At 46.9% G+C, this 57,671-nt stretch carries 49 protein-coding genes (2 of these 49 only partly in view); 39 read left to right on the top strand and 10 right to left on the bottom strand.

Going from position 1 to position 57,671, the window contains the following annotated elements; genetic code table 11:
- Positions 1–1,264: the 3' portion of an ABC transporter ATP-binding protein gene (locus MKY73_RS24420; protein ID WP_339303806.1), read on the top strand. 575 nt of this gene lie to the left of the window's left edge; only the last 1,264 of its 1,839 coding nucleotides appear in the window; its start codon lies off the left edge, out of view; its stop codon occupies positions 1,262–1,264.
- Positions 1,265–1,523: 259 nt separating this feature from the next.
- Positions 1,524–1,859, top strand: coding sequence for a hypothetical protein (locus MKY73_RS24415; protein ID WP_339303805.1), 336 nt, complete (start codon positions 1,524–1,526; stop codon positions 1,857–1,859).
- 91 nt (positions 1,860–1,950) lie between these two features.
- Here MKY73_RS24415 and MKY73_RS24410 read toward each other — a convergent pair whose 3' ends face one another.
- Positions 1,951–3,603, bottom strand: coding sequence for a bifunctional UDP-sugar hydrolase/5'-nucleotidase (locus MKY73_RS24410; protein WP_339303804.1), 1,653 nt, complete (start codon positions 3,601–3,603; stop codon positions 1,951–1,953).
- Between the two features lie 195 nt (positions 3,604–3,798).
- Here MKY73_RS24410 and MKY73_RS24405 point away from each other — a divergent pair, with 195 nt between their 5' ends.
- From MKY73_RS24405 to MKY73_RS24385, 5 genes are all read left to right on the top strand, one after another.
- Positions 3,799–4,779, top strand: coding sequence for a phosphate/phosphite/phosphonate ABC transporter substrate-binding protein (locus MKY73_RS24405; RefSeq protein ID WP_339303803.1), 981 nt, complete (start codon positions 3,799–3,801; stop codon positions 4,777–4,779).
- 178 nt (positions 4,780–4,957) lie between these two features.
- Complete coding sequence (gene phnC / locus MKY73_RS24400; protein ID WP_339308744.1) at positions 4,958–5,755, top strand: phosphonate ABC transporter ATP-binding protein; 798 nt, start codon at positions 4,958–4,960, stop codon at positions 5,753–5,755.
- Positions 5,752–6,603, top strand: a complete 852-nt coding sequence (phnE, locus tag MKY73_RS24395; protein WP_339303802.1) for a phosphonate ABC transporter, permease protein PhnE — start codon at positions 5,752–5,754, stop codon at positions 6,601–6,603. The genes phnC and phnE (MKY73_RS24395) overlap by 4 nt, the downstream gene beginning before the upstream one ends.
- A complete protein-coding gene (gene phnE / locus MKY73_RS24390) occupies positions 6,600–7,406 on the top strand; it encodes a phosphonate ABC transporter, permease protein PhnE (protein ID WP_339303801.1) in 807 nt (268 codons plus the stop codon). Before phnE (MKY73_RS24395) ends, phnE (MKY73_RS24390) begins: the two co-directional genes overlap by 4 nt.
- A 335-nt stretch (positions 7,407–7,741) precedes the next feature.
- On the top strand, positions 7,742–7,999 hold the full coding sequence (locus MKY73_RS24385) for a hypothetical protein (RefSeq protein WP_339303800.1): 258 nt from the start codon (positions 7,742–7,744) through the stop codon (positions 7,997–7,999).
- A gap of 638 nt (positions 8,000–8,637) precedes the next feature.
- Here MKY73_RS24385 and MKY73_RS24380 read toward each other — a convergent pair.
- Together MKY73_RS24380 and MKY73_RS24375 are read right to left on the bottom strand one after the other, a co-directional pair.
- Positions 8,638–11,385, bottom strand: coding sequence for a DUF5689 domain-containing protein (locus MKY73_RS24380; RefSeq protein WP_339308742.1), 2,748 nt, complete (start codon positions 11,383–11,385; stop codon positions 8,638–8,640).
- Between the two features lie 256 nt (positions 11,386–11,641).
- Positions 11,642–12,118 carry an RNA polymerase sigma factor gene (locus MKY73_RS24375; RefSeq protein WP_339259133.1) on the bottom strand — a complete coding sequence of 159 codons (477 nt, stop codon included), beginning with the start codon at positions 12,116–12,118 and terminating at the stop codon, positions 11,642–11,644.
- Between the two features lie 211 nt (positions 12,119–12,329).
- Here MKY73_RS24375 and MKY73_RS24370 point away from each other — a divergent pair, with 211 nt between their 5' ends.
- From MKY73_RS24370 to MKY73_RS24330, 9 genes are all read left to right on the top strand, one after another.
- The gene (locus tag MKY73_RS24370) at positions 12,330–13,043 is read left to right on the top strand and encodes a response regulator transcription factor (protein ID WP_253430918.1); all 714 of its coding nucleotides are present in this window, start codon (positions 12,330–12,332) and stop codon (positions 13,041–13,043) included.
- Complete coding sequence (locus tag MKY73_RS24365) at positions 13,040–14,404, top strand: HAMP domain-containing sensor histidine kinase (protein ID WP_339303799.1); 1,365 nt, start codon at positions 13,040–13,042, stop codon at positions 14,402–14,404. The genes MKY73_RS24370 and MKY73_RS24365 overlap by 4 nt, the downstream gene beginning before the upstream one ends.
- Positions 14,401–14,505, top strand: coding sequence for a hypothetical protein (locus MKY73_RS24360; protein WP_339308740.1), 105 nt, complete (start codon positions 14,401–14,403; stop codon positions 14,503–14,505). Before MKY73_RS24365 ends, MKY73_RS24360 begins: the two co-directional genes overlap by 4 nt.
- Entirely contained in the window at positions 14,502–15,677 is a 1,176-nt protein-coding gene (locus MKY73_RS24355) for a hypothetical protein (RefSeq protein WP_339303798.1), read from the top strand. The genes MKY73_RS24360 and MKY73_RS24355 overlap by 4 nt, the downstream gene beginning before the upstream one ends.
- Positions 15,678–15,880: 203 nt before the next feature.
- Positions 15,881–16,564: an ABC transporter ATP-binding protein gene (locus MKY73_RS24350; RefSeq protein ID WP_339303797.1), complete on the top strand. Its 684-nt coding sequence runs from the start codon at positions 15,881–15,883 to the stop codon at positions 16,562–16,564.
- 18 nt (positions 16,565–16,582) lie between these two features.
- Complete coding sequence (locus MKY73_RS24345) at positions 16,583–17,953, top strand: ABC transporter permease (protein ID WP_339303796.1); 1,371 nt, start codon at positions 16,583–16,585, stop codon at positions 17,951–17,953.
- 28 nt (positions 17,954–17,981) lie between these two features.
- Positions 17,982–19,058: an efflux RND transporter periplasmic adaptor subunit gene (locus MKY73_RS24340; protein ID WP_339303795.1), complete on the top strand. Its 1,077-nt coding sequence runs from the start codon at positions 17,982–17,984 to the stop codon at positions 19,056–19,058.
- Positions 19,059–19,583: 525 nt separating this feature from the next.
- A complete protein-coding gene (locus MKY73_RS24335; RefSeq protein WP_339303794.1) occupies positions 19,584–22,028 on the top strand; it encodes a glycoside hydrolase family 6 protein in 2,445 nt (814 codons plus the stop codon).
- A 639-nt stretch (positions 22,029–22,667) separates the two neighbouring features.
- A complete protein-coding gene (locus MKY73_RS24330; RefSeq protein WP_339303793.1) occupies positions 22,668–25,079 on the top strand; it encodes a rhamnogalacturonan lyase in 2,412 nt (803 codons plus the stop codon).
- Positions 25,080–25,213: 134 nt separating this feature from the next.
- On the opposite strand, the gene MKY73_RS24325 is transcribed toward MKY73_RS24330, so the two are convergent.
- A complete protein-coding gene (locus MKY73_RS24325) occupies positions 25,214–25,828 on the bottom strand; it encodes a histidine phosphatase family protein (protein WP_339303792.1) in 615 nt (204 codons plus the stop codon).
- Positions 25,829–26,008: 180 nt separating this feature from the next.
- On the opposite strand from MKY73_RS24325, the gene MKY73_RS24320 reads away from it, so the two are divergent.
- From MKY73_RS24320 to MKY73_RS24275, 10 genes are all read left to right on the top strand, one after another.
- A complete protein-coding gene (locus tag MKY73_RS24320) occupies positions 26,009–27,022 on the top strand; it encodes an AraC family transcriptional regulator (RefSeq protein WP_339303791.1) in 1,014 nt (337 codons plus the stop codon).
- A 188-nt stretch (positions 27,023–27,210) separates the two neighbouring features.
- Positions 27,211–28,716: an alpha-glucosidase/alpha-galactosidase gene (locus MKY73_RS24315; protein ID WP_339303790.1), complete on the top strand. Its 1,506-nt coding sequence runs from the start codon at positions 27,211–27,213 to the stop codon at positions 28,714–28,716.
- Between the two features lie 270 nt (positions 28,717–28,986).
- Positions 28,987–29,346, top strand: coding sequence for a PadR family transcriptional regulator (locus MKY73_RS24310; RefSeq protein WP_339303789.1), 360 nt, complete (start codon positions 28,987–28,989; stop codon positions 29,344–29,346).
- Positions 29,343–30,038: a permease prefix domain 1-containing protein gene (locus tag MKY73_RS24305; protein WP_339303788.1), complete on the top strand. Its 696-nt coding sequence runs from the start codon at positions 29,343–29,345 to the stop codon at positions 30,036–30,038. The genes MKY73_RS24310 and MKY73_RS24305 overlap by 4 nt, the downstream gene beginning before the upstream one ends.
- A complete protein-coding gene (locus MKY73_RS24300; RefSeq protein ID WP_339303787.1) occupies positions 30,035–30,592 on the top strand; it encodes a DUF4825 domain-containing protein in 558 nt (185 codons plus the stop codon). The genes MKY73_RS24305 and MKY73_RS24300 overlap by 4 nt, the downstream gene beginning before the upstream one ends.
- A 132-nt stretch (positions 30,593–30,724) precedes the next feature.
- The gene (locus MKY73_RS24295) at positions 30,725–31,495 is read left to right on the top strand and encodes an amino acid ABC transporter substrate-binding protein (RefSeq protein ID WP_036672520.1); all 771 of its coding nucleotides are present in this window, start codon (positions 30,725–30,727) and stop codon (positions 31,493–31,495) included.
- Positions 31,496–31,609: 114 nt separating this feature from the next.
- Positions 31,610–32,269, top strand: a complete 660-nt coding sequence (locus MKY73_RS24290) for an amino acid ABC transporter permease (protein WP_339239992.1) — start codon at positions 31,610–31,612, stop codon at positions 32,267–32,269.
- 33 nt (positions 32,270–32,302) lie between these two features.
- The gene (locus MKY73_RS24285; protein WP_339303786.1) at positions 32,303–33,058 is read left to right on the top strand and encodes an amino acid ABC transporter ATP-binding protein; all 756 of its coding nucleotides are present in this window, start codon (positions 32,303–32,305) and stop codon (positions 33,056–33,058) included.
- A 417-nt stretch (positions 33,059–33,475) separates the two neighbouring features.
- Complete coding sequence (locus MKY73_RS24280; RefSeq protein WP_339308738.1) at positions 33,476–33,796, top strand: DUF4190 domain-containing protein; 321 nt, start codon at positions 33,476–33,478, stop codon at positions 33,794–33,796.
- A 23-nt stretch (positions 33,797–33,819) separates the two neighbouring features.
- Positions 33,820–34,197 carry a hypothetical protein gene (locus MKY73_RS24275; protein WP_339303785.1) on the top strand — a complete coding sequence of 126 codons (378 nt, stop codon included), beginning with the start codon at positions 33,820–33,822 and terminating at the stop codon, positions 34,195–34,197.
- Between the two features lie 107 nt (positions 34,198–34,304).
- On the opposite strand, the gene MKY73_RS24270 is transcribed toward MKY73_RS24275, so the two are convergent.
- Positions 34,305–36,491 (bottom strand): YhgE/Pip domain-containing protein, encoded by a 2,187-nt coding sequence (locus MKY73_RS24270; RefSeq protein ID WP_339308736.1) that lies wholly within the window; start codon positions 36,489–36,491, stop codon positions 34,305–34,307.
- 77 nt (positions 36,492–36,568) lie between these two features.
- Positions 36,569–37,147 (bottom strand): TetR/AcrR family transcriptional regulator, encoded by a 579-nt coding sequence (locus MKY73_RS24265; protein ID WP_339239997.1) that lies wholly within the window; start codon positions 37,145–37,147, stop codon positions 36,569–36,571.
- Positions 37,148–37,786: 639 nt separating this feature from the next.
- Between MKY73_RS24265 and MKY73_RS24260 the strand changes: the two genes are divergently transcribed.
- From MKY73_RS24260 to MKY73_RS24250, 3 genes are all read left to right on the top strand, one after another.
- Positions 37,787–38,047, top strand: a complete 261-nt coding sequence (locus MKY73_RS24260; RefSeq protein WP_100528578.1) for an AbrB/MazE/SpoVT family DNA-binding domain-containing protein — start codon at positions 37,787–37,789, stop codon at positions 38,045–38,047.
- Positions 38,048–38,049: 2 nt separating this feature from the next.
- Complete coding sequence (locus MKY73_RS24255; RefSeq protein ID WP_339303784.1) at positions 38,050–38,448, top strand: PIN domain-containing protein; 399 nt, start codon at positions 38,050–38,052, stop codon at positions 38,446–38,448.
- Positions 38,449–38,843: 395 nt separating this feature from the next.
- Positions 38,844–39,620, top strand: coding sequence for a hypothetical protein (locus MKY73_RS24250; protein WP_339303783.1), 777 nt, complete (start codon positions 38,844–38,846; stop codon positions 39,618–39,620).
- Between the two features lie 204 nt (positions 39,621–39,824).
- On the opposite strand, the gene MKY73_RS24245 is transcribed toward MKY73_RS24250, so the two are convergent.
- Entirely contained in the window at positions 39,825–41,561 is a 1,737-nt protein-coding gene (locus MKY73_RS24245) for a HAMP domain-containing methyl-accepting chemotaxis protein (protein ID WP_339308734.1), read from the bottom strand.
- Between the two features lie 437 nt (positions 41,562–41,998).
- Here MKY73_RS24245 and MKY73_RS24240 point away from each other — a divergent pair, with 437 nt between their 5' ends.
- Both MKY73_RS24240 and MKY73_RS24235 read left to right on the top strand, forming a co-directional pair.
- Complete coding sequence (locus MKY73_RS24240) at positions 41,999–43,984, top strand: CotH kinase family protein (protein WP_339303782.1); 1,986 nt, start codon at positions 41,999–42,001, stop codon at positions 43,982–43,984.
- 128 nt (positions 43,985–44,112) lie between these two features.
- On the top strand, positions 44,113–44,757 hold the full coding sequence (locus MKY73_RS24235; RefSeq protein WP_339303781.1) for a Vat family streptogramin A O-acetyltransferase: 645 nt from the start codon (positions 44,113–44,115) through the stop codon (positions 44,755–44,757).
- A gap of 296 nt (positions 44,758–45,053) precedes the next feature.
- Here MKY73_RS24235 and MKY73_RS24230 read toward each other — a convergent pair whose 3' ends face one another.
- A complete protein-coding gene (locus MKY73_RS24230) occupies positions 45,054–45,326 on the bottom strand; it encodes an HU family DNA-binding protein (RefSeq protein WP_169480336.1) in 273 nt (90 codons plus the stop codon).
- Positions 45,327–45,426: 100 nt separating this feature from the next.
- Positions 45,427–45,627, bottom strand: a complete 201-nt coding sequence (locus MKY73_RS24225) for a cold-shock protein (protein ID WP_017690333.1) — start codon at positions 45,625–45,627, stop codon at positions 45,427–45,429.
- A 169-nt stretch (positions 45,628–45,796) separates the two neighbouring features.
- Between MKY73_RS24225 and MKY73_RS24220 the strand changes: the two genes are divergently transcribed.
- From MKY73_RS24220 to mglC, 7 genes are all read left to right on the top strand, one after another.
- Positions 45,797–46,687 carry a tyrosine-type recombinase/integrase gene (locus MKY73_RS24220; RefSeq protein ID WP_339240016.1) on the top strand — a complete coding sequence of 297 codons (891 nt, stop codon included), beginning with the start codon at positions 45,797–45,799 and terminating at the stop codon, positions 46,685–46,687.
- Positions 46,688–47,035: 348 nt separating this feature from the next.
- On the top strand, positions 47,036–48,769 hold the full coding sequence (locus MKY73_RS24215) for a response regulator (protein ID WP_339303780.1): 1,734 nt from the start codon (positions 47,036–47,038) through the stop codon (positions 48,767–48,769).
- A complete protein-coding gene (locus MKY73_RS24210; protein ID WP_339303779.1) occupies positions 48,766–50,592 on the top strand; it encodes a sensor histidine kinase in 1,827 nt (608 codons plus the stop codon). The genes MKY73_RS24215 and MKY73_RS24210 overlap by 4 nt, the downstream gene beginning before the upstream one ends.
- Positions 50,570–51,742 (top strand): substrate-binding domain-containing protein, encoded by a 1,173-nt coding sequence (locus MKY73_RS24205; protein WP_339303778.1) that lies wholly within the window; start codon positions 50,570–50,572, stop codon positions 51,740–51,742. The genes MKY73_RS24210 and MKY73_RS24205 overlap by 23 nt, the downstream gene beginning before the upstream one ends.
- A 127-nt stretch (positions 51,743–51,869) precedes the next feature.
- Positions 51,870–52,931, top strand: a complete 1,062-nt coding sequence (locus MKY73_RS24200; RefSeq protein WP_105600894.1) for a galactose ABC transporter substrate-binding protein — start codon at positions 51,870–51,872, stop codon at positions 52,929–52,931.
- Positions 52,932–53,005: 74 nt separating this feature from the next.
- Positions 53,006–54,511: a sugar ABC transporter ATP-binding protein gene (locus MKY73_RS24195; RefSeq protein ID WP_339303777.1), complete on the top strand. Its 1,506-nt coding sequence runs from the start codon at positions 53,006–53,008 to the stop codon at positions 54,509–54,511.
- Positions 54,512–54,526: 15 nt separating this feature from the next.
- The gene (gene mglC, locus MKY73_RS24190) at positions 54,527–55,546 is read left to right on the top strand and encodes a galactose/methyl galactoside ABC transporter permease MglC (RefSeq protein WP_076214373.1); all 1,020 of its coding nucleotides are present in this window, start codon (positions 54,527–54,529) and stop codon (positions 55,544–55,546) included.
- 241 nt (positions 55,547–55,787) lie between these two features.
- Here the strand turns inward: mglC and MKY73_RS24185 are convergent, their stop codons facing one another.
- On the bottom strand, positions 55,788–56,123 hold the full coding sequence (locus MKY73_RS24185) for a hypothetical protein (RefSeq protein ID WP_339303776.1): 336 nt from the start codon (positions 56,121–56,123) through the stop codon (positions 55,788–55,790).
- A 257-nt stretch (positions 56,124–56,380) separates the two neighbouring features.
- Between MKY73_RS24185 and MKY73_RS24180 the strand changes: the two genes are divergently transcribed.
- On the top strand, positions 56,381–57,671 hold the 5' portion of the coding sequence (locus MKY73_RS24180) for an ATP-binding protein (protein ID WP_339303775.1). 281 nt of this gene lie beyond the right edge of the window; the window shows 1,291 of its 1,572 coding nt (coding positions 1–1,291); the start codon lies at positions 56,381–56,383; the stop codon falls past the right edge of the window.

Below are 57,671 nucleotides of genomic sequence, written 5' to 3'. Positions count from 1 at the left end.
GCTATTGACCCTGCTTACCTTTATCGTTGTGCCTTTGATGGCCATTGGTATGCGTTGGATTACACGTAGAACGGGACCACTCTTCAAGGAGCGGCAGCGCAATCTGGGTGAACTTAACGGTTATATTGAAGAGACGTTATCCGGGCAAAAGATCATTAAGGCATTCTCCCAAGAGGAGCGGGTGATTCGCGGTTTTGAGGAACGGAATACCCGCATCCGGATTTCCGGATTCTGGGCACAGACCATCTCCGGTTTTATTCCGAAACTGATGAATGGATTGAATAATCTGAGCTTTGCAATTGTTGCGGGTATCGGTGGTATTCTGGCGATTCAGGGTTCCGTTACGGTCGGGGTGATCATTATCTTTGTGGAATATGCCCGTCAGTTTACCCGTCCGCTCAACGATCTGGCGAACCAGTGGAATACGTTATTGTCCGCAATTGCGGGGGCTGAGCGTGTATTCGAGGTGCTGGACGAAGATGAGGAAGCGAAGGATGAAGGGGCAGCGGTATCTCTGGATAAGGTGGAGGGAGCCGTTCGTTTCGACAAGGTATCCTTTGGATACGATGAAGGACGTAACATTTTGCATGATATCAGCTTTGAAGCGAAACCGGGTGAGATGATTGCTCTTGTAGGTCCGACCGGAGCGGGGAAAACAACATTGATTCAGCTGTTATCCCGTTTCTATGATCCGACAGGTGGCACATTAACGGTAGATGGCCGTGATATGACCACCATTCGGCGTGAGAATCTACGATCCCATATGGCGTTTGTACTTCAGGATTCATTCCTGTTTCAGGGTACGATCCGGGAAAATATTCGGTTTGGCCGTCTGGACGCAACGGATGAAGAGGTGGAAGCCGCTTCCCGACTGGCGAATGCCCATTCGTTCATTGTGCGAATGAAGGACGGGTACGACAAAGTGCTCCAGGCCGACGGAAGTGGTATCAGTCAGGGGCAGAAGCAGCTGCTCGCTATTGCCCGGGCAATTCTGGCGGACCCTTCCATCCTCGTTCTGGACGAAGCGACGAGTAGCATCGATACCGTCACAGAGATCAAAATCCAGGAAGGACTGCAACGTCTGATGCAGGGACGGACCAGTTTTGTCATTGCCCACAGGTTGAACACGATCCGCCAGGCCGATCGAATTCTGGTGCTGAAGGATGGGCATTTACTGGAGCAAGGCTCGCATGAAGCGCTGCTGGAACAAGGCGGGTTCTACAGCGAGCTGTATTACAGTCAGTTGCGTAAAAAGGCGCAATAGCTTTGGATAATATGTGACATGAATTAGAAAGCTTTAAAAAGAGTAAAAGAGCAGGGATGAGGGCACGATGCTCCTCAGTTCTGCTCTTTTTGCATATTTTATTGAATAAACGTGGGAAATGGAACTGTGATTGTATGTTAAAATAAGGATATATTGGAATAGGTCCGTTTTTAAAAGGTTGCCGGCGGTTTTGAAGAATGAGAAAATTGCTGCCTATAGTCATCAAGTAATGCATTAACAGAGAGGAGGGCAATGCAGAATGGAATTCAAATTTGGGAATGCTGCTATTCTTCTCCCCCCTTTACACATTACGATTATCGCAATCATTATTATTATCTTTCTGGTAAGGTGGAGCAAGCAATTAGAAACAAGACGTTTTACGGTTTTCTTTTATTTTTTGATTAGTACATTCATTACTCCGATTTATTCTCAAAGTACAAGAGAAGGTGTCTTTGAGCTATGGATTCCTTTAGGATTTATCGTGGTTTTCTTGTATTTAATTCGCAACGAACGAAATCATCCATCTAAAATGAAAGCGAGTATCTTAGGATTTTCCATAGCAATATATCAGTTAATTCTTCAATATATCGGATAACGGGACGTGTCAGGATAGATCAATTAGAACAAGTAAGCAATAGGTTGAAAACAAAAGAGCAAATCCTGTATCAGGATCTGCTCTTTCTCATTTAGCTGCCAACAACCTGCCAGTTATCCGCCTGCTCCACCGTTAACGGCTGGTGTTTGCGGATGTAATCCTCTACCAGTGCGGCCATATCTGTCGCGCCTTCGTGCAGTACCTTTTTGCCCGGATACATCGCATAATCTCCGCCGCCAGCAGCACGGTAGCTGTTCATCACCACAGAGTACATGCCATCCATGTCCATGGCTTTGCCTTCACGTTCCAACTTCACAACTCGACTGCCTACAGGCTGGGAGATATCCAGCTCGTATTCAATGCCAGCCCACATATCGTAATTATAATGCTGAGGTTTGGGTTCCATATAAGCCGGATTGACTGCCACCTCGCCAGAAGCATTTACTTCAAAGTAACGAGCCGTTTGTTCCAACGCCTCCCGGACATCCTGACCACTCAGCTCCAGCACCGTCAGAGTATTAGGATAAATGAAGTTGGATAACACGTCTCGTACGGTGATGTGACTCCCGAAACCACGGGCTTCTTCACTAAGCATGGCGGTATTGGAGAGCTGCGCTCCAGTCGCTTCCATCTGCACTTGATGTACAAAAGCAATAAAAGGATGCGCCTTAAGCCGCAGAGCCGTTGCATTGGAGATGGACAAATCCCCAGCAACCTCGCCAATCGGTTGATCCAGCCATGCTTGTGCTTCAGCTTCCAGCTCGTCCGTAAGCTTCATAATCGTAGCATCAGGCTTAATTTCCTCATTATGTTCATCCAGAAGCAACAACCGAGCCTTCTTATCTGTAATCTTCCATTTCCCGCTCGATGATTGCTCCAACTGAACGGAGACGTGCCCCGCACCATTTCCGCTGAATCCTGGCTGAATGACGGTTACGCCGTGGATATTAGCAGTAAGCTGACGATGCTGATGTCCGGTAAGCAGCACATCGATGCCTTCAATGTCTTGGCAGATGGCATAGCCTTGATTTTCTCCAGTTAACCGTTCGGCAGGCTCTCCTGTTTCCAGATCACTCTCAAACCCGCCATGATAACTGACAACCATTACATCTGGTTGTTCATGCTCGCGTATATAGTTAACCCATGTACGAATGGTCTCCAAGGCATCAAGGAACTGCAGACCTTCAATATTCTTCGGATGCTCCCAGTTCGGGATATAATGTGTCGTTGCACCCAAGAGTGCAATTCGAACACCGGAGGAGAGTGTCTTCATTAGATAGGGAGGGCCGAAGGCTGGCAGAGCTGCGCCTGTTGGTAGATCTGTCGAAGATTCTGATCCATTGGCTCTTGTGTGCTCATCATGCACAATGTTGGCTGACAGCCATGGGAAGTTGGAAGCGTCAACTGCTCGGCGCAGCAGATCCTGACCATAGTTGAACTCGTGGTTACCCATCACCGCAGCATCATATCCGAGTTCATTCAGTACTGTGATGAAGGGATGCCCTTCGTTGTTAGAAGTCTGTGAAGCTGCATAAGAGGCCAAGGGTGATCCTTGCAGCAGATCCCCGTTATCCACCAGCATCAGTTCAGGTGAACGTTCGCGTTCCTTACGAATCAGGGAAGCCAGCAAGGCAAGCCCAGCCGGGCGGTACGCATTGGTATTGTAATGAATGGGGCGAATTGCCCCGTGCAGATCACTGGTATACAGAATATCGAAGCTTGCCGTAGGGTGTATGGATGTCATTTTACAATCTCCTCTAATATATAAGTTCTTCCCATATCTTCAACCATAATGAGCCTATTTTAACAGACTACAAGTCGCGCTGACAGCCTGACAGGAAACTTTACAAAACTCCAAATTTCGTTTCACATCGCGCAAATATTTGGCAATTATAGTAGACAAGTACTGAAAAATAGAAAATCTTTGGAGGGTGTTCGTTTGAAGAAGTCTGCTTTATTTTTACCATTGTTGATTTTGGTTCTGTTTCTGAGTGCTTGTGGGTCTGGTAGTACAAATGGTTCGGCTAACGGAGAGAATTCGAGTTCCAATGCATCCGGTACGGCGACGACAGAGACAGAGAAAGCTGTCGAAGGTTATGTGCCAACGGAACTGACGGTTCAATTTGTTCCTTCCCAGAATGCAGACACGCTTGAAGCCAAAGCAAAACCGCTCGAGAAGTTGCTGGGTGACAAACTAGGCATTCCGGTGAAAGTCAGCGTATCCACGGACTACAACACGATTATTGAAGCAATGGCTTCCAACAAAGTAGACGTAGGTTTCTTGCCTCCGACAGCTTATGTACTGGCAAAAGAAAAAGGCGCTGCACAGGTTATTTTGCAAGCACAACGTTTTGGTGTAAATGATGAGACAGGTGCTCCAACCGAACAGTTGGCGGATTCCTATAAATCCATGTTTATCGTGAAAAAAGATTCACCGATCCAATCCATCGAAGACCTTAAAGGTAAAAAAGTCGCTTACCAAAACGTAACGTCTTCCGCAGGTTATGTATGGCCAGCAGGTCTGTTGCTCGACAGAGGCATTGACCCATTGAAAGATGTAACACCTGTAACGTTGAAAGGTCATGACCAGGGTGTGATCGCTGTATTGAACGGTGATGTTGATGCAGCAGCGATCTTCCAAGATGCCCGCAACACGGTAGCCAAAGACTATCCGACTGTATTTGAAGATACACGTGTACTGGCGTTCACTGAGCCTATTCCTAACGATACCATTGCCGTTCGTACCGACATGAATGCCGATTGGACTGCGAAGATCAAACAAGCCTTCATCGATATCGGTAAAGATACGGAAGGTCACCAGATCATCAAAGAAATCTATACGCATGAAGGTTATGTAGAATCCGATGATAGCAAGTTTGAGATCGTTCGTCAGTATGGCGAAAAAGTGAAAGGTGAATAATTTGGATCCAAAAGTAGTTCGGGATCTGTTCACTTTGTAGTAGCTTTCTTGGATGGGAACAGCTTAATCGTAGCAATGGACAGGCCAGTTCAGCGTGATCTACGCTGCGCTGGCTTGTGCCATTGTAGCAAGCACTTAGGTAGGGTTGATCATTATGAATGAAAGAAGGATTATTGCCATGATTGAGCTTCATAACGTTACCAAAACTTACGCTAACGGCACCAAGGGCCTGGATAATATTAATCTAAAATTTGAGCAGGGGGAATTCATTGCTGTAGTGGGTCTGTCGGGTGCGGGTAAATCAACTCTCCTGCGATCCATTAATCGGCTGCACGACATTAGTGAGGGCGAGATTCTGATTAACGGAAGTTCCATCACGAAGGCGCAAGGCAAACGGCTGCGCATGATCAGACGTGACATCGGCATGATCTTCCAGAGTTTCAATCTGGTGAAACGGTCCAGTGTACTACGTAACGTACTCGCTGGGCGAGTTGGATATCATTCCACCATGCGAACCATTCTGGGTCGTTTTCCCAAAGAGGATATTGAACTGGCTTTCACTGCGCTGGATCGGGTTAACATCTCGGAGAAAGCCTATTCCCGTGCAGATCAGCTATCCGGTGGACAGCAACAGCGTGTGGCTATTGCCCGTGTACTGGCACAGGAAGCGAAAATCATTCTGGCCGACGAACCGGTTGCGTCACTCGATCCCCTTACAACGAAACAGGTCATGGATGACCTGAAACGCATCAATCAAGACCTCGGGATTACCACCATCGTCAATCTTCACTTTATCGATCTGGCGAGAGAGTATGCGACCCGTATTGTCGGATTGCGAGCAGGTGAGGTGGTATTCGACGGTCCGGTGGAAGAGGCAACGGATGAGCGCTTTGCAGAAATATACGGCAGAAAGATTCTGGCTGACGAATTGTTGGACAAGCAGGCTGTGCATGAGCAGGGAGAAGTTGTGATATGAAGGGGCAGTCCAACGTTCCACTTCAGAATGCAGGCGGAGTGGGCAAGGAACCTGGTTCCAGCCCGGCTCAGGTTGTGAATCGCCCGAAACCGCCTGGGCGTACGAAACATCTGCTCACCTTCGTGATCATTCTGCTCCTTCTGTGGGCCAGTGCGAAGCAGACAGATGCCAGCTTTACGGAGTTGTATGAAGGTTTTCCCAACATGCTGGACCTGCTGAAGGAGATGTTCCCACCTCGGTGGAGTTACTTTGATAATATCGTGCAAGGCATGCTGGAAACGATCCGAATGGCCCTGATCGGGACAACCATTGGTGCCATTATTGCGATTCCGATCTCGATCATCTGTGCCGGTAACCTGATGCCGAGCCGCTGGATCTACTATCCGGCACGTTTTCTGCTGAACCTCATTCGGACCGTGCCGGATCTGCTGCTTGCTGCTCTATTTGTAGCCGTATTTGGTCTGGGCCCAATCCCCGGAATCCTGGCGCTGGCTGTGTTCTCGGTAGGTCTGATCGCGAAGCTCACGTATGAGACACTGGAAACGATTGATCAGGGGCCGCTGGAAGCGATGACGGCTGTTGGTATGAACCGGATTCAGCTCATTGTGTATGGCGTGGTGCCGCAACTGGCTGCCCAGTTCACATCCTATGTGTTATATGCCTTTGAAATTAATATACGTGCCGCTGCCATTCTCGGACTGGTGGGAGCCGGAGGAATTGGGCTCTATTATGAGGCCACACTTGGATTCCTGGAGTATGACAAGACCAGTGTAATCATTCTATTTACCCTTGTCATCGTTCTGATCATTGATTATGTAAGTACTAAGCTGCGGGAGAAATTGCTATGATGAAAAACGAAACAAGCCGCATCCGGCCAAAACCACGGAAGAACCCGCTTCGCTGGGTCATTGTGTTACTGCTGATCCTTGTATATGTCTGGGCGCTCGCCGGCGTACCGTTTACTGGCTTTAAGGAAACCGCTGGTCAGATTATGAAGGCCATTGTAGCCGGTATTTTCTCACCGGACTGGGATTTTGTATACTTGCCAGAGGGTGAAGACCTGCTTCGGGGACTGCTCGATACACTGGCGATTTCCGTGTTGGGAACCGTGATCTCGGCTGTACTCTGTATCCCGTTTGCCTTCTGGTCTGCCCGTAATATGAGTGGGCATCGTTCCATCTCCGGTGCAGGCAAAATGGTACTCAGCTTCATCCGCACGTTCCCTGAGATTATCATGGCCTTGTTATTCATCAAGGCAGTGGGTCCCGGATCATTCGCAGGGGTACTCGCCCTCGGATTGCATTCCATCGGCATGTTAGGCAAATTGTACGCCGATGAAGTTGAAAATATCGACTACGGCCCATCTGAGGCGCTGCTTGCCTCCGGAGCCAATCGCATGCAGCAGTTGTGGTTCGCCATTCTGCCGCAGGTTATGCCTGGATTCCTGAACTATACCTTGTATCGGTTCGAGATTAATGTACGCTCTGCGACCATACTGGGGGTAATCGGCGCAGGGGGGATTGGTACACCGCTGATCTTCGCGTTAAGTACTCGGAACTGGCCGCGAGTAGGGATTATCCTGCTGGGGATAATCGTGATGATCACGATTATCGACTTGATCTCAGGGTATATTCGTAAGAAGTTGGTGTAGGGTTTCTGTGGGGCTACGAAGATATTGGTTCTACAAAGTATACTAGATAATAAAGTAAGAACAGATAATAGAGTAAGAATAGAGGGCTATTCTGTGCCAGAATAATGGCAGGGATAGTCTTTTTTGTGTCTGCAAATCAACAACAGAATGTTTTATTGCCGTGCTGATCATTATTCAATAAGGATGTTCAAAGAATATGCAGACCGAGGATTGAATTAATTTCCAATTACATGTAGTATTAATAGATTCCTATATAAAGGGAATTAAGGATATTAATCGATATTCCTCATAGATAACCATTACAAGTAATCAGTTTTTCAAAAGGAAGGTGACCTATGGAATTATTTCAATATATATGGATTGGGTTTATGGTACTCCTGTTACTCTACAGAATGTTCTTTCAGAAGTTTAAAAAGCATAACATAGAGAATATTGGACTCAGTGCAATCCTAATCGTTTTCACGGGAAGCGCTTCGCTTACACACATGAACTTGATCTTTGTCATCAGTGTCATCGCCGTGGCTGTTTATGCTGCTGTATGGAACAGTATCCTAGGTTGGAAGAAATGGAATGAACCGGAACGATTGAAATGAATCAGCGCTTTGCATCTTCGCTAAGTTAAGGCATTTAAACCATGTAGCGTAGCTTTGCTTTGCAGGAGCTGGGCTAACGAACTTGAGAGCACTTATATTGCCTCATAAGGCCTCACTGGAATTCTAACGAATCGTAGTGACGCTATATGTTGCATTTTGTCCGTTTTGATCCTTTGGTTGCTGAAATGTAGTTCAATAGCGATGCTGAGGTTCGTTAGATTTTGGAATTCGGTCAAAATGGCTGAATAAGATCTGTCAGGTTCGTTAGGGCCTATGGAGTGCAGCAATTTGGAAGGCAGAGGCCGACAGAGTTATCATTAGCGCCAAAATTGCCATTAGTGTCATAAATGCAATAAGTGCCATTACTGCATAAGTACCACAAGCGTCATAAATGCAATTATTGAAATAATCTCCATAATTGCCTTGAGTGTCTTAAGTGCCATAAATGCCACGAGTGTCTACTTTCTGGCCAGGGGTCCTACAGGCATGATCATCAATAAACGCAACCAATTCACCCGTTTTACCGACACATGTGTCCTTCCAACAAAAAAAACCGAAACCAGGGTGCCCTGTGAATCAGGCAATGTTGGTTTCGGTTTTTTGTTGCTTGGTTAAACGTTAGGCTTCTTTATTGAGACCTAGCTAGCCAAAGGCAACGCTTTGGTTACTTGAATTGTAATTGTCTCTGTGCTGGTTACGCCTGCGGCGTTGATCAGCTCAGCACGGTAGGTATATGTTCCGTTAGCACGGCCGGACACGTTCGTTGTTGCACTTTGAGAAGCAGGTGTAGCGGCTTTCAAAGTTTGTGTATCAATCAATACATCATTCTCATAGAGACGGTATTCGGTTGCGTTCGTACCCCACCAGAGGTTCATGGATACGCTGTAGTTGCCATCACCATCCCAGTTGTTTTGGGACAATGTTGCTTTGCCAGGGGAGGCGTTCGTTACTTGTACCGTCAGCACGTCACTGCGTGTTGTGCCTTTGTCATTGGTCAGCTCGGCAACGTAAGTATATGTGCCATTCGTTTTGCCAGTAATGGCCGTTTTAGCAAACTGTGAAGAAGGTGTAGCCGCAGTCAACTTCTGCGTATCAATCAGAACACCGTTCTCATACAGTTTGTACTCGGAACCATTTTCACCCCACCAGAGGTTCATGCTTACGTTATACGAACCTTCGAACAGGCCAGTCGTATATCCATTATCAGAAGAAAGCACGGGTTTACCCGGCGCTCCCGCAGCTGGAGTGGAAGGCTGTTCGCCTCCACCTTGATCTTCAGCAGGTACAAAATCATTCAAGCTTCTAGGTTTCAATTGATATACGTCTTTGAAAATAGCAGAAACGCCTGTGATATCAATTTTGTCCCCAGCAGTATAAGGGAAGGAAGTCTCCGTCACGCCTGTACGGGTGTCTACACGGATGTGTGTAGTTGCTCCGTCCGCAGCCACTGCGTCAAATTCGAAAGATCCAACCGGTGTAGCGCTGATGATATTCTCAATCGTTACATTTTTCAACTGAACCAGTTGTCCTTGGTTCCCATCTGTAATGGCTGTAACTTCGATTGGAGCAGGTACGGAAGCCGTGCCTGTTTTCTCAATCGCAACGATGTCGGTAAGCTCGAACTCGCTGTTATAGATGGTTGTTGCTGCGGTTACTTTCACCGTGTCACCTGCATGAAAGCCACTTGTGTGCTGGAAGACATAAATTCCGGCAGTTTCATCTTGAAGATAGAAGGCTTGTCCCCCGAATGCACCTGGTTCTGTCGTTACAACACCTTCGATGGTTACGGTAGTACCGACAGCTTTGGTGCGTGCCTCAGCAACGGTAATCGCTGCTGGAATCGGTCCTTCTTCTTCCGGAAGCTGCTCTGCTGGCACATTGCCAACGGTTACTGCATTGGTAATCAGGTTGCTGCCATTCAGACGCAGACGCAGGCTCGCAGCGCCAGTTGTACCCGGTTTGATACGTACATTCAGATCTTTGATCCCGCGACCTTGGCTATCCGAGGTTACACTGAATGTGGAGCTGTAACCGTACGATGTCGGCCAAGTACCACTTTCATTCTGAATCATGGCTACCTGTGTTCCGCCAGTCAGATAGATACCAGCACTATAACCGGATACGGTTGTGTTTGGAGCCATGTTCTCCACAACGACACGAATCTGGAAGTCTTCTGCATTCGGAAGCGTATCCTGTTTCACGAAGCTGTAAGAAGCATTTGCGCTGGATGCAGGGCCGCCGTAAGAACCAGCCTTGAACGTGGAACGATCGTACCACTTGTATCCGGCAGCAGGTGCGGCCCAAGGTTCAGCCTGTGGTTCTGTAGAAGCAGCCGGCTCTTCGAATGGCAACAGCGCTGTAGCTGTATCCAGTTCAAGTCCGTTTACTTGAGTGAAGTCCGTGTAGTTCTCTTGTGTAGCAAGCCAGTTCACCGTGTTCACGAGCAATACGGCATCATCGACTTCTTTGAATCCGTCATAGGTTGTTTTGCGTATGCCCGTTTCTTCACGCAAGTATTTAGGCGATGCATCTTCTACTGGAGAGGAGTCACCGATGAAGGCAGCCTTACCTGCTCCAAGCTTGGATACGGCTACGTATGGACCTTCTTCGATCCCGCCGCCGTTGTATACGCCTTGGTCCACCGCGTTGTTCCATTTGGCGTTTGTTTTTGGCAGGTACACAATGCCTTTTGCTTTTTCCGGATCAGTGATTGCGAGGGTTGAGCCGGCATGCATGGCTACAGCCGACACACCTTCTGTGATGCCGAAGGCTTGATCTGCCGGTACAACGATATTGGCATTGATATCGCCAAGTGCGTTATAGCGGAATCGAACGCCAAAATTATCGGACAACCAGTCCGAGCTGGTGATGTTTTGCATGGCTTCAGAATTACGCTCATCTGTGCTCATGCCTTTGGCTGGATCTTCGAATGCTCCACGACGATAGCCGTTGATAACTTCAGAGCCATCCCAGCGGTTTTTATTACGGTCTGCATTATAGTGATCTCCAACGAAGAAGATGCTGCCGCCTGTTTCAACATATTGTTTGAGTGCTGCCTGTTCGGATGTTTTGAAAGGAATTTGAGGCTCTGCAATAACGAATACGTTATACTCTTTCAGATCATCATAGGTAAATGGAGTCGTCTTGCGAAGTTCTTTGACATAATAACCATCATTCGCGAGTGCATTCCCGAAGTCAGAGAAACCTCCATCGATAACCCAGTCTGCTGCTCCAGCCGTCTGGCCGTGTGAGTTGTCGAACAATACTTTCTTGCCTGCATTTTGGTTCACAACCTTCGCTTGGATGAATGGTGCCGGGTCTGTCGGTCCTTCCGCATGAACCGATGCATCTCCGTTCCATAATCCGATCTGAAGCGGCAAAGCCATGGACAATGCGAGGAGTGATTTTAGAAATACTCCGCGCATACCTGTTAATTTACCCAACCAAATCCCTCCCAAATATTAGTTAATTCATGAGTTCGTCCATATTCTACCACATGAAAATCTCACATAGTCATAACAATTTGTAAAAATTAACTCGATATTTGTAAAATTGGGTCTTTTGACATATCCATAGGTATTTCGATCCTGTCTTAACACTCCCATCCGGCGTCACTGTTGATTTTGCATAAAAAAGCCATCTCTATGAGATGACTTTGGCCCGAATTCGATTGACGGCATGGAAGACAGAAGACTTAATCATGCCTTCACTGCGATTCACCAGCTCTGCCGTTTCCTTGATGGAGTATCCGTGGATAAGGCGAAGTTCTAATATTTTTCGGTGTTCCGTGTTGTTGATATGGGAGACAAGATCATGAACGCCTTCATTGATTTCAAGTTGGGGTGTATCGAGGTGATGGGTAGGTACCTCCAGACGGCTGTCACGTTTAAGTGTACGGGTTCGCCTGCGGAAACTGTCCATGGCAAGGTTTCGGGCAATCCGTTTGAGATAATAGAGGAGTCGATCTTCAGGGATATCTACGGTCACATTCATCAGTCGAATGAAGCAATCCTGAGCCAGATCTTCTGCGTCTTGTGGCTGTTTGACGATATGGGATAGATACCGAGTGATTTCTGATTTATAGTTGACATAAGCATCGTTGATTTGTGCAGTGTTCATATGATGTGAATCCCCCTTGGATACAGATCAGGCTTGGGTCCGGTCTGGTATGAGTCTCTTATGATCCAAGTATATCGAGAGGTTGTTTCCAAACGGTTCAGAGTTGTATCGAAGTTGTAACATTTCGTGCTTCCCTCTATTCAAGCACAAGGCTTGGGATACAAAATATAGGCAGATGAAATCCATAGAGCAGGGAGATTACGAGGGTATCATGAGACCAAAAGAGATTTTAATTATTGAGGATGAGGAGTCCATTCGAGATATTTTGTCCTATTCGTTACGCAAGGAAGGATTTGAGATCAAGGAAGCAGCTACGGGTAAAGAGGGGTTGAATCTGCTTCGGGATTCGAAGCCGGATCTGATCCTGCTGGATCTGATGCTGCCGGATATGAGCGGTTTTGATGTGTGTCGGCAACTGTCTGTGAACTCCAAGATACCCGTCATCATGATCACTGCGAAGTCTGACATGCTGGACAAGGTACTTGGCATGGAGCTTGGGGCGGATGATTATATCACGAAACCTTTTGATATCCGTGAGGTGGTTGCGCGCATTCGGGCGATCTTTCGCCGGATTGATCTCATCAGCGAGACGCTGGAGAATCAGTCCTATGAGGTGGTCAGGCTTGGCAAGCATATTGAGATTCGCAAGGATGAACGGGAAGTGTGGAAAGACGGGGAACGCGCAGGACTCACCAATAAGGAATATGACCTGTTGTTATTTCTCGTGACCCATCATCGTAAGGTACATACACGTTCTGAACTGCTGGACAAGGTATGGGGATTTGATTTTGCAGGAGATACCCGAACGGTGGATATTCATATACAACGGATTCGCAAGAAATTGGATAGTGGTGTGCAGGGCATTTCGATGATCGAGACTGTATTTGGTGTAGGGTATAAGCTGAATATTCAGGTGCAGACATGAAGTGGACCATCCAGTTCAAAATGGTGGTGCTCTTCTCGGTCATCGTCTTTATCGGATTCTCCGTTCTGCTGATTCTGTCCAATAAGGTGGCACAGGAGAATATGTACCGGGAAGTGCATGAGGACATGGTGCAATCGAAGAAAAATCTGGATATCGCGCTGAATCAGTACTTCCTGATTCATAACAAACGCATGAGCAGAGACTCGCTCGAAGCAGGAAGCCGCGAGCTTGCGGAGCAGATTGGTTCAGCCGTTGGTGGAAAAATTACCGTATATCGCCCTGATGCTTCGCCATACGGATCTACTGGCAGTGAAGCTAATGTCGCTAAGCGGTCTGACCATCCTGATGTGAAGGCGGCCATACAATCCAAGATCGCGTATACCACAGTTGTGGATAAAGGTCGGGTCACCTCCAGTCTGTCCTTTCCGCTTCAGATGGATCAACAATTGATCGGAATTGTGCAGATGGAGAAGGATTACACGGATTTGTTCAAACGCAACCTGCGTTTTCAAAATACGATCAAATTGTTCGCAGCGGTGATTTTCGTATTTGTATTTATCGCCTCCATCTTCATTTCCCGGAAAATCACCCAGCCTATCCGTGTACTTACGAAACGTTCTGCGGAAGTGGCTCAGGGGAGTCTGAATGCAGACATTCAGATAACCACCAAGGATGAGATTGGTGAACTGGCTTCAAGCTTCACCATCATGATTGATCGTGTGCGGGAGCAGATTGATGTGATTGAGCGAGAGCGGGACGAAGTGAATCAAGTACAGGCGCGAAGCAAAGTCTTTTTTGACAATGTGACACATGAACTGAAGACACCACTAACGACCATTCTGGGATACGCCCAGATTTTGCGGGATAACGGATTTACCGATCAGGAATTTTTTGACAAAGGCATGAATTATATTATCAAGGAAAGCCAGCGTCTCAACACGATGGTTGCGGATATCCTGGAGGTCTCGGTCTCCTCTGCGGTCATTCAGGCGTACCGATTCGAACGTATCGATGTATCGGATATTATTCGTGAAGCTTGTGAAGACATGTCGATTAAGGCGGGCAAGTACAATATAGGCATTCATTATGAGCTGGAGGAATATCAGTATCTACAGGGCGATCGGGACAAGCTGAAGGAGGTATTCCTCAACGTTCTGGATAATTCGGTTAAATACAGTGATGTCAATTCAATCATTGAAGTACAATCCTTCCGGTTAGGTGAGACTATCGCTATTGTGATTCGTGATCAGGGGGAAGGAATTGGTGCTGAAGCACTCCAGCATGTATTTGAACCCTTTTACCAGGATAAGGGAATCAACAGGCGGAGAAGGGCAGCGCCGGACTGGGCTTGTCTATTGTGAAAAACATCGTGGAGCGTCATGGAGGAACAGTGGAGATGAAGAGCATCATGCGGCAAGGGACACAAGTAAATATCAGTCTTCCGGGGGAAATGAACGCATGAGACATCCAGGATTCTGGCGAAAGCACCGTGACAAATTGATGTTGTCGGGGCTGTTAATCGCATTTGTCAGTGGAATTTTCGGAATCGGCAGTCTGTTCAGTATGGGGAACCTCAAACCAAGAACGGTGATTATGCCAAGCGAGCAATTCAACAGCCGTCTGGCGCCGCCGCCCAGCAGTACGATTCAAGTCGAGTCGGCAACCAAGATTCCGAATGACTTCGCAATCTATGATTTTGAAGTGGTAGACCGAAATACAATTATATTAAATCAACCGGAACCTTCCTATTCAGGGCTGCGGCTGTCTCTCCTGCATCTGGATGATAATGAAGTGAAAAATATTGCAACGAATACGGATTACGGTGTAGTCATCAGCCCGGATCACAAGAAGTTGATATACTCCCAATATCGGGCGGGTCAAGCGCAGAAGACAACGTATGAGTATATGATTCAGAGCGGGGAACGTCGCAAACTTTCGAACGATAACTCGTATTACAGAGTGTTTACAGGGAATGAATCCTACATCGGTCAGGATGATCTCTTATTCAAACAAGTCGATCTAAGGCAGGGAACGAGTCAGACCATCTACACGCATGATGAGCTGATGGGCATGTTTGCTGGAACAGGACAAGGACAAGAAAAAGAAAAAGGATCGAGTGATACATTTATCGTTATGGATGTCTTTGAGGTCAGTGAAGATCTGAAGCAGTTCTATATGCTGGTGATGCTGAAAGAAAACTATGCCATATATCGTGTGTCGCTTGAGGATGCGCATGAAGTGAAGGCATATGCGGCAATGGAAGAGATTCAACAGTACAAGTTACTGAAGAACGGGGATATGCTCATCCAGGGAACGATCAATAAGGTGCAGGGATTATATCGGTATCGGGCAGAACAGAAGCAATATGATCTGGTCCTGAAAGGGTCCATCTGGAGCTTCGAACTGGATGCAGATCAATCGCGAATTGCTTATTTTTTGCCAATGGATAATCAGAATCAGAAGAATGAATTGCATATTGCCTATCTGAATGACAGCAAGCTTTCGTCAGATACGGTGATCTACCGTAATATTGATAGCTTCATCAAACTCAGATGGAATGATGACGAACTATTTGCAGTAGGAAGCACCATGGATAAAAGTGAAATGTACCGCTTTAGTTTCAGAGCATGGTAAGCTATGGAAGGCATATGAAGATAAGACCTTGGTCTGGATGAGGCTGGCGACAGCTCCCATGCGGACAAGGTCCTTTTTGTTGTGACATTTTACAAATTGGATACAACTCCGGTCAGCCTGGATACATCTCCAACCTATAATTAAGGTGAATGTGCTACGCGAATTCATACATAATTGGCAAGTAGAAAGGAAGACATGCAGTAATGCTTCAAGTTGATCAATTATCCCACTCGTTCCGTAATAACCAGGGAATCGTACCGGTGCTTCAAGACATCAACCTGACGATTGCAGAAGGCAAGATGGTGGCGCTGCTGGGAAGTTCAGGTTCAGGCAAGTCCACGCTGCTGAATCTGATGGCGGGGCTGATGAAGCCGGATCAAGGCAGGATTCTGATTGCGGGACAAGATATTGTTCGTTTCAGTGAGAATCGCCTGGCTGAGTTCAGGCGCAGTCATATCGGATTTATTTTCCAGTCGTATGAGCTCCTGTCCAATCTCACGATTCGGGAAAATGTAGAGTTACCGTTGGTGTTCATGGGGATCAGCCCTTCGAAGCGCAAAGCAAAAGCATTGAAACTATTGGATCAGGTTGGACTAAGTGAAAAAGCAAACTTGTTCCCGTCCCAGTTGTCGGGCGGTCAACAACAACGTGTTAGTATTGCACGCTCACTCATTACCGAACCCTCGGTGATCTTCGCGGATGAGCCTACCGGGAATCTGGATACCGAGACAGAGGAAGAGATTATTGCGATTTTGCAGCAGCTTAACCGGGAGCTGAATACCACCTTTGTTATTGTGACGCATGAAGCAGAAGTCGCGGAACAGATGCAGGTTGTACTTACATTGCAACATGGAATATTGGTTGAAGAGGCTGTAAGGGAAGTTTGAGGCAAAAGGAGAGGAAATGTGAGAATACGGGATGTAGCACGTATGGCATGGGGACAGATCATTCGCAGGAAAATGGTCACACTGCTGTGCATGATGGGGTTGTCCATCGGTTCTGCCGCCATGATCATTGCACTTAGCGTGGGGCAGTCCGTACAGGCCTATAGCGAGAAAACATTGAACGACAATTACAAGATGGATGAGATCACAATTACGCCCAATGAAGGCATACGTACGGGGAACGGCAAGGGGGGCGGTCAGAGCTCGACATTTGAACGCGGTGCGCTGACGCTGGAGAAGATTCAGATTATTCAGAGAATTCCCCATGTGGTTGCTGTGGCACCCATGTTAAAGCTGGATTCGTTGGAGATGGTGCTTCCGGATGGTCGCAGTACATACGTTGAAGTTATTGGCACGGAGCTGCAGACCCTGGGCGGGTTCGGATATAAATATGCCGAGGGACGTGCGGCGGCGGATGGTCGTATGGCGGTGACCAGTTATGGGGCCGCATTCGGACTCATAGATCCCAAAGTCACGCAGAAATTATTTGAGCAGTTGAATGCTGATCCCTATAACAATGAGCTTTTGCAGCAGTATGCGGAAATGTCATCCAAGCAGGATCAGCTCGTTCAGCAAAGTATTCAGTTTCGATATGAAGATTATACCAATGCGAGTAAAACCAAAATGAGCGGCTCGATACGCGTGTCTGGAGAACTGACGAAGCCTCCCAACATGGATGAGATGAGTGCTCAGAACGATAAAAAGATATATCTGCCGCTGGATACAGCTCGTGCTTTGCAGGATGAGCTTGGATTGCAGCAGGCTGACAGCAGTGCAGCCAAACATCTGAACTTGGCTCTGGTCAAGGTTGAGGACAAACGTTATGTATCCCAGGTGGAAGAACAGATCCAAAAGTTGACGTTAAACACACAGAGTAATCTGTTTCAGGAGGAAGCGATGACAGGCCAATTGGCAATGTACCAAAAAGCAGCATTGGGAATCGGTGGTTTCATCATGCTGCTGGCCTCGTTGTCCATTATTGTGGCAATGATCATGTCTACGCATCAGCGGCGTAAACAGATTGGCGTGATGAAGGTGCTGGGTGCAAATCTGTGGCAGATCCGCCAGATGTTTATTACGGAAGCAGCGATGCTTGGATTAATGGGCGGCTTGGCAGGTGTTGGAATTGCTTTTGCTGCCCTCGACGGGGTGAACAGTCTGCTCGCGAGTCAGATGGCAGATCAGGTCAATGGTCCGATGATCGTGGTTATTCAGCAGTCCGCTCTGCCGCTCGGCATCGTGTTTGCTGTGCTGGTCGGTGTTGTATCGGGAATATATCCGGCAATTAGCGCATCGCGGACCAACGCATTAACTGTGATCAAATCGATGTAATTTTATCAGCGAAAGGGAAATTGGGCACATGAAGAAATGGATTAAAATCATCATCACGGTTGTACTTTTGGCAGGTGTGGGGTACTGGCTGTATGAAAAGTACAAACCAAAACCGGAGGCACCTGTTGAGATCCCGCCGCCAATTATGTTTGATGTTACACAAGAAACGATAACGCAAACGATTCAGGTAAAAGGGAAATCCGTATATACCGATCAGACGGATATCTATGCTCCATATACTTCGAACATCCAGCAGTGGCATGTGAAAAGTGGTGAGCAGGTGAGCAAGGGGGATATCCTGTTTACACTCGACACGTCCACGTTACAAACGGAAGTCGAGCAATTGCAGAGCGATCTGGAGAAAGCCCAGCTGGAAAATAAGATGAATCAGGTTAGCCTGGATCAGGCGAATATGAGCGAACCGCTTGGCGTGACGGAAGAGGAGCGCAAGAAGGCATTTGCGGACCGGGAAGCCAAACGCCTGACGTATGAATTGAATCAAAAAGCACTGGTCCTGAAGGAGAAGGAGATACAGAAAAAGCAGGCCGTGATGAGCAAGTCAACTGTGTATGCTTCCGCCTCCGGTATATTTCAGATGAATGAAGAGGACAGCAAGACACGTGCAGTGACGGAAGGACAGCTAATCGGGTCCATTACCAATATCAGTAAACTGAAATTCATGACGATTGTTGGTGAAGAAGAGATGTTCAGACTTAAGGTGGGCATGCCGGTTAAGGTACGAATGACAGCGCAGAAAGACCTGCAATTCACCGGGAAGGTAAGCAAGGTGTCCAAGTTCGCCCGGAAGAGTACCGATACAGACCTCAAGCAGGCTTCCCAGTTTGACGTGGTCATTGATCTGAAGCCGGATGCAAGGATGTATGGAGGCGTGAGTCTGGAAGGCGATATCGAGACGATGCGTAAGGATAAAGTGACGGTTGTGTCCAGCCTGGCCATCATGCGGGATCAGACCGAACCTTACGTCCTGTTAGACAAAGGGAATGGACTGACAGAGCCGCTGACCATCAAGGCTGGAATGGAATCGGGGGACAAGACGGAAGTGGTAAGTGGGTTAAAACCGGGAGATGTCGTTGTTCTGCCCTAGACAAACGGGTGAAATTCGACCTTGATCAACACGAGGTTCATTGTGGGATAAGGCCAGGATGAGCCTCTGGTGTGGTTAGGGGCAAGGGGTGTCCAGATTCCTGCCTGAATTATGGAAAAAAATATAATTAAATTTATTTAATTCAATTTACAGTAATATTTACATGTCGTATAATCGTACATAAGGAGGTGACACCGAACATCAAGTTTGTAGATGGGCAGGCGATGGCCTTTTTTTAAACCGCTTAAAGAAAGCGCTTACTGAATCGAAAGATTCAAGTATCCTGTAAATCCATCTCCACACTTCTTCATGTCTAACACACAATCACCCACACCCACCACATTATACTCATTCTCATGGTTCGCCCTCACACAATTTGTTTGATCAAGTTTCCAGTTATACAACCATTTCTTATGGAGGTGATACAACCAACTCATCCGAACGTTCTCTTCGTGCTAAGCATCATCATGACACAGAGGATCAGACATGAGTACAACCCAATCTAACTAAAGGAAAGGTGGAACTATGAAGACTACATTGAAAACCAGATCAAGAGGTAAGAAGATCCTGCGCAAAGGAGTAAAGCAAATGTTGGCGGCAACACTGCTGGCGGCGGGGATTTTCCCGGGAATGTCTCCGGGACTGACTCAGGCAGCTGAAGCACATGTGGATAATCCATTTGTAGGGGCAACAGCTTATTTGAATGAGGACTATTCGGCTCTTGTGGATACGTCCATTGCGTTGACCAATGATGCATCGCTGAAGGCCCAGATGGAGACGGTCAAATCGTATCCAACCGCAGTGTGGATTGACCGGATTGCTGCGATCTATGGTGGTACGGACAATGCGGGTCGCAAAAGCGTAGAGGAACATCTCGATGCTGTTCTTGCCCAAAAGAAACCCGGGACACCAATAACGGCTTCATTCGTTATCTATAACTTGCCAGGTCGGGATTGTCATGCCCTTGCTTCGAATGGTGAACTTCCACTAACACAGGCTGCACTACAGACGTATAAAACGGACTATATTGATGTAATTGCAGATATCTTCGCAGATCCAAAGTATCAGGATATTCGCATTATCGCTGTCATTGAACCGGACAGTCTGCCTAACCTTGTGACCAACCTGAGCACACCAGCTTGTGGTCAAGCCAGTTCAACAGGTATCTATGAGGCGGGTGTGAAGTATGCATTGGACAAGCTGCACGCCATTCCGAATGTGTACAACTATCTGGATATCGGTCACTCCGGCTGGCTTGGATGGGATAACAACCGTTCTGCGGCAGTTGCGTTGTATACGGACGTAGTAAATGATACTGCGGCAGGTCTGCAGAGTGCAGATGGCTTCATTACGAACACGGCGAATACCACACCGCTGGGAGAACCGAACCTGTCCAACCCGGATCTCAATATCGGTGGACAACCGATTAAATCAGCCAAGTTTTATGAGTGGAATCCGTATTTTGACGAAACCGATTTCACCGCTGCGCTGTATACCGATTTCGTACAAGCCGGCTGGCCAAGCAGCACAGGTTTCCTGATCGATACTAGTCGGAACGGCTGGGGCGGGGTAGACCGTCCAACATCGGCTACGGGCAGCAACATCAACGATTATGTAAATTCCGGACGTGTAGATCGCCGGGAGCATCGGGGGAACTGGTGTAATGCCAGTGGAGCTGGCATAGGGGAAGTCCCTAAGGCAGCGCCAGGACCAGCGCATCTGGATGCTTATGTCTGGGTGAAACCTCCGGGTGAATCCGATGGCTCCAGTTCCGAAATTCCGAATAACGAAGGCAAAGGTTTCGACCGGATGTGTGATCCGACCTTCACCACTCGGGATGGTGTATTAACAGGTGCATTGCCCAATGCTCCGGTATCGGGTCACTGGTTCCATGATCAATTCGTGGCACTGGTGAAGAACTCATTCCCTGTGCTGCCTGCAAGTAACGGTGGAGGCAATCCTCCGGGAGGTAATACAGCTCCGGCTGCACCCACAGCATTGACGGCTACTGCCGGTAACGCTCAGGTCTCCTTGACGTGGACGGCTTCTGCAGGGGCAACGAGTTATAGCGTGAAGCGGGCACTGAGTGCATCAGGTCCATTCACAACGATTGCTGCCAATGTAAGTGGAACATCTTACAGCAACACCGGCCTGATCAATGGCACAACCTATTATTATGTGGTCACGGCAACGAATGCTGTAGGTGAGAGTGTTAACTCTGCCACAGCAATTGCTACACCGGTTGCAGGTGTAACGGCGCCAGCTGCACCGACTGCGCTCACAGCAACCGCAGGTAATGCACAGGTGAGCCTGACCTGGACTGCCTCAACAGGTGCAGCAAGTTATAATGTGAAACGGGCGCTGAGTGCATCAGGTCCGTTCACAACAATCGCGACGAATGTGAGTGGTACGTCTTACACCAACACTTCCCTCACAAACGGAACAACGTATCATTATGTGGTAAGTGCAGTGAACACAGCAGGGCAAAGTGCCAATTCTGCTGTAGCCTCCGCGACACCTCAAAGTGTCGTTGTACCGACAAGTGATCTTGTCCTGCAATATCGTGCTGGAGATACCAATGCGCTGGACAGCCAGATCAAACCGTATTTCAACATCAAAAATCTGGGCAGTACTGCTGTGAATCTGAGTGATCTGAAGATTCGTTATTACTTCTCCAAAGAAGGATCGGCTGCAATGGATTCTGCCATTGATTACGCTCAAGTTGGCGGAGCCAATATTCAGCGTACCTTCACAGACTCGTATGTAGAGCTGAGCTTCACAGCTGGCGCTGGCAGCATTCAGGCTGGTGGACAGACTGGCGATATCCAGCTTCGCATGTACAAAACAGACTGGTCCAACTTTGACGAGACGAATGACTACTCCTTCGATCCAACGAAAACATCCTACCAGGATTGGAACAAAGTAACACTCTATCAAGGTGGAAACCTGGTGTGGGGCATTGAGCCTTAAGAATTTCTGGTAATTGTCTTAACCGTAATCCTCCGTGTGTTAGAGGATTGCGGTTTTTTACTTTTCATTACATGAGGCATTCTTGAAATGAAGTTCTTGACCAACTGAGAGGTGTAGTGGAGGGGACGAAATCGATTCTGGAGAAGCGAAGCTGAAAGCTTTCTGCAAGAAAGCTACTTCGTAAGTATCATCTCGCCTTTATCCTCGGATTTTTTCCATTGGAAAAGGGATAGAAGAAAATCCGGGGATAACAGCGATCATAAGAACGATTCGTAACCGGAGCGGCTATCCCTCACATCTGCAAGTACTTTTTTCCAAAATGACTCCTAAAAACACTGAATATTGATCGTTTTGAACGGATATTTGCCTAGGGTCTGGCAGGCAGGATGTCTATAATAGAACCGGATGGGCGGGATCACCTCGCTCAGATTGGAAAGAGAATGAAAGGAGGACCGCACTCTGGTAGTCGGGCAAGCTGATTTCTCTTTTTTAATTTTGTAAGCGTAATCATTAAAGTTTGGAATCAGTCGTTGAAGAGGTCTACATGGGTGATCGAATGCCCGTACGGGTAATCGAATGCTCAATCATCATCGAAGTGTATCAGCATCATCTATTCTGTCTCAAGGAGCGTGAAGGTGGATGAACTCAGAAACAACAGCGCCGGTACATAAGGGATCGGCTTCAGGTCAGCAATCCGGTCGTAGGAAGGCACGGTTGCCACTTGCAGCCAAGGTACTCTCTTCGGCACTCAGCGTAGCTTTGCTTATTGGAGGAACAGCGGGAGTCACTGGAGCCGAAGCTTCGAATGGAAATAGTACGACAGAGGCTGGACTGCAATCACATAAGGGGGGCAGTCACTTGAAAGAGATTCAACTGGAATATCTGGATCGCGGTCTGGTAGCTGCATCAACATCTGAAGGTGTTTTTCTTAGCTGGAGATTGCTTGGTGACGAGGCCACAGGGTATAGCGATAAAGGGCTGACAGGTACGGACTTTAACGTCTACCGTGATGGCAAAAAGATCGCTACGGTCACCGACAGCACCAACTATGTAGATACCTCAGGCAAATCGACTTCCCGTTATGAAGTGGCAGCGGTGAACAAGAAGGGCAAGGAAAGCAAACGCAGCGCATCCGTCAAACCTTGGGCGAACGGGTATGTGGATATTCCACTGCAAAAACCTGCCGATGGTGTGACACCTGTGGGAGAAGCTTATACGTATTCCGCCAATGACATGAGCGTGGGGGATGTGGACGGGGATGGCCAGTATGAGTTTTTTGTCAAATGGGACCCTTCCAACGCCAAGGACGTATCGCAAAAAGGATACACCGGTAAAACCTACATTGATGCTTACACCTTGGACGGTCAATTACTCTACCGGATCGATCTTGGGGTCAACATCCGTGCAGGTGCTCATTATACACAGATGCTTGTTTACGATTTTGACGGGGATGGCAAGGCTGAGATGATGTTCAAAACTGCTCCGGGCACGAAAATAATCCAATATAACAAAAAAGGAAAAGTGACATCCGAGAAGTATATCACCTTACCGAAGGAAGACCGCAAGGCAGGCGTGAAGAACGAGGATGATTATCGTTTAAGTGCTGACGGTTACTACGATCACGTGGTGGATATGTTCAGAAACTGGCATAAACACGAAGAGGTTGTGAAGGGCAACTGGCCTGCGACATTGGAAGAGGCATTTGGAATGGAGAAAAAGTATAACTACCCATTATCTCAGCAGGATGCCGAGAGCCTGGCCGACTACTTTATTGATGTATATGCGGTAGAACGCAGTAACCGAAATGAGTTGCGTAAGTTCGAAGGTTTTATCGTGGATGGGCCGGAGTATGTTACGGTATTTGAAGGCAAATCAGGCAAAGAGCTGGAGACCATTCCCTATGAACCTGAGCGTCATGATGATGGTCTGATGTGGGGCGATTATGCCATGGCACGGATCGAACCCGGCAATCGGGTGGACCGTTTCCTGGCAGGCGTGGCGTATTTGGATGGCAAGACACCGTCTGCTATCTTTGCACGCGGATATTATACACGTTCAACGATGGTTGCCTACAATTGGGACGGCAAGAAGCTGAAAAAGGAATGGAAAGTGGACAGCGGCTGGACGCCAATGAAAAATCCGTTCAATGATGGGCCACATGGTGTGGATGGCACAGATCCAGTGTACGGCTCGATTACAACCCAAGGCGCCCACTATTTCAGTGTGGCGGATGTGGATGGAGACGGCAAACAGGAGATCATCTATGGCTCCGCTACGATTGATCATGATGGCAGCGTACTGTATAGCTCCACAGACCTGATGCCAGCCGAAAGTGCTGCACCGGGAACGATTGCCCGTCTGGGTCATGGGGATGCCCTTCATGTAGCAGATATCGACCCGGATCGTCCGGGACTGGAGATCTTCATGGTTCATGAGGGTGGTCCTTGGGCGCCATACGGATATTCCCTGCGTGATGCGAAGACTGGTGAAGTCATCTATGGCGGATACACAGGGAAAGATACCGGACGCGGCATGGTGGGGGATGTTGATCCAACCCGTCGCGGTCTGGAGACATGGGCTGTAGGCTTGTGGACGGCACAGGGTCAGAAAATCAGTGATCAAGCACCTGGTACGAATATGAATATCCGTTGGTCTGGTGATATGACAACACAGATCGTAGATGGTGCCATTGATGTTACTCCAACCATCAAAGATTGGAATCGTGGCACGTTGCTGACGGCAACAGGCACATTGACTAACAATTACACCAAAGGTACGCCTTCTCTTGTAGCTGATATTTTCGGGGATTGGCGGGAAGAGATGCTGGTGAGAACCACCGACAGCTCAGCAATCCGCATCTATCTGAGTACCGAGAAGACGGATCGCAAGCTGTACACGTTGATGCATGATGCAATGTATCGTGTGGGTATTGCCGGACAGAACAGTGGATACAATCAGCCTTCCTATCCGTCCTTCTACATGGCATCGGATATCGACTGGTCGAAGGTAACGCTGCCTAAGTTCTACACGCCAGGTAAGGGCAGAAAATAATTGAAGTGCTTTAAAGCTCTGGAATCTCCCATGTGTCTTGGCATATGGAGGTTTCAGAGCTTTTTTACATGAGGATCGGTGGACATCACTTGGCGTTTTTCAATCTATCCGTGGTACGTCATTCTTCTACATCCTTAGTTAGAGTCTAGATGCGCGGTAGAAGCGAATGCTTTTATGGTGTATTTCCCTTGATCATGGATCAAGGTGGTGATGGAGCACTCAGGGATCAATTGGTTCTGCATCGCTTTAAAATCGGGATGACAATCGTTAAGCTCGCGCTCGGTGAGGGTTTGCACCAGGAAATCCGTAATGAGTCCACCATGTGTAACCACAATAAGGTTACTGTTCTCCTGCTCTTCATTAGTCAATTCGGTTAAGCGGGAGGCCAGACGTTCACCAGCCTGTTTGGCCGAGTCTCCCACAGGTGGAATGTAATCGGGGTCAGACGTGCATCGATCCCACATCGCAATGAATTCTTCGAATGACTGATCCGGGCCATCTCCCCAATTGGCACGTTCGCGCAGGCGGGGATCTACTATTATGGGGGATTGAGTATGATGGGCAATCCTGCTGGCGGTTTCTTGGGCTCGCCGAAGTGGGCTGGTCAGGATTTTAGCAACAGGAAAGGCAGCTCTGGCAAAATGAAGTGCTGTGGCTTCGGCTTGTAAAAAACCTTCGGAAGTGAGGGGGACATCACCCATTCGCCGTTCTTTGAGGCCGTGCCTCACCAGATGAAAGGTGATACTCATGCGTAGAAACCTCCTTAAGTAAAAATAGTTATCATAAATGATTAGATAATACACTAATTATATATTCATCTAATTATGAAATACAATCATCATTTGAGTCAGGACGTTTATATCCAACCTACATAATTGTTACAATGGAGAAAAGTGAGGATTGATCGTTGAAGGACTGGAGGTATGGACATGAGCATCTCGAAGCGCTGGACAGGAAGCCTATATCAGGAGGCATTGCGAACAGAGGATTGTGGGCCGCGTTTTTACGCGTACTATTATAAGCAATGGGACAACTACCGTATGTCCTATCACCATCATGATTCCATGGAGATTATGTATATTATTTCGGGAATGTGTCGTGTGGACGTACTGATGCCGGATGGGAGCTCGGAACAGGCTGTTCTGAAAAAAGGGCAGTTCATTATGCTCGATGCCGGCGTCCCGCACCGTTTGCTGGTAGAAGATGGCGTGCCTTGCCGGATGCTCAATGTAGAGTTTGGATTCTCGGGAACACCAGCCGGTCAGCTGTCCATTCGACAGCTCGTACAGGAAGAGGAAGAAGTCCACACTTTGCTGGCCAATGCCTCACCATATCTGGTACTGCCTGACCCGGAAGAGGTGTATTACATTATGAAAAGTCTGGTGTTGGAGCTCGATCAGCGTGGTCTATTGGAGCAGGGAAGATCCTCTGGCCCATTAGGCGTTATTCCCAGAGAGGAGCGTGCACAACATCGCGAAGCCCGGAATCTGTCGTCCCCGGAACAGGGAATGCTGGTGCGCACGTTGTTCATCCAGTTGATCGTCCGTGTAGCACGTCTGCGCGGAGAAATGAACCGGAGTGCGCCAGATCAGGCGGAGCTGTATGTCAAACGAACGATCGAATTCATGCACCATAATATGGATCGCAATATTCAGATGAAGGACATTGCCGCAGCCGTCAATCTGCATCCGGGTTATTTGCATCGCATTTTCCGTCAGCACACACAGCGTACACCAACCGATTACCTGACCATGCTTCGGATGGAGAAGGCCAAGATGCTGCTACAGCAGACGAATATTCCGATTTCTGAGATCTCCGACTATGTTGGAGTAGGGAGTCGTCAGTATTTTCATATGTTATTCAAAAAATATACCGGCTGTACCCCTGTTGAATTTCGCTCCTCGATGGAACGACATGTGAGTCAATATCCGACCGATGAATGAGTCATTTGCAGTAATTTAGAAGACAAGTGTAATAGTGGATCTGGTGTTTAAAAGTTAGGATTTTTGACAACAAGATCTTGAACAGGTCATGATTTTGATAACGCTTCCCTGTTTGCCGTTGGTACAATGATCTCATGAAGAGAGTCATTAACCGAAGTGAAAGATTCGGATTAGGGGAGGACATAGGGATGTCGTTTAAAGTGGCGTTTATCGGGGCAGGAAGTATCGGATTTACACGGGGATTGCTAAGGGATTTGCTCACGGTACCGGAGTTTAACAACATTGAGATTGCGTTCTGCGATATTAGCCAGCACAATCTGGACATGGTGACGGAGCTGTGTCAGCGGGATATTCGTGAGAATGGATTGAATATTCAGATTCAGCCGACAACAGATCGGAAAGAAGCGTTAAAAGATGCGAAATATGTACTGTGTACGATTCGTGTTGGGGGACTGGAAGCATTTGCAACCGATGTGGACATTCCACTGAAATATGGGGTAGACCAATGTGTCGGTGATACGCTGTGTGCAGGCGGCATTATGTATGGACAACGCGGAATCGCCGAGATGCTGGACATCTGTAAAGATATTCGTGAACATAGCGCACTTGACGTGCTGCTCTTGAACTATTCCAATCCGATGGCGATGCTCACATGGGCTTGCAACAAGTACGGCGGTGTGCGGACGATCGGATTGTGTCATGGTGTACAGCATGGTCATCATCAGATTGCGGAAGCTTTTGGCTTGAAAAAGAGTGAAGTGGATATTATCTGTGCCGGCATCAACCATCAGACCTGGTATATTCAGGCTTCTCATGAAGGCAAAGATCTTACAGCTGACCTGCTCGAAGCCTTCGAAAAACATCCCGAGTATAGCCGCACCGAAAAAGTGCGGATCGATATGCTGCGTCGCTTCGGATATTACAGTACAGAATCGAATGGTCATCTGAGTGAATATGTGCCGTGGTACCGCAAACGTCCGGAAGAGATTAACGAATGGATCGACCTGGGCAACTGGATCAACGGAGAGACAGGTGGGTATCTGCGGGTATGCACCGAGGGGCGCAACTGGTTTGAGACGGATTTCCCTAACTGGATGAAGGATGAACCGATGCAATTCATTCCCGAAAAACGGGGCGAGGAGCATGGTTCGTACATTATCGAAGGGCTGGAGACCGGACGTGTCTATCGCGGACATTTTAATAACGTTAATCATGGAGTCATCTCGAACCTGCCGGACGATGCGATTATTGAAGCACCGGGATATGTGGATCGCAACGGCATTTCTATGCCACATGTAGGTGATCTGCCACTAGGACCAGCCGCGGTATGTAATGTGAGTATTTCCGTGCAACGTCTGGCGGTTGAAGCTGCGGTGAACGGAGATGACCAATTGCTTCGTCAGGCGTTCATGATGGATCCGCTCGTAGGTGCCGTATGTAATCCAAAAGAGATCTGGCAGATGGTCGATGAGATGTTGGTTGCACAGGCTCAGTGGCTGCCACAGTACGGGGATGCGATTGCTGCCGCAGAAGCAAGACTTGCTGCGGGTAATCTTATTCCGACGAAGGAGTATGAAGGTGCAGCACGTCTTAAGGTGAAAACCGTTGAAGAGATGCAACAGGATCGTGATGCTGCCAACAAAAACGCAGGTGAATCCGATAAAGGCAAGGATCGTGAGAAAGTGCAGCAATAGACAAAACGAGTATAGGGCTTCTCCATAATTGGAGGAGCCCTGTTTTATTTTTTTGGACGCCGCGGACAACGGCTAAAGTAACGTTCACATCGTACTTATGAATTGTATTATAACCACCTCTTTATTCCTTCCATGCGAAAAGCAAGAGAGGAATATTGCAACGTTGCTCACTTTGAGGCATATTTACCATGTGATGCATATTACCTTTACAGACATAGTAATATGTCTTATAGTATACGAAGGATGGAAGAAAGTCGGTGAATTTAGCAGATGGATGTTCAAGTAATTAACAGTGATCTGATTCGGGGCAATATTGACCCCATCATTCTGAGTGTACTTATACCTTCTGATAACTATGGTTACAGCATTATTAAGGATATCTATCGCAAGAGTGGAGAGCAGTTTGAATTGAAGGAACCTACGCTTTATTCCAGTTTGAAGAGGCTGGAGAAGAGTGGATATGTGGAGTCCTACTGGGGGGAAGAGACGCAGGGAGGACGACGCAAATATTACCGGATTACAGTGCAAGGCCTCGAAGCCTATAGAGGGCAGGTTCAAGCTTGGCAGGCAGCCAAGGCACTGATTGATTGTATGATTGTCACTGGAGAAAAAGGAGATGAAGACCTATGAGATTGGAAGCTCGCATCACCCGTCATGTGAATCGTCTGTTCGCTCACGCACCAGATACATTGGATAATCGGGAATTAAAAGAAGAGATTCACAGTAATCTCGCTGCGCGGATTGACGATTATATCTCGCAGGGGATGAATGAAGAGAAGGCTTTCCAGACCGCCATTCAGCATATCGCTGGTATGGATCAAGTGATGAGTGACCATCGGAGAGTACAACGTGTTCCGTACTGGACAGCGTTATTACAGTCTGCTCTGATATATTGCCTTATAGCCTGGATCATAACCATTCCAACGAGAGTGGTGATGCAAGGCTCCGCCATAAACAACCTGCTTATGCTCGTGAGCCTCCTTGTTGGGGGATCATATGTATTGTATATGTTGACTAACAGGACGAATGATCCGGCAACTTCAGTGAAAACTACAGTGATTCAAACCGATGCCTTTATGCGGTGGAATCGCAGAATTTGGTGGTTATGGGCGGTGTTCATGATTGTACTATGGGGAACACAGGCGGCGTTGCGATTTGGAAGCAACATCTGGTTTAATCGACCCATTCAGGTGGATGGACCTTATCAGTTTGCTGTGATGGCCATTGCCTTTGCTATCCCGCTACTGAGCGTTATTATTCCTTTGGTAGTGCATCGGGCGTATCGGATCATTAGCAAATATGAAGTGAGTGATGTGTCATGAGAGGGAAAAATATATGGATTATTGCACTCGTTGTTCTCGGTGTGGTTGGCCTTGTGTTCGTGGAGGGTTTCGTTAATCCGAGGATCGAGGCACAGCAGGATCAGTATGAAGCAGAGCAGAATAATCCGCTGACGCATGATTTTGCCGCTTTAGTGAAATACCGCAGTCCCTACATGGGTGATAATTCCAACCTTAGTCATTTGAATCAGGCCTTACCTTTACGAGAAAGATTGGATGGTTACCAACTGTACCCGGAGACGTTCACGGCTCAAGTGAATTATAGCTTGGATACGCACGAGATGGATACAGAGGAACTTGAGCGGATACTGGTATATAATGCGATTGCGAACTTTGTGATGATCGATAATCTGGAGCAGGTAGTCTACCAGTTAGAGAATACCAGCTATACCTTACGTCGTGAATCTGCCCAACAATGGACAGGTACGGAATTAGAGAAGCTTCAGAACCTGGAGCTATGGAATTCGATTGTACGCGAGAAGCTCGTGGAAACGGCACAAGTGAAAGCAGCTTTTTCACAAATTGTTGACAATTAAGTTGCATGAAATAGAAGGAAATAGGCAAGAGACTCGACTCTTCTTCCATGCTATGTTATTATAAATCTCTGATAACGTGGTAACGAACTAAAGCGTTTTGGTTTTGGTTATAGACATGGAGGGGTTTGAGAGATGAGAAAAAAAGCGATTCTACTATTATTCATTAGTATATGTGTATTGATTGTAGCGGGTTGTTCCAGTTCCGCAAGCAAAGACGATAACACGATTGTTGTAGGAATTGACGATAAGTTTGCTCCAATGGGTTTCCGAGATGAGCAGAATGAAATTGTTGGTTTTGATATTGATTACGCACGAGCTGCAGCGGAGAAAATGGGTAAAGAAATCACATTCCAGCCGATCGACTGGTCTTCCAAAGAATCGGAGCTGAATAGTGGTCGAATCGACATGATCTGGAACGGATACACCATTACGGATGAGCGCAAAGAGAAAGTGCTCTTCACGAAGCCTTATCTGGAAAACAGTCAGGTCGCGATTACACTGGCGGACTCGCCAATTACGAAGCTGGATGAACTCGATGGCAAAAATGTGGGGTTGCAGGCGTTGTCCTCAGCGGCAGATGCACTGGCAGCTAGTCCCCTGAAGGATAAAGTAAAAGCTTCCGAATTCAAAGATAACGTGCTTGCGCTGACTGATCTGAAGACGAAACGTCTGGATGCGGTCATCATCGATGAAGTGGTAGCGAGATACTACATGTCCAAGGAAGAGGGAACCTTCAAACTGCTGGATGAATCTCTTGCACCGGAACAATACGGAATTGGTATCAAAAAAGGCAATGAAGAGCTCTTGAATCAGCTGCAAAAAGCGCTGGATGAACTCAATGCAGACGGAACAGCAGCTAAAATCTCCACCCAATGGTTGGGTGAAGACAAGGTTCTGAAATAGGCAGGTTACACACCTGATATATAGTTTGAACAAAACGGACCCCGTATTCCACGCTGGAGCGATACATGCTGCCCCAGAGGAATGCGGGGTTAACAGATTAGAGGAGATAAAATAATGAGTTGGGACTATATATTGACCATTTTAAAACCGATGCTAGAGGGTGCTCAGACCACCATTTTCATGTTCTTGCTGGCGATCGTGTTATCTGTGCCGCTTGGATTTGCGGTCACGCTCGCGATGAGAAGCCAGATTAAACCACTGGCGTGGATTGCTCATACCTACGTCTACGTGATGCGAGGAACACCACTGTTGCTCCAAATTCTATTCTTCTGCTTCGGTTTACCGTTGCTTCCGGTGATTGGAGAGTATCTGGTGTTTGATCGCTTTGTAGCAGCGGGGATTGCATTCATCCTGAACTATGCGGCGTACTTTGCTGAAATCTTCAGGGGCGGACTGCTGTCCATTGATAAAGGGCAACATGAGGCGGCAAAGGTCCTTGGATTGACGAAGTGGCAGACGATGACCAAAGTCATTATTCCTCAGATGATTCGTGTAGTGTTGCCTGCAACGGCCAATGAGTCCATTACGCTGATCAAGGATACGGCACTGCTCTATGCGGTGGCTGTACCCGAGCTGTTGTATTACGCCCAAGCGGCAGTGAATCGGGATTTGCAGTTAATCCCGTTCTTCGTAGCGGCGATTATGTATCTGCTCATGACTCTCGTGCTTACTTTGCTGTTCAAGGCACTGGAGAAGCGGTTTTCATATGAATAAAATAAAACTGATCAATCAAAGGACTGTCTGCATATGACACATATAATAGAAGTAAAAGAGTTGAGAAAATCATTCGGCACACTTGATGTGCTAAAGCAGGTATCCTTCAACGTGGAACCAGGCGAAGTGATCGCCGTAATCGGGCCCTCGGGTTCGGGGAAAAGTACGATGCTGCGCAGCCTGATTCATCTGGAGGATATCTCGGGCGGAACGATTCGCATTCAGGATCAGACATTGGTCGATAACGGCCGTTACGTGGGTGCAGCAGATATTCGCAAGATGACGGATCGCATGGGCATGGTATTCCAACATTTCAACCTGTTCCCACACCTGACCGTACAGGCTAATCTGGAACTCGCACCGAAGACTTTGAAAAAAGAAAGCTCAAACGTCATCCGGTACCGCAGTCTGGAATTACTCGGAAAAGTTGGACTGTCGGACAAGGCCGACGCTTATCCAGCCAATCTGTCCGGTGGACAGAAACAGCGTGTTGCCATTGCCCGCGCACTCATGATGCAGCCTGACATTCTTCTGTTTGATGAGCCGACATCGGCCCTCGATCCGGAGCTGACCGGGGAAGTGTTACGCGTAATCAAACAACTTGCGCAGGAAAATATGACGATGATGATTGTCACGCATGAGATGGGCTTCGCCCGTGATGTTGCGGATCGTGTGTTCTTCATGGATAACGGGGAGATCGCAGAGGCGGGACCGCCAGAACAGATCTTCGGCAATCCGAAGCTTGCACGTACTCGGACATTTTTGCAGCGGGTGGAAGTGGAAGGATAGAAGACATTGCGTCTAAGAAATGTGGAAAGAACGCAATCCTGTGAGTACTAAGGGACTGCGTTCTTTTTGCTTTTTAAAATAATGCTTTACGTCCACAGGTATATGTTCCAGATAATAATTACCAGGGTCAATATGATCAAAGTGACTACATTCCTATGTGTTCGAACTCGATAAGAGGTATAACTCATAATTCCAAACAAAAAATACTAAAACACAACGAGTTCTAAACTTCATATTCTAGAAGTAAAATGTTTAAGCTTACGCTTCAATTATGTGTTCAGAGGGTGGATACAATAAAATTAATAACAACTCGCTATTTACAAAATATGGTACACTCATTCCCTCTAAAACATTATAATGAACATACTTAATAAACAGGGAGGATTTACCTTGGGACATCGCGATCGCGAAAATGATGTGGATCGTTATTATAACGACACACTTCCACCACCACCTTATGTAATACCAAAAACCAATAGTAAATCGATTGCAGCTCTTGTCTTGGGCATATTGTCCATCGTAATTCCATACGTGGGATTACTGATTGGTATTGTTGCCATCATCATTGCCTCTATATCGCTCAAAGAAATGAAGACCCGCATGGAACAGGGCAGAGGATTAGCCATTGCTGGCCTTGTCTGTGGAATCATCAGTGTAGCGTTGTATGTATTACTGATTACGCTCGCGCTGTTATTTTCTTTTGCTGTCTCGAGTTCTGATATGTACTCTACATACTAGGAAAAGGAATAGGAAGAATATAAATGCTATTGATCACTAGAAAATCTATATACCGTTTAGCTGAACCATACAGAGAACCTGATATGCTGGCCTGTTACGCCATTTCACAGACGATTTCATCACCGACGAGCAAAGCGATTTTACTAATCAATAGAGACAGATTAAAAGTTCTCTTTCTCAATGTATTTTCCTCGAAAGTTGTAGAAATGGTTGATTTTGCTTTGGATGATCTGAAAAATAAAAAATTAAAATCTGGAATGGGGCTCTCCGCTATATGGTCATTCCAGCTCAATGGTACCCATTGGCGATTTAGCATGATCAAGAAAATGCTTACCCTTGGCTCCATGCAAGGTGATTTTCTGAGTTTTCTGAACCAACACATTGTGAAGGATCATGGCTAAACTGAATATCGAAACTCACAAAAAGACAAAAGCATATCCTTTTAGCCCAGACTTGCGATCATCCAGCGAGTCAGGACAAGGGGATATGCCTTGTCTATTTTTTCATACTACGATTGAAGTACGACTTTACTGCTTACGTTTTCGTTCTCCGTGGTGCGGTGCATCAGGAAATACGTTAGGGTTCCTCCAAGACCAATCACGGCGAATATGCACAGAATGCCGATCTGATCCCAAGCCACGCCGAACTGTCCGCTTGAGATAACTGCTTTATAACCTGTTACCGAATAGGTCATAGGCAGCCATGGATTAAACACCTTCAACCAGTTTGGAATCAGTTCGAGCGGGAAGGTGCCCGCGCTGGTCGTAAGCTGAAAGATTAACATCAGAATTGCGAGGAATCGTCCCGGATTTTCCAACCAAGTCACCAATGCCTGAATAATGTACATGAAGCTTAGGCTGGTCACAAAGCTGAACAAGAGGAACAACGGGACGCTCTGAACATTCAGACCCAAGCCGTACAAGACCAGCCATGAAGCAAGCAAAGACTGCACAGCACTCATGAGCGTGAAAGCCAGCGTTTTGCTCACAAAACGATTCCAGCCACTTGCCTCGCTAACCGTGCTGCCGCGTGTTGGCACAACCAACGTGGCGATCAATGCCCCGACAAACAGTCCCAGTGACAGGAAGTATGGCGAGAATCCTGTACCGTAGTTAGGTACCTCATTATATTTATGCTCATCGACCTGAACAGGCTCTGCATACATCGTTACCAGTTCATCGGTCTTTTTCACACTTCCCGTCTGCTCAGCCGCTTCATTCAGCTTGTTGGCAAGTTCACCAGAGCCATCCGTTAACGTCAACGTACCTTCTTTTAACTGACCGGCACCGTCATCCAGCTTATGTGAGCCATCTGCAAGTGTTGAGATTCCGTCTGTGAGCTGGCTTACACCCGCAACCAACTTGCCTGCACCAGCATCCAATTGACCTGAACCGTCCGCAAGTTTGGCTGCTCCAGACGCTGCTTCGGATAATTTGGAATTGAATTGCTGTAGGCCCGTCGCAAGCTTTTCGTGTCCGGCGGATAACTGCGCAGCTCCTTGTACCAGTTGTTGTTCACCCTGTACCAACTGGCTGCTGCCTTGATGCAGTTGTTGTTGTGCAGCGTACAGGTTTTGGCTGCCTGCGACCAATTGCTGTCCGCCCTGATACACCTGTTCACTGCCAGCGGCTACGGCTTGACTGGCTGCCAGGAGCTGCTGCACAGCAGGACTTGCGGCCAGTTCCGGACTGGCTTCAGCCAATTGGGCAAGGCCTTGTGCAACCGCTTTGGCACCAACACTAACTTTGCCGCTGCCCTCAACAGTGCTTTGCAGTCCAGCTGTTAGCTTCGCACTACCTTCCTCGGAAGCCGCCAGCCCTGCATCCAGCTTAGCCGCGCCTTCCTGAGCAGATTGAAGGCCAGCCTGTAACTGCTTGCCGCCAGCTTCAGCCTGGGTGGCTCCATCACTTAGCTTCGTGCCTGCTGCTGCCAATTGCGACAGCCCACTGGACAGGGCGCTTGCGCCAGTATGAAGATCACCTGTGCCTTGGGCGAGAGTGAAAGTACCTTCTTTTAACGAAACTACGCCCGTTTCGAGCTTGTCGGTGCCAGCTGCCAGTTTAGACAGGTTCTCTTTTAATGTAGCAGCACCCTCATCCAGCTTGATCGCACCATCATGAATCTGACCTGCGCCATCCCCGGCATCCGCAAGACCGCCTGAGATTTTTTCGACCTGATCCAATAACGTTTCGGTATACGATTCTGTGACTTTGGCAGCAACTTTGGAGCGAATTTGTTTGACCGCCGTGCCACCGATCTGACCCGCGAGGAAGTTGTATCCTTCATTGGGTTCGTAGATCAGATCTGCTGGCTCAGGGTGCTCATCCATCAGGGTTGTTGCTTTGGAGGAAAAGTCCTCCGGAATAACAATCGTCATATAATATTTATTGTCTTCCATGCCTTGATCTGCTTGTTCACGAGTGACGAATTGCCAGTTGAAATCATCGCTTTTTTTCAATTCATCGATCAGATTCTGACCGACCTCCAGTGATTTGTCGTTGTAGACTGCACCCTGATCCGTGTTGACCACGGCTACAGGTAATTCATTCATTTTGCCATAAGGGTCCCAGAATGCATTCAGGAACAGGCCGCTATACAATACCGGAATGAACAGTACAACGAGAATCGGAATAAATACTTTTGGTTTCTTGAGGGCGGACTTCAGATCCTGCCCAAATACGTGGAATGATTTCATCATGTTCTCTCCCTATCCTTACGCTCATCCATTTGTTCTGTCTCTATTATGTGTTGGATATAGTAGGTTACCTTTCTCTAGGTGGGGGATAAGCCATTCTTGAGAAAGAGGCCCACAAAATCCTTGATCTGATCCTTATGCAGCGTAGGATGCGCTTTGTTCCAATCCGAGGTTAAGGTGACATACAGCTTCAGCAGGACAAAAGAAACCAGTTTGGGATCGTCTCTGCGAATCTGCTCCAACTCCATGGCACGGCTGACCTGACGCTCCAGATATTCGAGAATGGCTGTCTCCACTTGCTGCAAACCTTCCTTGGCTTGCAGTGTACCGAACTCGTTAACCTCCTGAAAAAGCTTGATCAACAACTCATGTTCCTCCCGGTACTCCAGCAGAGAGTCCATACTCATATGCACGTTATCCAGAAAGGAATTTTCTTCCTTCACGGTCTGCTCTGTAATCTGTCTCATGTCCGTAATGATTGAGCGCAGAATCTCGCTGAACAGTTCTTCTTTATTTTCGAAAAAAGTATAGATCGTTCCCTTGCCCACATTGGCAAGTCTCGCAACCTGCTCCATCGTTGTGGCCTTGTAGCCAAACAGGGCAAAGGATTTCTCGGCAGAGTCCATAACCTGTTGCCTTCGATCTATCGTTTTCATCGTATATAGACCTCCTTGTAGATTGAAAGGATAATAATAAGGTAAATACATTATTGACCGTATTACTATTATGGTCAGTTGGTCGTTAACAACTGTAGCATTTGAACAGGGAAGATGGATGTGATCATTGTCATAAACGGATGGGAAAGGTGCGAATGTGATGCTCGCATGAAAATTCTGAGGGATTCGCACCTCAGAAATTTTTTTGAATAGGGAAAATAATTATTTTGAGGGGTATAATTTGGCTGAATAATGATATAGAAAGTCATAGAATATTAGTGAAAAAACGTGTTTTTGATGGCTCAGATTGTTGAGATACGTGTTTTTCGCTGTCGCACTCTGTATAGAGTGCGTCGATCGAAATATTGTCCTTAATGACCACATTAGTGGGAATAAATTACATTAAGGAAGTACATTGGAACGGCAATTATCTACTTATGACTAGGAAGTTGAAGTTTTAATACACATGAACATGTAAAACAGCTTTGGGCTTACATATTGACGCTGAAATTAGTCAGCATTAGAAATTTAATTCCAAATGACTATACTTGGAATGTATATTACCTGACGTAAAAAGTAATACTTGAACATTAGAGTATTACATTGTAATATGGGTAATAGAGTAGGAGGTAGTAGTGTATGAGTATGTATGAATCAGGTAAGGTAACTTCGAAAGGACAGGTTACGATTCCAGTTGAGGTAAGGAAACAACTAGGCATAGCAACAGGCGACAAAATTATTGTAATTATCCAAAATGGTGAAGCAAAATTAGAAGTTAGGAAACAGAAAAAGTTAACTGATCTTGTAGGAATCTTAAAGACAGGTCAAGAACATGATCTTCAGGAGGCTAGGAAGTCAGCGATTGACTGGGTGGGGAACAGTTACAAAAAAGGAGAATAGTAATGGATTGTTTGGCTGATACAAACATACTAGTACGGTTGTTCACTCAAGACGATAAGGAGCAGTTTGAAAAAGTTTCTGAAATGCTAGATAGCGGAGATTTTCAGGTAATTGTTTCATCACCAGTAATTATTGAAACATGTTGGGTACTGAAATCACATTACAAGCATTCTAATGTTGATGTAGGAAATGCCCTGCTTAGTCTATCGCAAATTGATAACATTATCTTTGAGGAAGATTACATGAAAGATGCTTTAAGACTGTTTGTTGAACAGGGTAACGTTGACATTGTGGACTGTTATCTTAGCGCAAAATCAAAAACAATTAACATGCCAGTAGTAACATGGGACAGTGATTTTAAGAGGCTAGGATGCGAGTATTACAAGCCAAATCAACTTTAAATGTTGTTTAGGTAATTGAAACCAGCGGTAGCAGTAACATTACAGTAAATAATGATGCTACAAGTATTCTAAATCGTACTCTGTATGGAGTGCGTGATTGAAATTTTGGTAAGAGGACGAGAATGGATTTTGTATCTAACTGAGTTCCCAATACCTGTAATAAAAACACAGATAGTTATACTGTCCGTGTTTTTTTTGTATAACAACGGATAGAACTACGATCACCTGTTTTTTGAATGATCCAGAGAAGTAGCCTGCATGAAGTACACCAAGGAGCACATTGGCCCACATAACTGTTCCCTGTTCTTATGTGTTTAATGACTAGAATAGCTGATCGTGAAAAGCTTGTAACTATGTCTTCATTGAATCCGTCTAACAGGTTGAGGTGATTGAGAATGAAACCATTTAAATATTGGAGTCGGCGTTTGAGTATGCTTTTGATGTTAGTCATTATTGTTGGCTGTGGAATATCGAATAAGGGGGAAGTAACTTCCAAACCCCATGAAACGAATACGGAAGAAGTGGCAAAGGAATCAACGAAGGGATGCCCGGGAACCATTGAATGGATTGATTTTCTGATGTTCAATGATGTTACATACTTTCAAAACAACGAAGGGACCAAAGAGGTACCTGCAGAGCAAATTGGGGACAGGATAGGGGAAGTGAGCTACATGATAAACGAGCATGTGTGTGCGGATCACGTGACCGAGAATGGAGATGCGGCATATCTTCCAATTGGAACGGTTATATATGAACTAAAAGGTTATAAGTCACATTATCGCGTGGTAGCGAATAATAAGGTTTACGAAGCAAAAGAAAATCCCCATGCGAAGACAATGGGAGACCTGATGGACATTAAAGGCAAAGTGGAAAAAGTCAGCCTTGAAAGTGGCAATGACGGGAGTCCAATCGGTAACTTCCCCCAGGAAGCCGCATCCGAATTCATGAACGAGCTTCTGCCGTTGCGATATGTTAGCTTTGATGAAGTGTATAAGAAATCCAAGCATGAGACAGGAATTTTTTTACGTGTACACCTTCAAGATGGAACATCTTTTCGAATGGTTTATTACCCAAAAGCAAATGCTTTCTCAGCAGGAGCATTTGGAACAGAAAAGTTACAATTGTTAATCGTTTCTCAGAGAAAAGAAATTAAAGCAGCTGCTGGATTATAGAGTGGAGTGGAGGTTCAACAATTCAGCTACAATGACGAGAAAAAGATGATTATGAATGCAGAAGAATTATTACTGCCTGTTAAATGATACCTGGAACCTATCCACCTACTCTGGTAACAACAAAAAACCAAGGCTTCGAGTTAATGACTCATGAGCCTTGGTTTTTACTGTGTCGTAATTTTTGTTAACTGCGACTTATTGCTTCTATTCTGCTCGTACTTTAAAGAATGAGATCAGTTCTTGCAGCTGCTCGGATACAACCGAGAGTTCATCGGATGCACTCACAATGGCAGCCATGGAGGCTTCCTGCTCTTCAATGGACTGTTCAATTTGTTTACTGCTATTCGCTGCCTTGCTGACATTGGCAGAGAGTTCATCCGCCGTAGCAGACATTTCTTGTGTACTTGCTGAGATTTCTTCGGTAGAACTGGAGATATCCTGAATCTGGTTTGCAACTTTATTCGTAGCAGTCAGAATATTCTCGAAGAATACACCTGTCTCTTGGGTAACTTCCAAGCCTTTCGTTACTTCCTTGGAACCCAACTGCATCGCCGCGGCAGACTGAGTGATATCCCGCTGGATCTCCTCAATTAACTGTCGAATCTGCTTGGCTGATTCCTGGGATTGTTCCGCCAGATTACGCACCTCGCCTGCAACCACGGCAAAACCTCGTCCTTCTTCACCCGCGCGTGCTGCCTCAATGGAAGCATTGAGCGCCAGCAAGTTGGTTTGTCCGGCAATCTCCGTAATGAGGTTAACAATGTTGCTAATCTCATTCGAGTTATTTTCCAACGACTGAATCGAGTTCGACGTATTTTGTACTGCACCGGAGATCAAGCGCATCTGCTCAATAACTTGCTGCATCACCACATTACCTGTACTGGAGCGCTGCTCCATGCTGAGTGCTTCGTCTGCCACATCAGCTGAACTGCTGGCGATGGTCTGTACGACCGTTGACATCTCTGTCATGGCACGTGCATTCTCTACCGTTGCTTTGTCCTGAGACACCAGTCCGGTGGATATCTCCCGAATATTGGTGCTGATGGATTGAATGTTCACATTATTTTTCTCGGAAATGCCCAGGAGTTGTTTGGAAGATTCCGAGAGGTGATGTGAAGTATTCTGGACTTTGTAGATGGTTGTATTGAAGCGATGGATCATCGCATTAAACTTCTCGTTGATGATACCCAGATCATCTCGCCCGGTGTCGATGATTACGTCCAGATTACCCGTGCTGACTTCTTCGATACCTTTCATCAGGTTGCGAATTGGAAGCAACGTTCTTTTCAGCAATATGAATTGCAACACCATGAACAGGATCAGGAATCCGACAAGGAACATCAATCCGTACGTAAGCAATTCCTTAAGTCCTTTTGGAACGGCACTTGCATCAACATCGAAGTAAAGAGCAGCGTACATGGAGCCATCTGCATTATTAATAGGGTAGATCAGTGTGGTCCAAGTTCCGTACTCGTCCGTGTAGAAATCACTGAAAGCAGGCTTCCCGTCCTTTTTCATCTGTTCCAGCACCACAACGTTATTTTGAGGTAGCGGATACATGGCACCTGCGGGCAGATTACCTTCCTCAAATGGTTCCAACAGGTTCGTTGGAATGGCGATGATGGACGTTCCGTCTCCTTCTTCAAGTTCTGAACCGAAAATGTACGCCTGTGCGATGTTTGGATAGAACTCATGGATGGAATCAAGGTAAGCTTTCATTTCCTGCTGTACAGGACCGGAGTAGCTTTTTTCCTTAGCCGCTTCTGCCACTTTGGCAGTGTCGAGATCATCGTACCATTTCTGGGTGATGACGGTAGCCTGGTCGTGCAGCTGTTCAACCAGAATGTTTTTCTGCAATTGATATGCGGCAGTGATCAGGATTACACCAATCAACGTGATACTGCCGAATGAAATCACCAAATTTTTGATAAAGAAAGGCATGGTACTCCAGCGAAGCTTATTAAACAAGATGGTTCACTCCTTCTATGATTGTGACGAAGGACTTATCCTGGACGTTGTACGCGCTATGTAATTTTGGATCTATTAAATTCTTTTTTGCTTCTGTAAAAGTTTTCGTACGGCATTTTGATATTCACGTATACGAACTCCAGGTAAGTTCTACTCCTCTGTTATATCGTTATTTCGACATACTAATGTTAGATATTTCAAGTAAAATAGGTCTTATGAACCGGTTCCATGGAATTAAAATGCACTTTTGCATGACTTCATGTATGTCGACGAATTCTTCTTTTGGACCATGAATTACAGGTGTGTCTTGATGGTACCCATTCATTTAAGATTCACTAAAGGTTCGTCCTCTACCATAGTTACATAAGCCTCAGTTGCTTAACAGAAACCAAGAAGGAGGATTTATCATTTTGAATAATTTATTACGAAAAGCAGCAGTAACGGCATTATCCGTCACCATGGTAACGTCATCTTTTGGCCTGATTGCAAGTCCGAATGCGGCATATGCTGCAGAAAGTACAGCAACAACCGCGAGTGCAGGCGTGACGCAAGCGTATGAATCATTGTTCCAGACGGATAACGTCATTGACGTGAATGTAACGATTGATGATGCAGACTGGAAGAGTATGCTTGAAAGTCCGCTCGATAAGGATTACAAGAGTGTGAGTGTGGAGGTGGACGGCAACAAGCTGGACAACGTTGGTTTCTCCACCAAGGGCAACCTGACCTTGAAAGCCGTAGCCTCGATGGAGGATTCGGATCGATACAGCTTCAGACTCAAGTTCGACAAATACGACAAAACACAAACCTTACTCGGACTGGACAAAATGGTGCTGAATAACAACTATGCTGATCCATCCTATATGCGTGAGGTACTTCACTATGAAGCGCTTCGCAGTATTGGCATGGATGTGCCGATGACAAACTACGTCAATCTGTATGTTAATGGCGAACTGGTCGGTTTCTACACCGGGGTTGAAGCCGTAGATGACAGTTACTTGGAACGCAACTACGGTGAGGATTACGAAGAAGGCGTACTCTATGATACGGATGAGAAAAGTTATCTTCAATATGAAGAGGGCAGCGACTACAGCACAATTACCAAAGACTTGGGTACGGATGAGGACAAAGCCAAATTAAAAACCTTCATCCAAACGCTGAACGAGATGCCAGAAGGCGAAAAGGGTGATATTGAGAGCGTGCTGGACGTGGATTCGGCGCTTCAATATATTGCAGGCAACATGGTTTTTGGCAATTATGACAGTTATAACGGCGACAAAGGACACAACTACATGCTCTATGGCGATGCGGATGGCAAGTTTACAGTTGTGCCGTGGGACTTTAACATGTCCTTCAATGGATACTCTGGTGGAGGCGGGCGTGGCACAACAACCGGATCAACCACGACCAACACCAATGCAACGAACGTATCTGTGGATGAGCCTGTACTGGGCATTAGCATGGAAAATGTACCGATGATTAACAACCTGCTTGCTGTACCTGAGTATAAAGAAAAATATATGAGCTACGTCAATGAATTGACGGACTATATGGAAGGCATTCAGGATCGTATTACTGGCCTTGCTGATGAGATTCGTCCTTATGTAGAAGCCGATCCAACGAAATTCTATACGACCGAACAGTTTGAATCCAACATTGCTTATTCTGCAAATGCAGATGCAGCAGCGGGTGGTATGGGCGGTACACCACCAGAAGGGTTTGAGGGAATGACACCACCTGAGGGCATGGAAGGTATGACGCCGCCGGAAGGTTTCGAAGGAATGACACCTCCGGATGGAGCAACTCCTCCGGATGGCACAACGGGAACAGGAACAACAGATAGCACCGGCAATACGCAGACACGTCCTGGCGGTAACTTTGGCGGTGGAGGCGGAGGTATGGGCTCCATGGCAGCCGGGTCACTAACCACATTTGCACTGAACCGCCTTGCGAATCTGCAAGAGCAACTTGGGCGTGAAGTAACGCCGCTGCCTGAGACTTCGGAAGAGACAGGTTCGAATACTTCATCTGGAACAACTGACAAAACCATTACCGTAACACTCGATGGTAAATCAATTACCTTCCCGGATCAGGACCCACTGCAGCAAAGTGGCCGAGTGATGGTACCTGTGTATGCAATTCTCGAAGCACTTGGTGCAGAAGTGACTTGGGACAAAACGGCGAAGACCGTAACAACCGTTCTGAATGACCAGACTCTTGTGCTCAAGATCGGAAGTAGCACAGCAACCGTAAATGGAGAGACAATTGAAATTGATACACCAGCGATCATTCAAAACAGTCGCACACTCGTACCCGTTCGCTTCATCTCAGAAGGACTGGGATTAGCCGTGGATTGGGATCAAGCTGCTGCACAAGTAAGCCTTACATCCAAATAAGAAATATCTTCTGTGGTGCAACGTTGTTGTACGGAGAATGAGAGAAGGGATTCGATGGTCAGATCGAATCCCTTTTTGCTCTGCATTCACATAAACCTGTTACAATAGGGAAAAGGAGGGACTTCAATATGGCTCCTGATAAAACAAAACTTTTCCCCAATGAGAATATCCGCACCGTATGTTACATTCAAAACCTGCCGCCACGTTCCAACGTGGACATCGGTGATTATACGTATTATAGCGATAACACCAATCCGCCAGAACAATTCTATGACCGGATACAACATCATTATGACTTTATTGGTGATCGGCTGGTTATTGGCAAGTTCTGTGCAATTGCGGAAGGTGTGACATTCATTATGAATGGCGCCAATCATCGGATGGAGGGCATGACGACGTATCCTTTTAACATTTTCGGTGGAGGATGGGATCGTGTGACACCTACACTTGAGCAGCTTCCATATAAGGGTGACACGATACTGGGGAACGATGTATGGCTTGGACAACATGTGACGATCATGCCTGGTATCACGATTGGAGACGGGGCAATCGTTGCCTCCAATTCAACTGTTGTGAAGGATATCGAACCCTATACGATTGTTGGTGGTAATCCAGCCAAAACTGTTAAAAAGCGTTTTGATGAAGAAACAATTGCACTGCTGCTGGAATTGAAGTGGTGGGATCAGGATGAGGAGTGGCTGGATACGCACCTGGAACGTCTTGTCTCTACATATGATCTAGAGATATTACGCGGACTTTTGAACAGCAAGTAGAGCAGGTAGAAAGTGTATTTGACCAAAGCAAATCAGGCCCTGGACCGTTTTGAGCGGATCAGGGCCTCTTATTGTCCAAGATGAAATGTTAGATTAGCGGATGGGGGGACGTAGAGTACAATCAGACTTTGCTAGTGGGGGTTTTGAATGAGTATGAGTTTCTGCATGATCCGTGTTTGTCTGTTTGCCTGAATAAAAGTTAATGATATCATCAACGGTAGTAAACACGACATTTAAATCCATATTATCATTGTGTGTTTGAATAAAAACCTCTTTTCAATGGGTTGTTGCGTTGTTTAATTTAAAGCTTCTTTCATGCTTAAGCCTGCTGTGAATACAGGAACTTTACCTGCAGGTAGTTGAATTTCTTTGCCTGTTCTCCGACTTCTTCCCGTTCTTGCCTCACGCTTCTGTACTTCAAATTTCCCGAATCCAACCAGTTGAACTTCTTTACCTTCTTTGAGAGCTTCCAGAATTGAGTCCAGTACAACGGTTACCGCCTTTTCAGCATTCTTCTTGGAGAAACCGCCAGCCTTGGCTACTTCTGTGATCAATTGTTCTTTATCCATGGGGAATACCTCGCTTTCATTGTTGGGGTGTGAAATTCTGTGCTGTACAACCTATGAGTAAATAAAAAGCTGCCTTATTAATAAGGCAGCTTTCATATAATTAAAGTTTAGTAACGTTCTCAGCTTGTGGTCCACGGTTACCTTGAGTTACTTCAAATTGAACGCGTTGACCTTCGTCCAAAGATTTGTAACCTTCACCTTGAATTGCACTGAAATGAACGAATACGTCTGTTCCTTCTTCAGTTTCGATAAAGCCGAATCCTTTATCCGCGTTGAACCATTTCACTGTACCTGTTTGCATGTGATTCCTCCAAAAAATAAGTTTTTAGCCGATCATTATGACGAGTATATTTGAAAAATTGACACTCACCTGGTGCATTTAAACCACAGACTTGATGTCCGCTAATGTATCGATTAATATGATAATACCATGTCCGCTAATATAAGTCAAGATTTGGAGGTAATTTCTAATGAATCAGTCATCAGGGATTTCGGTGCAGCGGGAGCCGACGATAGAAGAATTCATTCATATGCTTGCCAATGAGGATGAATTACAGCCCAAAACCGTGAAGGAATATGCAAGTGATCTGAAGCACTTTATCGAATGGTACAAGGAAAACACCCTGCTCGGGGAAAAGGTTACATTGAGAATTGAAGACATAGATACATCCACTTTAGTCCATTATCGTGAAGATTCACACAAGGTTATGCTATTGAAACCAGCCACCATTAACCGCAGGTTGATTACGCTGAAGCGTTTTTTCAAATGGGCTGTCCTGGAATCCAGACTCAATCATGACCCCTCCAAAGCATTAAAATTCATTCCGGAAGACAAAGTCAGCCCACGCCGAATGACATCCGAAGAAGAAGAAGCGTTCCTCGCGGCAGTGGAGTACGTTAACTCTCTTCGTGATCGGACTATCCTGACCCTTATGTTCCATACAGGCTTGCGAACGATGGAGGTATGCAATCTCACGCCTGGTGATATTGAACTTGGTAGACGAAGTGCTTACCTGACAGTGAGAGCAGATAAACGCAACCGGGAGCGTAAGGTCCCTTTGAATATGCAGTGTATTGTAATATTGAATCAGTACTTATCTGATTTTGCTACCGATCATACGTACCTTTTTCCTTCAGAAAAGACAAACGATCGTTTAACGGAGAGAGCACTACGCCATCTGATTAAAAAAGTAATGATTGCAGCAGGACTGGAAGGTCTGAGTTCACACGATCTGCGTCATCGTTTTGGCTACGCCATGGCAGAGCATACGCCACTGCACCGTTTGGCGGAGATGATGGGGCACACCAATCCAGATACGACAATGATTTATATCAAAGCATTAAGTACGAATCAGCGGTGAAAACAAGAATAAAGGATCCATATGATAGTTAGAATTAAACCCCTCTTATTAGAAGTTCTTCGAAATTTCCGTGTTTGTATTACTTTAACCTAACCTTGGCATTCATATACTCTCCTTCACATTTCACTTAGGCACTGCCCGACAGGGTTGCCTTACCTCTCTTGAAGAAAGCGATTACATATCCCTGATAATATTGTATATTATGATGGCAACCTTGGATCTGATCAACATGATTCCTTAGCATTTGGCATAAATTCGGTGAGAAATAAGAAATCCAATGATTCACAATATCACACATATATCAGTTGTTAGGGCTTACAGCCCATTATAAAAAGGAGGAATCCGAACGTGTACCGGGTACTGCTGGTGGATGATGAAGAAGATGTGCGGGAAGGACTTGTTGTAGAGGTCGATTGGGAAGCGCTCGATCTGCGGATTGTCGGTTTGGCTGAGAATGGGCGAGAAGCTTTGGAGATGGCGGAGCGGGTGGAGCCGGATATTGTGGTGACCGATATCAGCATGCCCTTCATGAATGGTCTGGAACTCGCGCAAAGATTGAGGAAGCGTAATCCACTTGTGAAGGTGGTCATCTTAACTGGATATGATGAATTTGATTATGCGAGGCAAGCCATCTCGTTAAGTGTGGATGAATATCTGTTGAAGCCGTTCTCGGCAGGACATCTCACCGAACTGCTCACAAGACTGCGCGCCCAGATGGCCGCTGAAGTGGCCGAGCGTGAAGATGTACAACAGCTGCGTGAGCACTATCATACCAGCTTGCCATTACTGCAGGCAGATCTGATGGCGACCTTGCTCCATCGGCAGAAATCTTCGACATATATTCATAGTAAAGCCAAACAATGCGGTTTGGATCTGGCAGGGAAACGCTACGGGGTGTCTGTATTAACACTGCATATGGAAGGAGATGTGCAGAAGGACAAACCTGAGGAAGTATTCAACGAGCTGCCGCCGCGGCATAACCAATCAACATCTGAGGAAGCGGATCAGTCTGAGCTATTCGTTCCCGGAGGTTCATTGCGTCAATCGGAAGATGCTGAACTGAAACGCTTTGCTGCACTTAACATTGCGGCAGAAGTATGGGCGGAACACGGGGCTGGTCATGCCTTTATGCATCAGGAGACGATTGTCCTGCTCTATGTGGATCGCTTGGGCGGTACAGATGGCGCGAAGCGACAACAGAAGGCATTGGAAAATGTGATGCGCAGCATCAATCACTACTTACGTATCCCCGCTACGGTGGGATCTGGTCAGATCGTGGATACACTTGCGGAGGTGAATCAGGCCTATGAAGATGCCCTGCTCGCCTTGGATTATCGGCTTGTACCCGGAACGGATTCAATCATATATATCGCGGATGTAGAGCGGCAGACGGCGGGCAAGCTGCGGTTCGACGAGTTGAAGCAGCAGACGCTGACACGTTGTCTTAAGGCGGGTACACAAGTGGAACTGGAGGAAGCACTGATGATCATTTTCCGGGAAATTACAGTGGAACATGGGCGCAGTGATATTCAGCTCTATCTGATTGAAGTGTTAACAACAGTATGGAAGGCAGCGCAGGCATCCGGAGAAGAGATGGAGGACATCTTTGGAGCAGGGTTCCAATTGTATGCAGATCTGTTCCGACTGCCAGGTCTTACTGACGCACAGAAGAAGGTACGGGAGGTCTGTCTACTTGTACAACATCGCATTGCCAGTGGTCGCCAGCATGTATATAAGGATATTGTTGAGCAGGCGTTAGTCTTCACCAAAGAGCATTATGCCGACCCTGACCTGTCCATTCAGAAGGTGTGCGGACATTTGCATATCAGCTCCGGTTATTTTTGTGGCATTTTCAAAAAAGAAGTGCAGCTTACCTTCCTGCAGTACCTGATGCAGATCCGGATGGAGGCAGCCCGTGAACTGCTTCGCTCGACAGAGCTGAAGTCGTTTGAGATTGCGGAGCAGGTTGGCTTTGCTGAACCGAATTACTTCAGTTTTTGTTTCAAAAAACATATTGGCGTCTCGCCCAAAGAATATCGTAAACAGGCTTCCCAGGTAGCAAGTGAAGGTTCCATCCGATGAAGTTCTTGTCTAAGTGGTTGAACTTCAGGGGACTTCAATTACGCTCCAGGCTGCGTTCGTCCAGAGTCAGCAGTATCCGGTTTATTATTACGTGGTCCTTCTCCGTCTTCATCGTCCTGGTGCTGACCATCATGGCGATGCTTCTGCATGACAAGTTCACCCAGGCTGCCGAGCGAAGTGCCGAACTGACAACGAGACAGATTGTGGATCAGGTCAGTTATAACCTGGAGGATTACGTCCGCAGTATGTCTCATCTGTACCGTGCCATTGAGGAGCACATGCTACGTGACGGGACATGGGAAGGGGAATTGGTGGACAAACAGCTTGACACACTGCTCAGCAGTCGTGAAGATATCATCTCCATTACCCTGCTCGATTCCACAGGGCATTTGCTCAAAAATCGACCTACAGCTGAATTAAAACCGAGTGCCCATGTGACTCAGCAAGGGTGGTTTCAGTCTGCGCTTCGTGTGCCGGATCACCTGAGTTTCTCGTTACCTCATATTCAGAACATGTACACAGGCCCATATAAATGGGTCGTTTCCATGAGCAAAGGCATAACGATACGGCAAAATGGTCAGGATCGGAAAGTCATTCTGCTGGTCGATATCAATTTCAAACAGATGGATGAACTGAGCCGCCGGGTCAGTCTGGGGCAACGGGGATACGTCTACATTATCGATGAGAGTGCGGGCAATATCGTGTACCATCCCCAGCAGCAATTGATGTATATGGGACTCAAAAGCGAGAATATTGAACAGGCTTTGGTAGCTTCTGGCAGTTACGAAGATGAGGCAGATGGTCAGAAAAGGCTAAATACCGTGAAGTCCGTTGCCAATATTGGATGGAAAATTGTCGGTGTGGCCTATTTGGATGAAATTATGACAACACGTCAGGAAGTGAACGGATATCTCATTCGTGTATTGGTCGTTGTGCTCGTGCTGGTCATTCTCGTATCGCTGTTTCTTTCCTCCAGTCTGACTCGTCCGATCCGGCGAATGGAGCGCAAGATGAAGGCTGTGGAGCGCGGGGATTTCAACGTGGAGTTGCCTATCGAAGGACCGCTTGAAGTGGAACGTTTATCCCGTCGCTTCAACCTGATGGTCAATAAAATCCGAACCCTGATGGATGAGATCATTCATGAACAGGAGCAGAAGCGTCGTCTGGAGCTGGAAGCCTTGCAGGCCCAGATCAATCCGCATTTTTTGTATAATACGCTGAATTCCGTGGTGCGCATGGTAGGCATGAGCCGTAATGAGGAAGTGATCACGATGATCACATCTCTTTCGCGCCTGTTCCGCATCAGTCTCAGTCAAGGTAAAACGATTATCACGGTCAGGGAAGAGCTGGAGCATGCGCAGCATTATTTGACGATTCAACAGATGAGATTCAAGCGCAAATTCAACTTTAACATTCAGGCAGATGAGACGCTCCTGGAATGCCTGACCTTAAAGCTGGTGCTTCAACCCCTGATTGAGAACGCCATTGTTCATGGCATCGAGTACCACATGGACGAAGGAAGTATTGAGGTCGATGTTTATTGTGAGGACAACAAGTTGGTGTTTCGCATTACAGATAATGGGGTCGGCATGACGGAAGAACAGATGTCGGGATTGTTAAGTGGCCGTCCGGTTGTCAAAAGCGGTGCAGGATCAGGTGTCGCGGTACGCAATGTACATGACCGAATCCGGCTCTATTACGGGGAGGGCTACGGTCTTGAATTTGCAAGTGAGCTGGAAGAAGGCACCACGGTCTGGATTCGAATTCCCATTCAATCGCAGCAGAAGGAGGTCGAGCCTGATGACGGACAAACAAGTGAATAGGAACGATGCCCGTAGAGTTAAAGGATTGAATATTTTTACGTATTGGAAAAAGGTTGCTGCGAGCATCCCGGGATTTCGGAAACGTCGGTTGTTAACTGGGACAGTTGCAAGCTTCTGTCTGCTTATAAGCAGTGCCTGTGGCCTCTCGAGTCCAGATGCTGCGACAGTACCATCACGTATTGCGCTGATTACACCAGCAGGCACTGGCGAACTTGCGGAAGCCATCCGGCTTGGTGCCGAAGCGGCTGCCAAAGAGAGTGGGGTGGAACTGATTACCGTGGAAGCATACCCTTCCGAGGGTCATGTGTACACACCTGCCCTTCTGGACGCTGATCGAAGTCAGATGAAGGTCAAACAGGCAAATCCGAACAGCCAAACGTTGTCTCGCAGTGTGCGAGAGCAGGCACAGGTTGAAGCAGCCGCATTGGCTCTGAAGCAGGGGGCAACAGCTCTATTGGTTGATCCCCTGAGTGAGAAGGCACTTAGCAATATTATTCAGGAGGCAAAGACATCGAATTCCGATGGAACCATCGTTCCTGTCATTGTGCTTAACGATGAATTTCCCGTGAAAGGTGTAACCAGTATCATCTCCATGGATAATGTCGAGGCAGGGATACAGGCCGGCCAGGCCATGGCAGAGCTGCTAAAAGGGCGAGGGCGTGTAGCTTTATTGGGTCCAGACCCCGTTAATTCCGGTCTGATTCAGAGAGAGCAGGGGGTAATGGAAGTCCTGGTACAGTATCCTGATATTCAAGTGGAACCCAAATCGATATGTAATACACGGGATGGATGTTGGCAGACTGCGAAGCAATTGCTGGACCAGCAGGATGTGGATGGCTTTATCACTCTTCAGGAACCGGCTTCACTGGGAGCAGCTGATGAACTGAATCGACGTAACGCTGCGGAAAAGGTAAGAATTGTTGGATTCGGCAGTGAACAACAGCAACTGGAGCAATTGCAGGAAGGGGTCCTGGATCATCTCATCGTGCAGAATGGATACAGTGCAGGTTATCTGGGATTGAATCAAGCCGTTGCACGGCTGAACAATCAACAGGTGCAAGCGAGAGTTCTCCTTGAGACGAAGCTGGTGAGTACTGACAATATGTTCTGGATGGATAACCAGAAACTGTTGTTTCCTTTTGTACAATGAAGACACTTTATAACTTGAGGAAGATTTCGATAGAACAGGTGAAGATATTGTATTCGAATTTAATGTAAACCCTTTCATAATAAAGACATCGGTTAAGCCGAATGAACTTGGGGGAGGTCATTAGGATATGAAGAAAACATGGATGACACTGTTGATTACAGCATGTATGGTTGTGACGGCTGGGTGTAGCAGCGGTGGAGACAGCGCAGGTGGAAGTACGGGAACAGATACAGGAGGCCAAACAGCAGCCGGGACGGAAACGCCCAAGATTGGTGTCGCCATCTACAAATTCGATGATACATTCATGACGGGGGTACGTAATGCGATGACCGCAGCAGCGGAAGGTGTTGCGACTCTGGATATTGTGGATAGCCAGAATGCACAGCCAACCCAGAACGAGAAGGTCGATCTGTTTGTGTCCAAGAAATACAATGCCATGGCCGTGAATCCGGTGGACCGGACGGCAGCAGGTGTCATTATTGACAAGGCCAAGGCAGCGAACATTCCAGTGGTTTTTCTTAACCGTGAGCCCGTGGCTGAAGATATGAACAAGTGGGATAAAGTGTACTACGTCGGAGCAAAAGCGGAGGAGTCCGGTACGATCTCTGGACAGCTGATTGTGGACTACTGGAAGGCACATCCGGAAGCAGACAAAAACGGCGATGGCAAACTGCAATACGTCATGCTGAAAGGGGAACCGGGTCACCAGGATGCAGAGCTTCGGACCAAATATTCGGTTCAGGCCATCCAGGATGCCGGTATCGAAGTGGAAGCATTGGCGGAAGACACGGCCATGTGGGACCGTGTGAAGGGTCAGGAGAAAATGCAAGCTTTCCTGGCATCCCACGGCGACAAGATTGAAGCCGTTCTTGCGAACAATGATGACATGGCCTTGGGTGCCATTGAGGCATTGAAAGCAGCCGGATACTTCAAGGATGGCAAATCGATGCCGGTTGTAGGTGTAGATGCAACAGCTCCAGCCATTCAGGCTCTACAGGATGGAACGATGCTGGGCACGGTGCTCAATGATGCCAAGAATCAGGGTGCAGCCACGGTGGCACTGGCTTCCGTACTTGCCAAAGGTGAGACACCAACGAAGGAAAATACCAAATACGATATTACCGATGGTAAATACGTCTGGATTGCATACAAAAAGATTACCAAAGATAACATTGCCGACGCCCAATAACAGCACGAGACAGGGACGTCCGACATTCGGGTAACGTCCCTTTTTTGCTGGTCATATGGAAGGGAGGAACCAAGATGGAGTCACCTTACCTGCTGGAGATGAATGGAGTCTCGAAAGCATTTCCGGGTGTGCAGGCACTAAGTCAGGTCACATTGAAACTGAAGCCCGGTACGGTTCATGCCTTGATGGGAGAGAATGGAGCGGGCAAATCCACACTAATGAAATGTCTGTTCGGGATGTATCATCCGGATGAAGGAACGATACGCATCGAAGGAAATGATGTGGATATTCCGAATTCCAAGGCGGCACTTCAGCAAGGCATATCCATGATTCATCAGGAGCTGAATCCGGTCCCGCATCGCCCGGTGATGGAGAATATCTGGCTGGGGCGTTTTCCGATGAAGGGAATACTGGTGGACGAGAAACGGATGTATTCCGATACACTGGCTCTGTTCAAGGACCTGAATCTGGATATTGATCCGAAGGCTCAAGCGGGAACATTGTCTGTCTCCAAGATTCAATCGATGGAAATCGCCAAGGCGGTCTCATTCAATTCCAAAGTTATTGTCATGGATGAACCCACCTCTTCCCTGACAGGCAAGGAAGTGGAGCAACTCTTCGCCATTATTAATGAACTACGCAGTCGGGGGGTGTCCATTATCTACATTTCCCACAAGATGGAGGAGATCCTGACGATCTCGGATGAAGTGACAATCATGCGTGATGGCTTCGTTGTCGGGACTTGGGATGCTGCGGATTTAACGACAGATCTGATTATTACACGCATGGTGGGTCGTGATCTGGATGAACGTTTCCCGGAACGCACCAACGTACCCGGTGAAGTGATATTAAAGGCCGAGGGTCTGACATCCAACCAGTCCAAATCGTTTTGTGATGTATCCTTTGAGCTGCGAAAAGGTGAAGTGCTCGGCATTGGCGGCTTGGTTGGAGCACAGCGGACAGAACTGATGGAATCCTTGTTCGGACTTCGCGGACTCGCTTCAGGTACGATTTCGATTCATGGGCGCAAGGTGAAGATTAACTCCCCCGCAGCAGCGAAGCGTCATAATATCGCGTTGCTCACGGAAGAACGAAGGGTTACAGGAATATTCCCCGTGTTGTCGGTGTATGAGAATACGATCATTGCCAGTCTGGGGCGCTACCGCAATCGCGTGGGCTTGCTGGATGAGAAAAAGGGACGGGAAGAAGCACGGGAACAGACGCAGAAGTTCAGAACCAAAACCCCTTCAGTTAACACGCTGATTCGAAACCTGTCTGGCGGTAATCAACAGAAAGTTCTGTTGGCCCGCTGGTTGCTGACCGATCCGGAGATTCTGTTGCTGGATGAACCGACACGTGGAATCGATGTAGGGGCCAAGTTCGAGATTTACACCATTATTACGGAACTGGCTCGTCAGGGCAAAAGCATTATTATGATTAGTTCGGAGATGCCTGAACTGCTTGGTATGTCGGATCGCATTATGGTGATGAGCGAAGGGCGTCTAACCGGAATCGTGAACGGAGCCGAGGCAACAGAGCAGGATATTATGAGGCTGGCCGCTCAGCAGCGGATGGCTTAGTCAGGAGGGAAACAGATGAACACACAGATGATCAATCAAGTGAAAAATTATGTAACACAACGCGCTATCTTTATCGTATTGATTCTGCTCATCATTGGTATTGCTATTGCCGATCCGAATTTTCTGGCCTTCTCTACACTGCGGGACATCTTACAGCAATCCTCCACACGGGCCATTATTGCACTCGGTGCAGCCTTTATCCTCGTCACGGGTGGGGTCGATCTGTCCGCGGGAAGGGTGGTTGGTCTGACGGCTGTTGTATCGGCATCGATGCTGCAGATTGATGAGTATGCGAACCGTTTCTTCCCCGATCTGCCCCATTTGCCGGTGTTGTTGCCGATTCTGGTTGGAATCACCGCAGGTCTATTCGTGGGTTTGGTCAATGGACTGATTGTCGCCAAATTACATGTGCCCCCTTTTATCGCAACGCTGGGTACAATGGTTGCCGTGTATGGACTGAACTCCATCTATTTTGATACGGAACCCAACCAGTCACAGCCGATCGGAGGATTAAGACCTGATTTTACCGTCATTGGCTCTGGATACATTGATCTGGGCGGGGGTTATTCCATCCCGTATATTGTCCTTATCGCTATTGCGGTGGCTTTAATCTGCTGGGTGATCTTTAACAAAACACGTCTCGGCAAAAATATGTATGCCATCGGTGGCAACATTCAGGCAGCGCATGTATCCGGAATTCATGTGGCCCGCAACCTGGTTGCCTTGTATGCCATTGCGGGTGCGTTATATGGCCTGGGTGGTGTGCTTGAGGCAGCCCGAACGGGTGGAGCAACAAACAATTACGGTAATATGTATGAGCTGGATGCGATTGCCGCATGTGTGGTAGGCGGCGTATCGACAGCGGGTGGTATTGGAACGGTACCTGGAGTTATGGCGGGTGTACTGATCTTCGGGGTCATTAACTATGGTCTGACGTTTATCGGGGTAAGTCCATACTGGCAGTTGATTATCAAAGGATTGATCATTGTTGCTGCGGTGGCTTTTGACATCCGTAAGTATATGGCGAAAAAATAAGATTAACGAAAAAGGTTACACCGTTGTACTCCGAGTGCAGTACCATCTTCCGATCGCCCTTATCCCCTGATTTTCTTGATTCCCTATATTAATAGGGGAAAATCCGGTGATAAATGCGAACGCTCTCGCTTCTTCAGATTGGTTCTGCACTCTACGTTATGGTGTAAAAATTCCATTCATCTTATATGAAAAAGTAGCAAAGAAGCCAGCCCTCGGGATATAGAGAGCTGGCTTTAAGTGTTTAACCATTGACCATCCAATCGATAACGGGGATAACTGGTCCAATGATGCACAAAAGCAACATAAATCCGGCGACATTATAAGATAGCCGGGTGCCGAAATGCGCACGATATTTTTTGGCAATCAAGAAGGTCGGAATCCAGAAGAGGGCTGCTACTACAAAAGGGATGTGAAGTCCTTGAGTTCCGTTGCTATAAATAGGCAGGTTTATTAAGTTAAAAAGGTAATGACTGATCATGAAATTTGCTTGGCCCCATGGAAAGTTAAAGGCTAGGCCCATCGATAATACGAGCAGAGATAGCGTTCCGAAGCCAAGTGGTTTTCGTTGTGTTGTCATGTGATATCCTCCATAACCAAGAGTTGAACCAAATTAATCCATTAATGGATTGTAACACAATAATGACCATGTGAAGAGGAAATGTTTCACTTTTGCCGATTACAATTACATCATATGTCCTATTGCCTTCATAACTTATACATTCATGCGAATTTGACGAGCCTCCATTAATCGACAACATCAGCTAATCATAATCGATATAATACATGTACATAAGTTGTTTGATGTGAGTTTTCTGTCAAAGGGGGCGAGGCTGTTTGCTAAGTTACACGATGAAAATGGTGATATTCCCGCTAGGTTGTCTGCTTGTCATTCTGTCCTCTTATGTTCTAAGACTTACCCCTCATATGGCAATAATGTCGCTTTCGGGGACATTATTGGTAGCAAGTATTTTTGGGGAGAGACGATATCCTGTGCTGCGGAAGTTTCAGTGGATTTTTCTCGGGATATTCCATTATTTCAGTGAACTGAACTGGTGCAACATGCTGTATTATATGCTCATTATTTCAATGATCCAGGACAAACAGCGGTTGGCGCAGACCTTGCCGATTTCGTTGCTGCTTATGCTGCAATATACGGTGATTCGGCTTTCGTATGTGCCTGTAGATACATATACTTTGCTTGTTTCGTTATTTGACCTGTTAACCTCGGTTGTTATCATTTTTTTGTATCATACCTTAATCAACAGTGAGGTCGAGAAGCGCAGGCTTCGGGAGAAAAATCGGTTCCTGACCCTGCATGATCCGCTTACCGGACTGTTGAACTACGAAGGTTACATGGAGGTGCTGCATAAGACAGTAGAAGAACATCGCTCTTTTTTGCTTATCCTTTTGAACGTTAATAACTTTAGTGGTTATAAAAAAGATTCAGAAGATCCTTGGTGTACGGTGATCACAGGTACAGGCCAGATGATCAGCAATCATTTTACCGAGGCCTATGGCATATCCCGGTATGCAGGAGACCGATTTGCGGTCGTTTTGCCGGAGATACAGGATGTGGAAGAACGAATGTCATCATTGCTATCCGTTCAGCTTCAAGGACTTCAGGTAAGCTACAGCATCTCTCTGTATCCGGAAATGTCGGATTCGTTGCAGCACTTTATGACGGTAGCGGAGGATAGACTGCTTCAACAACAGCGCAGCAAATGGCTGAAAAATGAAGAAGAAGTATTTCGTTCCGAAAGACTAAGGGCTGTAGGTGAACTGGCCGCGGGTATGGCGCACGAAATTCGGAACCCGCTTACGGCAATTCGGGGATTCCTGCAGTTGTCACGTGGACAAGCGTTTAATATCGCGCCATGGTATGAAGTGATTATGGGTGAGGTGACAAGAGTGACCGATCTGACGGCTGAATTTTTACAGTTTTCCAAACCCCATGCCAATCATATGAAGCCGGAACAATTGGGCCACTGCCTTGAGCGGGTGATGTCTTTGACCGAGTCGGATGCGGCATCCCGTGGGCATCGAATTACGCTTGAAATGACTAATGAGCCAGTCGTGATCAACATGGATCGGGATAAGATTGTGCAGGTATTAATTAATCTGATTC

This window comes from Paenibacillus sp. FSL R5-0519, from assembly GCF_037974275.1.
Taxonomy (GTDB): Bacteria; Bacillota; Bacilli; order Paenibacillales; family Paenibacillaceae; genus Paenibacillus.
Note: the sequence above shows the minus strand (reverse complement) of the source record. Positions and strands in the feature narration are given on the sequence as shown.

Coding starts and splice junctions, on each gene's coding strand:
- MKY73_RS24410 (WP_339303804.1), bottom strand. CDS start 3,603: ATGACATCCATACACCCTACGGCAAGCTTCGATATTCTGTATACCAGT.
- MKY73_RS24340 (WP_339303795.1), top strand. CDS start 17,982: ATGAAGAAATGGATTAAAATCATCATCACGGTTGTACTTTTGGCAGGT.
- MKY73_RS24210 (WP_339303779.1), top strand. CDS start 48,766: ATGAAGTTCTTGTCTAAGTGGTTGAACTTCAGGGGACTTCAATTACGC.
- MKY73_RS24315 (WP_339303790.1), top strand. CDS start 27,211: ATGTCGTTTAAAGTGGCGTTTATCGGGGCAGGAAGTATCGGATTTACA.
- MKY73_RS24205 (WP_339303778.1), top strand. CDS start 50,570: ATGACGGACAAACAAGTGAATAGGAACGATGCCCGTAGAGTTAAAGGA.
- MKY73_RS24200 (WP_105600894.1), top strand. CDS start 51,870: ATGAAGAAAACATGGATGACACTGTTGATTACAGCATGTATGGTTGTG.
- MKY73_RS24350 (WP_339303797.1), top strand. CDS start 15,881: ATGCTTCAAGTTGATCAATTATCCCACTCGTTCCGTAATAACCAGGGA.
- phnE (WP_339303801.1), top strand. CDS start 6,600: ATGATGAAAAACGAAACAAGCCGCATCCGGCCAAAACCACGGAAGAAC.
- MKY73_RS24185 (WP_339303776.1), bottom strand. CDS start 56,123: ATGACAACACAACGAAAACCACTTGGCTTCGGAACGCTATCTCTGCTC.
- MKY73_RS24220 (WP_339240016.1), top strand. CDS start 45,797: ATGAATCAGTCATCAGGGATTTCGGTGCAGCGGGAGCCGACGATAGAA.
- MKY73_RS24320 (WP_339303791.1), top strand. CDS start 26,009: ATGAGCATCTCGAAGCGCTGGACAGGAAGCCTATATCAGGAGGCATTG.
- MKY73_RS24335 (WP_339303794.1), top strand. CDS start 19,584: ATGAAGACTACATTGAAAACCAGATCAAGAGGTAAGAAGATCCTGCGC.
- MKY73_RS24365 (WP_339303799.1), top strand. CDS start 13,040: ATGAAGTGGACCATCCAGTTCAAAATGGTGGTGCTCTTCTCGGTCATC.
- MKY73_RS24225 (WP_017690333.1), bottom strand. CDS start 45,627: ATGCAAACAGGTACAGTGAAATGGTTCAACGCGGATAAAGGATTCGGC.
- phnE (WP_339303802.1), top strand. CDS start 5,752: ATGAAGGGGCAGTCCAACGTTCCACTTCAGAATGCAGGCGGAGTGGGC.
- MKY73_RS24265 (WP_339239997.1), bottom strand. CDS start 37,147: ATGAAAACGATAGATCGAAGGCAACAGGTTATGGACTCTGCCGAGAAA.
- MKY73_RS24290 (WP_339239992.1), top strand. CDS start 31,610: ATGAGTTGGGACTATATATTGACCATTTTAAAACCGATGCTAGAGGGT.
- MKY73_RS24250 (WP_339303783.1), top strand. CDS start 38,844: ATGAAACCATTTAAATATTGGAGTCGGCGTTTGAGTATGCTTTTGATG.
- MKY73_RS24310 (WP_339303789.1), top strand. CDS start 28,987: ATGGATGTTCAAGTAATTAACAGTGATCTGATTCGGGGCAATATTGAC.
- MKY73_RS24235 (WP_339303781.1), top strand. CDS start 44,113: ATGGCTCCTGATAAAACAAAACTTTTCCCCAATGAGAATATCCGCACC.
- MKY73_RS24270 (WP_339308736.1), bottom strand. CDS start 36,491: ATGAAATCATTCCACGTATTTGGGCAGGATCTGAAGTCCGCCCTCAAG.
- MKY73_RS24230 (WP_169480336.1), bottom strand. CDS start 45,326: ATGGATAAAGAACAATTGATCACAGAAGTAGCCAAGGCTGGCGGTTTC.
- MKY73_RS24245 (WP_339308734.1), bottom strand. CDS start 41,561: ATGCCTTTCTTTATCAAAAATTTGGTGATTTCATTCGGCAGTATCACG.
- MKY73_RS24370 (WP_253430918.1), top strand. CDS start 12,330: ATGAGACCAAAAGAGATTTTAATTATTGAGGATGAGGAGTCCATTCGA.
- MKY73_RS24380 (WP_339308742.1), bottom strand. CDS start 11,385: ATGGCTTTGCCGCTTCAGATCGGATTATGGAACGGAGATGCATCGGTT.
- MKY73_RS24285 (WP_339303786.1), top strand. CDS start 32,303: ATGACACATATAATAGAAGTAAAAGAGTTGAGAAAATCATTCGGCACA.
- MKY73_RS24255 (WP_339303784.1), top strand. CDS start 38,050: ATGGATTGTTTGGCTGATACAAACATACTAGTACGGTTGTTCACTCAA.
- MKY73_RS24325 (WP_339303792.1), bottom strand. CDS start 25,828: ATGAGTATCACCTTTCATCTGGTGAGGCACGGCCTCAAAGAACGGCGA.
- MKY73_RS24355 (WP_339303798.1), top strand. CDS start 14,502: ATGAGACATCCAGGATTCTGGCGAAAGCACCGTGACAAATTGATGTTG.
- MKY73_RS24260 (WP_100528578.1), top strand. CDS start 37,787: ATGAGTATGTATGAATCAGGTAAGGTAACTTCGAAAGGACAGGTTACG.
- MKY73_RS24375 (WP_339259133.1), bottom strand. CDS start 12,118: ATGAACACTGCACAAATCAACGATGCTTATGTCAACTATAAATCAGAA.
- mglC (WP_076214373.1), top strand. CDS start 54,527: ATGAACACACAGATGATCAATCAAGTGAAAAATTATGTAACACAACGC.
- MKY73_RS24300 (WP_339303787.1), top strand. CDS start 30,035: ATGAGAGGGAAAAATATATGGATTATTGCACTCGTTGTTCTCGGTGTG.
- MKY73_RS24415 (WP_339303805.1), top strand. CDS start 1,524: ATGGAATTCAAATTTGGGAATGCTGCTATTCTTCTCCCCCCTTTACAC.
- MKY73_RS24305 (WP_339303788.1), top strand. CDS start 29,343: ATGAGATTGGAAGCTCGCATCACCCGTCATGTGAATCGTCTGTTCGCT.
- phnC (WP_339308744.1), top strand. CDS start 4,958: ATGATTGAGCTTCATAACGTTACCAAAACTTACGCTAACGGCACCAAG.
- MKY73_RS24195 (WP_339303777.1), top strand. CDS start 53,006: ATGGAGTCACCTTACCTGCTGGAGATGAATGGAGTCTCGAAAGCATTT.
- MKY73_RS24330 (WP_339303793.1), top strand. CDS start 22,668: ATGAACTCAGAAACAACAGCGCCGGTACATAAGGGATCGGCTTCAGGT.
- MKY73_RS24275 (WP_339303785.1), top strand. CDS start 33,820: ATGCTATTGATCACTAGAAAATCTATATACCGTTTAGCTGAACCATAC.
- MKY73_RS24295 (WP_036672520.1), top strand. CDS start 30,725: ATGAGAAAAAAAGCGATTCTACTATTATTCATTAGTATATGTGTATTG.
- MKY73_RS24385 (WP_339303800.1), top strand. CDS start 7,742: ATGGAATTATTTCAATATATATGGATTGGGTTTATGGTACTCCTGTTA.